The sequence below is a fragment of the Streptomyces sp. NPDC013157 genome, from assembly GCF_042899865.1.
Taxonomy (GTDB): domain Bacteria; phylum Actinomycetota; class Actinomycetes; order Streptomycetales; family Streptomycetaceae; genus Streptomyces.
In genome coordinates this window covers 113,379-170,293 of sequence record NZ_JBIBAK010000004.1, presented here as the reverse complement: position 1 = coordinate 170,293, position 56,915 = coordinate 113,379, and the positions used below count along the sequence as shown (strand labels likewise).

Genomic DNA, 56,915 nt, shown 5'->3' with positions numbered 1-56,915 from the left:
CCGGGTCACGACCGGACCTGCCCCACGGTGACGGCTTCCGTCTCCTCCGTGTCGACGTGGCCCAGAGCCGGGCGCGGGGCCAGCGGGCCGAGGTGGAAGACGATCCGGGCCTCGACGTTCCCCACGTTGCGGAAGCGGTGCTTCATGTTCATGGGGATCATCAGCCCCTGTTCGGGCCGCAGCTGGTGCGGTTCGCCGTCCAGGTCGACCTCCATGTCGCCGCAGACGACGTACACGAACTCCTCGGAGTACGGGTGGTAGTGCTCGGCGATGCGGTCGCCCGGCTGCACGATGGCCACACCCATGAAACCGCTGGTGGAACCCACCGTGGCCGGGGTGAGCATGGCGCGCAGATCGCCGCCGCGCCGGGTGTTGGGCTCGACCTCGCTGAGGTCCACGATCTTCGGAATGGGCTGCATGTCTGCGTTCCTCCGTGGGGGGTGATGCAACGGTGAAGGGTCAGGCGTCAGGCGTCCGGGGAGCGGCGGTCGGTGAGGAGCTGCATCCGCACCGCGTCGCCGTCCAGCAGGGCGGTCAGCGCGTGGGCCGGGGTGACGTCCACCGGCGTACCGGGCCGCTGCTCGACCAGGCGGACGACGACGTCGTCGCGCTGGAAGACCGTGCTGTGCAGCACCGGGCTCGCCGGGTCCTCGGACGAGGCCTCGTCCTGCTGCGCCAGCAGTTCCGCGAGCCGCATCCCGCAGCCCGGACGGGCCGGGTAGTACAGCGCGTGCCGCTCGCCCTCGGCCAGCTCCTCGGCGCTGACGTGGTGGACGGCCGGCAGCGCCGCCCGAGTGAAGAACACCCGTGCGGACTCCTGGTCGTTGAGGTCGCGCTCCTGCTCCAGGTAGGGGTTGATGGCCTCCTCGACGGCCCGCACCTCGGGCTGCCGGGCGACGTGGCGCAGGGCGGCCATCAGGTCACCGCGCACCTCGATGGCCCGCACCACCCGGTTGCCGTGCATGAACAGGGAGGTGCGGCACAGCCGGGTGGAGTCGTCGACCTTCGCCTGGGGCGAGGCGTAGTCCGCGAGGATCTTCGCGACCTCGGCCTCACTGCCCGGCCGGACCGTGAAGGTGAGCGCGTGGCGGATCACGCCGTCGCCCATCCGTGGCCGGGCCTGCAGGACACGGACGGCGTCCGCCGACGGGCCGCCGGTCTCCCGTACGACGTGGAAGCGGAGCGAGCGGGTGTCGCGGACGCAGTTGTGCAGTGGCTTCACCATCTCCACGTGCTCCTCGCTGTTCACCCAGGCGAGGAACGGCGGGGCGCTCTCCCACTCGCTGGTGATCAGCCACTGGGAGGGGTTCTCGATCGACTGGCAGAGCTGGTCGCTGACGTGGCCTGGCACCTGGGCGACCTGGTTGCACAGCTGCTCGTAGGCCTCCAGGAACTGCTGCTGTGCGCCGTCGTAGACGTCCACCAGCAGGACGACCCGGAGCCGGGAGCCGTCGAAGACGGACTGGGAGACCCGTGTCGAGACCGGGCGGGTCGTTCGGGTCGGCTTTGCCGAAACCTTTTCCGAGATCGTCGTCATGCTTCGCACATCTCCTTCGCTGGGCAGCGGCCTGCGCCTTCGCCGATGACGCGGCGTCAGCGCTTCTTGATCCTGTGCCGGTCCTCCGATGCGCGCGACTCGCGTGAACCAGGTGGGTGATTGAGCACGCCGAACCCCTCCCGATGGGGCCCGGACGGGGCATGGACGTTCCAACGCACCTGACGCACCAACACCCGCCTCTGGAGTGCCCGATGCACCAGAAAACCGATCACCAGGTCCCCGTCCTCGTGGTGGGCGGCTCCCTCGTGGGCCTGTCCATGTCCCTCTTCCTGGGCCGGCTGGGCGTACGCCACATGCTCGTCGAGAGACACTCCGGGACCTCGATCCACCCACGCGGCCGGGGCAACAACGTGCGGACGATGGAGCTGTTCCGGAGAGCGGGCATCGAGCCGGACATCAAGGCCGCGGCCTCCCTCCTCGCCGACAACCACGGCATCCTGCAGGCCCCGACGCTGGTCGGCGACGCCGGCGACTGGCTGTTCAAGGAGATCGACCCGGGCGGTGGACTCGCGAGGTTCAGCCCTACGGGTTGGTGCCTGTGCAGCCAGAACGACCTCGAACCGGTGCTCCGCCGGGCGGCCGAGTCGCTCACCGGCGAGCTGCGCTACTTCCACGAGCTGGAGTCCTTCGAACAGGACCCCGAAGGAGTGACGGCGTACGTCCGCGACCGTGACTCCGACCGGATGTACACCGTCCGCGCGGACTACCTGGTCGCGGCCGACGGACCGCGCTCCCCGGTCCGCGGCCGGCTCGGCATCGGCCAGACGGGTCCCGGCGACCTGTTCGCGAACGTCAGCATCACCTTCCGCTCCAAGCTGCTGCAGAACACGGTCGGGGACCGCCGCTTCATCTGCTGCTACCTCACCGACCCGGAGGCCGACGGCGCCCTCCTCCCCGTCGACAACAAGGAGCGCTGGGTCTTCCACGCGCCCTGGCACCCCGAACGCGGCGAGACCCTCGACGAGTTCACGGAGGAGCGGCTCACCCGGCACATCCGGCGGGCCGTCGGCGTCCCCGACCTCGACGTCGAGGTCACCGGCCGCGCGTCCTGGCGGGCGGCCGAACGGGTGGCCGAACGGTATGCGTCCGGGCGGGTCTTCCTGGCCGGCGACTCCGCGCACGAGATGTCCCCGACGGGGGCCTTCGGCTCCAACACCGGCATCCAGGACGCCCACAACCTCGCCTGGAAGCTGGCAGCGGTCCTCGACGGCTGGGCCGGCCCCGGGCTCCTCGACTCCTACGACGCCGAGCGCCGCCCGGTCGCCCTCGCCACCAGCGCCCGCGCCTCCGCCCGCTCCGTCGAGCACAGCCACCCCGGCTTCGCGCCGGCTCCCGGCGTCGGCGCCGACCGGCGCGGCGGCATCCTCAACATCGTCCTCGGCTACCGGTACCCGAAGGGCGCGGTGCTCGGCGCCGACCCGGACCAGCCGCTGGTGCCCAATGGGATGAACCTCACCGGCCAGCCGGGCAGCCGGGCCCCGCACCTGTGGCTGCGCCGGGAGGGGGAACGGGTGTCCACGCTCGACCTGTACGAGCGGTCACTGGTGCTGCTGAGCGACGCTGCCTCGGCAGGGGGCGCGGCCTGGCACGCCGCCGCCCGGCGGATCGCGGACACGGAGCGGCTGCGGCTGGACACGTACCGCATCGGCCCGGCGGGCGATCTTGTGTACGACTCGGAGGACGGCGACTGGGCGGCGGCGCACGGTACGACGGCGGACGGGGCGGTACTGGTCCGTCCGGACGGGTTCGTGGCGTGGCGCTCGGAAGCCGCCGTGCCCGATCCGGAGGGAGAGCTGCGGGAGGTGCTGGCGCGGGTGCTGCGCAGGAGGTGAGCCGGGGTGGGGGCCGAGGTGGGGGTGGGGTCGCTTACCGGCGCCGGCAGGGGCCTGCGCGACCAGCCCCCACCGGCCCGCGGCCGGGCCGCTGCCTCAGATCCGTACCTCTACGGTCTTCGCCAGCCGGTCGTGCAGGCCCCTGCCGTCGCGGTCCCAGACCAGTGCCGGGATCGCGAGGCACAGCAGCACCGTGCGGGCCAGTGCGCGCAGCGGCTGCACCCGGCCCGTCCCGACGCCGACCACCCGCAGCCGGAACAGCCGCTTACCCGGGGTGAAGCCGATCGTGCCCACCGTGAGGACCCCGAGGACGAAGAAGATGAGCAGCGCCCAGTTGCTGGTCGCCGGGGTGTAGCCGTGCGTGATCAGGCCGTATGCGATCAAGACGCACAGCGCCCAGTCCACGACCAGCGCGCCGAGCCGCCGCCCGGGGCGGGCGATGGAGCCCGGCCCCTCCTCCGGCAGACCGAGCTGCTCGCCCCGGTACCCGAACTCGGCGCCCGCGTCCTCCATGGCCGCGCGGGGCCCGGAGAGCCACGATCCGATTGCTTGCCTGTTGTCCACCCGTCCACGGTACTGGGCCCGGCCAGGGCCCTGGGTCGGCGGGGTGCCACGGGCTACCGTGGAACCGAGGTCGGTTAACTTCAGCGAAACAAATGAGTCACGCCCGAGAAATCACCCGTCCCTAGGGTCGAGGACAGCGTGTGCCACCGCACTGGCCGCACGAACGAACTACCACCCCGGCACGGGAACGGCCGGGAGTAGGAGGAGCTGGATGTTCCAGAACGCCGACGAGGCCAAGAAGTTCATCGCGGACGAGGACGTCAAGTTCATCGACGTCCGTTTCTGCGACCTGCCGGGCGTCATGCAGCACTTCACGCTGCCCGTCGAGGCGTTCGACCCGGACGAGGAGCTCGCGTTCGACGGTTCGTCGATCCGCGGTTTCCAGGCGATCCACGAGTCCGACATGGCGCTGCGCGCGGACCTGTCGACCGCCCGGGTGGACTCGTTCCGCCGGGACAAGACGCTCAACATCAACTTCTTCATCCACGACCCGATCACGGGCGAGCAGTACTCCCGTGACCCGCGCAACGTGGCGAAGAAGGCGGAGGCGTACCTGGCGTCGACCGGTATCGCCGACACCGCGTACTTCGGCCCCGAGGCCGAGTTCTACGTCTTCGACAGCGTCCGTTTCGCCACCTCGGCGAACGAGAGCTTCTACCACATCGACTCCGAGGCGGGTGCCTGGAACACGGGCGCGCTCGAGGACAACCGCGGTTACAAGGTCCGCTACAAGGGCGGCTACTTCCCGGTCCCGCCGGTCGACCACTTCGCCGACCTGCGCGCCGAGATCTCCCTGGAGCTGGCCAAGTCCGGCCTCCAGGTCGAGCGCCAGCACCACGAGGTGGGCACCGCCGGCCAGGCCGAGATCAACTACAAGTTCAACACGCTGCTCGCCGCCGCCGACGACCTCCAGCTCTTCAAGTACATCGTGAAGAACGTGGCCTGGCGCAACGGCAAGACCGCGACCTTCATGCCGAAGCCGATCTTCGGCGACAACGGCTCGGGCATGCACGTGCACCAGTCGCTGTGGGCGGGCGGCTCCCCGCTGTTCTACGACGAGGCCGGCTACGCGGGTCTGTCGGACACCGCCCGCTACTACATCGGCGGCATCCTGAAGCACGCTCCGTCGCTGCTCGCCTTCACCAACCCGACGGTGAACTCGTACCACCGCCTGGTCCCGGGCTTCGAGGCCCCGATCAACCTGGTGTACTCGCAGCGCAACCGCTCGGCCGCGATGCGTATCCCGATCACGGGTTCGAACCCGAAGGCCAAGCGCGTCGAGTTCCGTGCGCCCGACTCCTCCGGCAACCCGTACCTGGCCTTCTCGGCCCTGCTCCTCGCAGGTCTGGACGGCATCAAGAACAAGATCGAGCCGGCCGAGCCGATCGACAAGGACCTCTACGAGCTGGCTCCCGAGGAGCACGCGAACGTCGCCCAGGTCCCGACCTCCCTCCCGGCCGTCCTCGACTCCCTGGAGCGCGACCACGAGTTCCTGCTCGCCGGTGACGTCTTCACGCCCGACCTGATCGAGACGTGGATCGACTTCAAGCGCACCAACGAGATCGCCCCGCTGCAGCTGCGCCCGCACCCGCACGAGTTCGAGCTCTACTTCGACGTGTGACAGACGCCGCTTCGGCCGCTCGGCGCCCCCGTTCCTGTTTCTCAGGGCGGGGGCGCCGTCGTATCGTGCGTCGGTACGCATGTTCGATACGGGGGAATCAGGGTGTCTCAACAGGACGAGGAAGACCGGGAGTTCGACCTCGGATGGGCCGCCGAGGCGGAACACAAGGAGCCGTCCGCCCGGGCGCGCATGCTGGCCGCCCGCTGGCGCGAGAACCCGCCGGGCCCGGTGCCGTTCCGGCCGGATCCGGGACCGGTGGCACCGCGACGGTCGTCGTGGGTGTCGACGGCGGTGGTCGTGGGGTGCGTGGCGGCGGTGATCCTGCTGCTGGGGTACATGCAGACGCGTGCGCCGTACTAGGAATCCGGCCCGTCGGCCCGTCCTCGGCCTCGGGTAATCGGCGCGACCGGCGCCCACCTGTCCGCCTACCATCGCCCGGACGGCACGCGGAAAACGGGGTACGGGCATGCGCGGGGAGTTCGAGGACGGCGAAGCGGCGGCGCTGCGGGTTGCCGAGGGGGCCGCGCCCTGCGACGTGATCGAGGGCAGCGGTCCGGGTGGGTGGCTCGCCCTGGACGCCGGTGCGCGGTCCTGGCTGCTGCGTGACGCGCTGCCCGGCCGTGCCGAGTTCGACGGCGAGGCCCGCAACGCGCTCACCGAGCCGCGGGCCGCGCTGGCCCTCTGTCATCGGGACGGCCGGATCAGGGAGGCGGCGCTGGAGACGGCGGAGCGGTTTCCCGCGCTGCTGCCGCTGGTCGTCATCCGCTGTGCGGACTGGGTCGCACCGGTACGGGAGCGGGCCCGGCAGCTGCTGCGCGAGAGCCTCGACGTGGACGCCGCCGTCGCGCTCGCGCCCCTGATCCTGCTCCTCGGCCGGCGCGGGCGCGGCGCCTTCGGCGTCGAGGTGCTCGGCGACGTCCTGCGGGGAGCGTCCCGCGAGCAGCTCGGGCGGTTGCGCGCCGACGGCGACCGTACCGTCCGGCGCTTCGCCCACCGCCTGGCCGTGGCGGAAGGGATGCTGTCCGCCGCCGAGCTGGCACAGGCCGCCGCCCGGGACTCCGACCCCGCCGTCCAGACCCTCTGCGCCGAGGCCGCGGTGGCCCTCGTACCGGAGGGCGCAGCCGCCGCCGACGTACTCGGACCGCTGCTGGCCGCACGCGGGCCACGAGTCCGCTCGATCGGGGTGACGGCGCTGCGGCGGGCCGGACGACCGGAGCGGGCGGCGGACTTCCTCGCCGACCGGTCCGGCGTCGTACGCGCCTGCGCGCGGTACGTGGTGCGGCAGTACGGCACCGATCCGCTGCCCTGGTACCGGCGCCGGGCCGCCGACACCGGCGACCCCGCGTTGCCGCCCGGCGCGGTCATGGGGCTGGCCGAGTGCGGAGAGCGGGCGGACGCCGGGCTGCTGGCGCCGCTGCTCGCCCACCCCTCCCCCGGCGTGCGGGCGGGGGCGCTGGCCGGGTTGCGGATCCTCGACATCACGGACGTTCCACGGTTCCGGGAGCTGCTCGACGACCCGGCTCCGGGCGTCGTCCGGGCGGCGACCGTGAACCTGCTGCCGTCCGCCGGGTCGCTGGACGCCGGGTGGCTCACGGATCGGCTGGCGCCCGGCCGGGCGCGGCATGCGCGGGTCGCCGCGTTCCGGCTGCTGGACGCGCGGGGCGGACTCGTGCGGCTGCGGGCCGCGGTCGCGCTGCTCGACGACCCGGACGTGAAACTGCGGGGCTGGGCCGAGCGGTCCGTCCAGCAGTGGCACCCGACGCCGGACGTACCGCTCGGGTCCGAGGAGGTGGCGGCGCTGCTGGACCGGGGACGGCATCTGTTCAGCGAGTGGGTGCTGACCAGGCGCAAGCGGGAGGCCGGCGTACCGGGCTGAGCCTTTGCCGCTACTAGGGCCGTTCGGAACCTCCCCATGGGACGGCGCAGGTGCACACTGGACAGCGGGACGAGTGCCTGACTGCGGGGTGGTGCAAGATGCAGAGCCGCTTCCGGAGCGACCGGCGGCTGACCGTGCGGATGGCGGTCACGCTGTTTCTGCTCGGGTTGTTGTACGTCGGTTTCGTTGCCGCGCTGATCGTGTTGCTGAAGTCGTGGCTGCTCGTCGTCGTGCTGGTGGGCGCGATGTTCGTGGCGCAGTTCTGGTTCTCCGACCGGATCGCGATGTTCGCCATGCGCGGGCGGGTCGTGGAGCGGGAGGAGTATCCCGAGCTGCATGCCGTGGTGGACCGGCTGTGCGCCATCGCGGACATGCCGAAGCCGGTCGTCGCCGTCTCCGATATGGACATGCCGAACGCGTTCGCGACCGGGCGCAATCCCGACCACGCCGTGGTGTGTGTGACGACGGGGCTGCTGCGGCGGCTGGAGCCCGCCGAGCTGGAGGGCGTGCTCGCGCACGAGCTGTCGCACGTGGCGCACAAGGACGTCGCCGTGATCACCGTCGCGTCCTTCCTGGGCGTGATCGCGGGACTCATCGTGCGGTTCGCGTTCTACTCGCAGCTCCTCGGCGGGGGCCGGCGGGACCAGAACACCGCCGCCGTGTTCGCCGCGATCATCGGGGTCTCCGCGGCCGTGTACGCGATCAGCTTCCTGCTGATCAGGGCCCTGTCCCGGTACCGGGAGCTGGCCGCCGACCGCGCGGCCGCGCACCTCACCGGCCGGCCCTCCGCGCTGGCGTCCGCGCTCACCAAGGTCTCCGGCGACATCGCCCGGATCCCGACCAAGGACCTGCGCACGGCCCAGGCCTTCAACGCGTTCTACTTCACCCCGGCGACCGGCAAGGAGCCCGGCATCGAGCGCTTCTTCTCCACCCACCCGCCCCTGGAGCAGCGGCTTGAGCAGCTGGGGCGGATCTCGGCGGAGCTGGGTGAGGCGGCGACGCCCGGAAAGGCCGGGTGAGCATGGGGTTCCTGGACATCCTGTTGGGCCGTACGAAGCCGGTCGCGCCCGATCTCGACCAGTTGTTCGCGTTGCCGTCGGCGGCGGTGACGCTGGAGGCGGCGGCCGGGTTCAGGCCCACCGGCGGGGGCGCGGTGTGCTTCGCCACCGTGGAGGGCGCGGCCTTCGAGCAGACCCACCGGGAGGTCCAGGCGCTCCTCGACGCGGACTCGGACCGCGGCGGGGTTCCGGTGGAGCTGCACCAGGACGGCTACGGGTACTCCTGGCTGGTCTCGCAACGCCCCCCGGACCAGCTTCCGCAACTGGTCAACGACCTGCACGCGGTGAACAGCTCGATGGAGGTCAACGGCTTCGGCCCGCAGCTGCTCTGTTCCCTGGCCGCCTTCGAGGACGAGCGCGGGCGCAGGCTCGCGCTCGTCTATCTCTACAAGCGGGGCACTTTCTATCCCTTCGCGCCGCTGCCCGGTTCCGGTCAGCGGCGGGACAGCGCGCTGGAGTTGCAGGTGAAGGCGGCGCTCGCGGGCGACCTGCGGATCGAGCAGGACCTCAGCCGCTGGTTCCCGGTCTGGGGTGCCCCCGGCCTCTGACCGGCCAGGGGCATCTGCGGCCTACTTCCCCTTCTCCTTCTGCTGGCGCCGGAACTCCAGGGGGCGCTCGCGGCGGTAGCGGCGCTCCCACTTGGCCTGCTGGTCGCGGCGGTCGCGGTACGTCTTGTAGTCGCCGGCCGTGCCCCCTCCCCCGCCGGACGGACCGCCCGACGAGGAGGCCGACGACGAGCCCCGCCCGTACTGCACGTACAGGAAGAGCAGGGCGACGGCGGCGAGCCACCAGTTGTGGTTGCCGAATCCGAGGATGACCAGGACGACGGTTCCGGATAGGACGATGGTGCCCATGACGGGCCTCCGTGGCGTGGTTGTGTGAGCGGTCGACGGATCCGACGGCGCGCGGGGGACGGGCGGCCGTCCGTCGGTGCGCGGCAGTGTAGTCCCGGGTCCCCAAGGCTCGGCCGGACCTTCGGAAAGCGGTGGTGGACCACTCCGCAACGCCTCTCCAGAGTAAGCAGCCGGTCACTCGGCGTGCATCCCGTTTTCGTGCGTGCACCCGCGGACGCACCCGTGGGTGAATGTGCGGCATGGACCAACTCACCGGCTTCACCCACGAGTACGACGGCGAACGGCTCAGCGGGGTCCGCGCCCCGGCCGCGCGCGGCACGGACGGCACGGGCGGACCGGTCGCCGTCCTCCTGCACGGCGCGGGCAACGGCAGCGAGCGGCGACTGCGCCCGCTGCTCGCGGAGTTCGCCGCCCACGGCTGCCCCGCCCTGGCCTTCGACTTCTCGGGCCACGGCGAAAGCACGGGCACGCTGAAGGAGTTGAGCCTGCGCCGCCGCTTCGAGCAGGCGACGGCGGTGATCGACGCCCAGGCGGGGTCGGAACGCCCGCTGATCCTGGTGGGCTTCAGCATGAGCGGCCAGACGGTCGCGGATCTCGTACGGCACTACGGCGACCGGGCCCGGGCGATCGGCCTCTGCTCCCCCGCGGTCTACACCCCGCAGGCCTGGGACGTCCCGTTCGGCGACGGCACCGGCCGCTTCACCGAGCTCATCCGCACCCCGGACGCCTGGCGCACCTCACCCGCTCTGGAGGTGCTGCGCTCCTACGCGGGCCGGGCCGTACTCGCCGTGCCGGGCACGGACGCGGTGATCCCGCCGCAGGTCACGGCCGCCCTCCAGGACGCCCTGCGCACCCGGTCCCGGTACACCCGCTTCGAACTCCCGGACGCGGAGCACCGGCTGGGCCTCTGGTTCCGTGACCACCCCGTCGACCGGCGGGAGTTCGTGGCACTGCTGCTGAAGCACCACGGCTGACCGCTGGGGGCCGGCTCAGACCCCCGGCGCCGCCGTCAGGACGCCCGCCGTGACGGCCGCGCCGAGGCCGGCGTGGCCGGTGGCGGTCTGGTCGGCGTAGGCGAGGGCGAAGTCGGCGACCGCGTGGTCGAAGGTGTCGGTGCCGCCCAGGTAGGCGGCGATGGCGATGCGGTCGCCGGGCGGTCGACGTCGGGCAGCCAGAAGGCGTGCGCCGAACGGGGGCCCGCTTGGGGGCTGCCTTGCCGCGGGCGGCACGGTCGGCGGGTGTGGTCGTCATACGACGCTCCCCTCGGTCGACTGCTCCCTCCTTGACCTGCTGATCGCAGTGAAAGGGAGGAGCGGGGGCGGCCGCATGCCGAGTCCGGCGGACAGGTGATTGTCAGTGGCATCGGGCAGGATGCGGTCAGGAGTCCACGGGGAGGTCGGCATGAGCGACGGGCGGCGGCACATCGGGGTGGCGGAGCGGCGTGCCCGGCTGGCGTTGCGCCACCGGCTGGCGGGCCCGGCGCGGGCGACGACGCCGGAGGAGGTCGCCGAGGCGCTGGTGGCGCTGCACGGCTCGGACCCGGCGACGGTGCACCTGGCGGTGGGGGCGCGGCTGGCCGAGGCGGCGAAGACCGTGCCGGAGACGGAGCGGGCCCTGTACGAGGACCGCACCCTGGTGCGGATGCACGGCATGCGGCACACGGTGTTCGTCTTTCCCGCGGACCTCACGGCGGTCGTCCACGCCTCGACGGGCCTGACGGTGGCCGCCCGCGAACGCGCCGCCCTGCTCAAGGACATGGCGCGGGCCGGTGCCCCGGACGCGGCCTGGCTCGCGGAGGTCGAGTCCTCGACGCTGGCCGAGCTGGCCCGGCTCGGCCAGGCGACGGCGACGGAGCTGGCGGCCGCCGAACCACGCCTGCGCGAACAGTTCGCGTACGCCGCGGGCAAGAGCTACGAGGGCATCCACACCGTCTCGACGCGTCTGCTGCGGGTCCTGGGGGTGGAGGGCAAGGTGGTGCGGGGCCGCCCGCTGGGCTCCTGGACGTCGAGCCAGTTCCGCTGGGCGGCGGCGCCGGACCATCCGGAGCTGGACCCGGCACGGGCCCAGGCGGTCCTGCTGAACCGCTGGCTGCACGCCTGCGGCCCGGCCACGGAGGCGGACCTCAAGTGGTGGACGGGGTGGCGGGTGACCGAGGTCCGCAGGGCGCTGACCGCGATCGGAGCCGAGCCGGTGACCCTGGACGAGGACGACACGGGGTACGTCACGGCCGGCGATCTGCCGGCGGTCACCGGGCCGTCCCGCCCCTGGGCGGCCCTCCTCCCCGCTCTCGACCCGACGGCCATGGCATGGCAGCGGCGGGACTGGTACCTGCCGCCGGAGCTGCGGCCGCTGCTCTTCGACAGAAGCGGCAACGTGGGGCCCACGGTGTGGTGGAACGGGCTGGTGGTGGGCGGCTGGGCGCAGCGCCGGGACGGAGAGATCGTCTGGCGGATCCCCGATCCGGGCATCCGCCGGGAGGCGGAGCAGGCGGTCGCGACGGAGGCGCAACGGCTGCGCGGCTGGGTGGGAGCCGCGAAGGTGACCCCACGATTCCGCACACCGCTGGAACGGGAGCTGAGCGGGTGAGCGGGCCCTGCGGGTGAGGTCCGGGGGGTGGGGACGCTTACCGGCGCTTGCAGGGTGCCTCCCCCGGCCGAAGGCTGGGGGAGGCACTGCGCGATCAGCCCCCACCGGCCCGCAGCCAGAACACAACGGCCGCACCCCGGAGGCGGGGGCCCGGGGGCGGCAGCCCCCGGTCGGACAAGCGCCGGGCGCCGCGCAGAACGCACGGCACCCGGCACCCCCGGCTCACCGCGAATATCGCATCAGCGCCCGCACCATGTGGCACGTCGTGTCCGACGGCGGGTGGATCCCGATGCTCTCCGCCGTGCTCCGTATCGTCTCGTTGCGCGCCTGCCCCGGCAGGTAGACGCCGGAGTCGAGCAGGGCGATGGCGAGGCGCATGGCCTTCAGGCGGCGGTTGTGGGTGACGTACCACTCGCGTGGCCGCCCGGCCGGCAGCGGGCGCTTCTCCGCCGGCGCGTACGGCGAGTCGAGCAGCACCGCACGCTTCGCGGTGGACTGGGTCGGCAGGGACTTCGGCTTCGGCTTCAGTGCGGCAGCGGGCACAGGCATCCTCCTGTCGCGGTCAGAGCGCCTCCGGACATCCCGGCGACTCTCTCGAACACTGCTTCCAGTGTACCGGCCGGCACTGACAACGAGACAGCCCACAAGGACAGCGAACAGCCAGGTGGAGCAGGGTTTTTCGGGTGGGGCGCGATGTGCCCGAGGGGCTCGCGCGACACCCCCTAAATTCGAACAGAGCGGCTCCGGAAGGCGGCTCGCGTACCGTTTCCCGCATGGAGATCTGGATCAACCCCGCCTGCTCGAAGTGCCGCAGCGCGATCGGCCTGCTCGACGCCGAGGGCGCCGACTACACCGTCCGCCGCTACCTGGAGGACGTACCGACCGAGGGCGAGATCAGGGCCGTCCTGGAACGGCTCGGGCTCGAACCGTGGGACATCACCCGCACCCAGGAGTCGGTCGCCAAGGAGCTGGGGCTGAAGGAGTGGGCGCGGGACGCGGGCGCGCGCGACCGGTGGATCGCCGCCCTCGCCGAGCACCCCAAGCTCATCCAGCGGCCGATCATCACCGCCGACGACGGCACGGCGGTCGTCGCCCGTACCGACGAGGCCGTACAGGAAGCGCTGATCAGAAGCAAGAGCTGAGCAGTCCTCAACTCCACTGTGACGCAAGTTACTTCCGTGACTCCTGTAACCGCTGAGTAACGACGTTCGGTATCTCGTACCTACCGGCGTACGTTCCCCCCTTTCAGGAGGCGCGCATGTCGCGTAGGAGAACTCTCGGAGCCAGGAAGTCGATCGCACTGCTGGTCGGCGCCGCAGCGGTGGCCGGCGGCGGGGCCTTCGTCCTGGCGTCCACCTCGAACGCCGCGCAGTCCTCGCAGAGCGCGAAGACACTGTCGTCGGCCGCGGACTCGACCGTCTGCTCGGGGCTGGCCACGGCCCTCGGCAACAACCAGAAGTTCATCGCCGGCCAGCAGGCGAACCCGGACGCCCAGTCGGCGGCCCGGATCGCCAACCGCCAGGCGGTCATCGAGCAGATCAAGGTCCAGCAGAAGGCGTCCGGTTGCGTCGTTGGGGAGTCGGCTCAGGGCTCCCAGGCGGCGAACGGGACGCAGACGGGCCAGACCGCCACGGCGGCCCCCTCGCAGAGCGCCGCCACCGGTGACACGGGCAACGCCGGGGGCGCCGCCGCCTCCGGGCAGCAGGTCTGCAAGGGCTCGACCGTCACGCTGTCCGGCGAGGCCGGTGCGCCGGCCGCCTCCAGCAACCAGTTCCCGGCGGGGACCACGCTGAAGGTCACCAACCTGGACAACAACAAGTCCACCACCGTGAAGGTCACGTCGGTCTCGGGCAGTTGCGTGCTGCTCAACAACGCGGCCTTCGAACAGGTCCGGGAGCCCGGCAAGTTCCTGATCCGCCGTGCGCTGATCGAGAAGGTCGGCTGACCGGGGCGACGGGTCGAGGCTCGGCTGCCGGCTTTCACGGAGGGAAAGCCGGCGGCCGCCACGAAGGGTCGGTACGGCGCCCGAATTGGGCTCCGTACCCCGCCCGCCCGGGTCTCACAACGTGAGTCGCACCACAGAACCACCAGGTAACACCGGGTTCACATTCGAGCAATGATCGGGAAATCGCCTGTTGACAGGCTTCCGGGCAACACCGAGGCGCCCCAGTGCCGTAGCGCCGCGGCACCCGCAAGTGCGCCCGACCCACCCCGAAGGATGTGGCCCGTGACCTTCAAGGCTGAGTACATCTGGATCGACGGCACCGAGCCGACGGCCAAGCTGCGTTCGAAGACGAAGATCATCGCGGGCGCCCCCGCCGGTCTCGACGCGCTGCCGATCTGGGGCTTCGACGGGTCCTCCACGAACCAGGCCGAGGGGCACTCCTCGGACCGTGTGCTGAAGCCGGTCTTCACCTGCCCGGACCCGATCCGCGGCGGCGACGACGTCCTCGTGCTGTGCGAGGTCCTGGACATCGACTTCACCCCGCACTCCTCCAACACGCGTGCCGCGCTGGTCGAGGTCGCCGAGAAGTTCGCCTCCCAGGAGCCGATCTTCGGCATCGAGCAGGAGTACACCTTCTTCGACGGGTCCCGTCCGCTGGGCTTCCCCGAGGGCGGCTTCCCGGCCCCGCAGGGCGGCTACTACTGCGGCGTCGGCGCCGACGAGATCTTCGGCCGCGAGATCGTCGAGGCGCACCTGGACAACTGCCTGAAGGCGGGGCTCGCGATCTCCGGCATCAACGCCGAGGTCATGCCCGGCCAGTGGGAGTTCCAGGTCGGCCCGGTCTCCCCGCTGGAGGTCTCCGACCACCTGTGGGTGGCCCGCTGGCTGCTCTACCGCACCGCCGAGGACTTCGGCGTCTCCGCCACCCTCGACCCGAAGCCGGTCAAGGGCGACTGGAACGGCGCCGGCGCGCACACCAACTTCTCCACCAAGGCGATGCGCGAGGGCTACGACGCGATCATCACCGCCTGCGAGTCGCTCGGTGAGGGCTCCAAGCCGCTCGACCACGTCAAGAACTACGGCGCCGGCATCGACGACCGTCTGACCGGTCTGCACGAGACCGCCCCGTGGAACGAGTACTCCTACGGCGTCTCCAACCGCGGTGCCTCGGTGCGTATCCCGTGGCAGGTCGAGAAGGACGGCAAGGGCTACATCGAGGACCGCCGCCCGAACGCCAACGTCGACCCGTACGTCGTGACGCGGCTGATCGTCGACACCTGCTGCACCGCCCTGGACAAGGCCGGCCAGGCCTGATCCGCGGACAACTCTCCCGAAGGGGCGCCCACCATGACGGTGGGCGCCCCTTCGGCATGGCGTCGTGCCGAGGAGTCGTGCCAAGAAGCGTCCAAGCAGTGAGAGGAGGGTCCTGTTTCCGGGCTGTGTCTGCTTCAATGGGCGCATGGCCAGCTTCCAGAAGTGCAGCGCGACGGGTCGCCAGGACCTCGAGCCGTTCTGGCCTTCCCGTCAGCACCACGACTTCGACCGGGTGTGTTGCCGCGCGACGAACGCGCGGGCCCTCTAAAGCCGTACACCCCGGCCTTCGGCCAGCGCGGAAAGCAGTACGTCCCCGCGGCGCGCCCGACCACGAATCGCGGCCGTCGCCCTCGACCGACTGACTCCTCGCGCGAAAGAGCTGACGTCTCATGGCGACCACCCGTTCCCTCTCCCCCGCCTCCGCCCTCGGCACCTCCTCGCCCGCCCGGCACCGGCTGCGTGCCGTCGACCGGGACGAGGTCGTGGACATGACGGAACTGCTGCCACCGGGCGCCACCTGGCTGCCCGCCCCGCAGCACGCCCTGCCCTCCCTGCCGGGCCAGCCGCCGATGATCGGCTACCTGGTGCTGGTCCCGGCGGACCAGCAGCCGCCCTTCCTGCCGGTCGCCGTGCCGGACCCGCAGGAGCCGGCCACGGACCCCGCCCCGGCCGCGACCGGCACCCGGCCGCTCGTCACCGTCGACACCGTGGAGCGCACCGCCCAGGTCGAGGGGCGTGAACTCGACCTCACCTACCTGGAGTTCGAGCTGCTCGCCCATCTGGTGGCGCATCCGGGCCGGGTGCACACCCGCGACCAGCTGGTCACCACGGTCTGGGGCTACGGCCACGTCGGCGACGGCCGCACGGTCGACGTCCATGTGGCCCGGCTGCGCCGCAAACTCGGCGCGGAGCACCGCCGGGCGATCCAGACGGTCCGGCGGGTGGGATACAAGTACACGCCGCCCACCGGCCGCTGACGGACTGCGGACCGGCCGCGAAGGGCCGCTCCGCCCTCGGCTGAACCCTCTTACGTCCGGCGTCCTCCCGGGGCACGATCAACGGCATGAGGCTTCTGGTGCTGGGCGGTACGGAGTTCGTGGGGCGGGCGGTCGTCGAGGCGGCGCTCGGGCGCGGCCGGGAGGTGACCGTCTTCCACCGGGGCAGCCGTCGGCCCCCGGCCGGGGTGCGGTCGCTGCACGGCGACCGCACCGCACCCGACGGCCTCGCCACGCTGGCGGACGGCACCGAGTGGGACGCGGTCGTCGACACCTGGTCGGCCGCGCCCCGGGCGGTGCGGGCGTCGGCACGGCTGCTGCGGGGCCGTGCCGGACGGTATACGTACGTGTCGAGCTGCTCGGTCTACGACTGGCCGCGCCCGGCCGACTACGCCGAGGACGCGGCCCTGGTGACGGGGGCCGCGGCGGACGCGGAGGCTACCGAGTACGCACAGGACAAGCTGGGCGGTGAGCTGGCCGCCGTGGAGTCCTTCGGCGCGGACGGCTCGGTGCTGGTGCGAGCCGGGCTGATCCTCGGGCCGTACGAGAACGTCGGCCGGCTGCCCTGGTGGCTGAACCGGATCGCGCGGGGCGGGCCGGTGCTGGCGCCGGGCCCGCGCGAACTGCCCGTGCAGTTCGTGGACGCCCGCGACCTCGCCGAGTGGACCCTCGGAGCGGTCGAACAGGGCCTGTCCGGGCCGTACAACCTGGTGAGCCCGCAGGGGCACGCCACGATGGGCGAGCTGCTCGAGGCGTGCCGCCGGAGCACCGGCTCGGACGCCGAGCTCCGGTGGACCGACCCTGAGGCGATCCTGGCGGCCGGGATCGAGCCATGGGTGCAGTTGCCGGTGTGGGTGCCGCCGGGCAGCGAGTTGCACGACGGTGTGCACCGGCTGGCCGTGTCACGGGCGGTGGCGACGGGGCTGCGGTGCCGGCCGGTGGAGGAGACGGTGGCGGACACGTGGAAGTGGCTCCAGGAGAGGGGCGGCGCGGCGGCGGTGCGGGCGGGTATGGGGCTCGACCCCGACGTCGAAGCGAGGGTGCTTGGAGTGGGGCGGATCGGGTCGTGATCAGGCCGCGGGCCGGTGGGGGTCGATCGCGCAGTTCCCCGCGCCCCTGAAGGGGCGCCAACCGGCAGCGCCCCGAAGGGGCGCGGGGAACTGCGCGACAAGCCACGACGGCGCCGCAGTCGACACACGGCATGTCGCGGGGTGTATCCAGCACCACCCCCTGACATGGGGCTTCAGGCCAGTGACCCCCGATCGGCCCGTCGGACAGACTGACGGCATGACGACGAACACGAACAGCGGGGGCTTCCGTGCCAGGACGCGGGAGGTGTTGCTCGCCGCCGTGCGGGGGCTGGTGCTGGCGCTGGTGATTCTGCCGGTCTCGGTGCTCTGCTTCGCGCTGGCCGCGGTCTCGGTCGCGCTGATCCCGATCGGGGTCGGGATCGTCACCACGCCGTGGATCCTGGGCGGGGTGCGGGACGTGGCGGACGTGCGGCGGCGGCTCGCGTACGAGTGGTGCGGGGTGCGGATCCGGTCGGCGTACCGGCCGGTCCCGGCGGACGCCAACCCGTGGGCCAGGACCTTCGGGATGCTGCGCGACCCGCAGGTCGGGCGGGACGTGCTGTGGCTGTTCACGGACATGACGGCCGGGTTCGTGACCGCGCTGCTGCCGGCGGTGCTGCTGTTCTATCCGTTCGAGGGGTTCGCGGTGGCCGCCGGGCTGTGGCGGGTGCTCACCCTCGATGGCACCTACTGGTACGGCTTCGTTCCGGTCACCAACCAGGCCACCGCGTTCGGCGCCGCGGCCACCGCCGCCGTGCTGCTCGTCGGCGCCTGGTACCTGTGCCCGCGGCTGCTGACCGCCCACTTCCGCCTCACCCGTGCCGTCCTCGACCCGGGGCAGGGCGAACTCGTCGAGCGGGTGCGGGTGCTGACCGAGACCCGGAAGGACGCGGTGGACACGTCGGCCGCCGAGCTGCGCCGGATCGAGCGGGACCTGCACGACGGGGCGCAGGCCCGGCTGGTCGCCATGGGCATGGACCTCGGGACGATCGAGATGCTCCTGGACAAGGACCCGGCGAAGGCGAAGGAGCTGCTCGCGCAGACCCGGCAGGCGTCCGTGGACGCGCTGGGCGAGCTGCGGGACCTGGTCCGGGGCATTCATCCGCCGGTGCTGGCCGAGCGCGGGCTCGGGGACGCCGTACGGGCGCTGGCGCTGCGGCTGCCGGTGCCGACCGAGGTGACGGTGGAGCTGCCGGGGCGGGCGGACGCGCCGGTGGAGTCGGCCGTGTACTTCGCGGTGAGCGAGGTGCTGACCAACGCGGTCAAGCACTCCGGTGCCGACCGGATCTGGGTCGACCTGCATCACGTAAAGGAAGGCGGCGGGATGCTGCGGGTCTCGGTCACGGACCACGGCCGGGGCGGCGCGGTGGTCGGGGCCGGGTCGGGGCTCGCCGGGGTGGAGCGGCGGCTGGGTACATTCGACGGCGTCCTGGCCGTCAGCAGCCCCGCGGGCGGTCCCACCATGGTCACGATGGAGATTCCGTGCGCGTTGTCCTAGCCGAGGACCTGTTCCTGCTCCGCGACGGACTGGTCCGGCTGCTGGAGGCCTACGGCTTCGAGATCGCGGCCGCCGTCGAGTCCGGCCCCGAACTCGACCGCGCGCTGGCCGATCTGGCGCCGGACGTGGCCGTGGTCGACGTACGGCTGCCGCCGACGCACACCGACGAGGGGCTGCAGTGCGCACTCCGGGCCCGGCGGGACCGGCCGGGGCTGCCGGTGCTGGTGCTCTCCCAGCACGTCGAGCAGCTGTACGCGCGCGAGCTGCTGGCCGACGGCAGCGGCGCGGTGGGGTACCTGCTGAAGGACCGGGTGTTCGACGCGGAGCAGTTCGTGGACGCCGTACGGCGGGTCGCGGCGGGCGGTACGGCCATGGACCCGCAGGTGATCCAGCAGCTGCTGTCCCGGCGGGCCGACGACCGGCCGCTGGGGGGCTTGACACCGCGGGAGCTGGAGGTCTTGGAGCTGATGGCGCAGGGCCGGTCCAACGCCGCGATCGCCGCTCAGCTCGTCGTCACGGAACGGGCCATCGCGAAGCACACCTCCAACATCTTCACCAAACTGGGACTCGAGGTGTCGGACGACGACAATCGGCGCGTCCTCGCGGTGCTCGCGTACCTGGACCGCGACCGGTGATTTTCCAGAAACCGCCCTGCTCAAACGGCAGTTGTGCCCCAAGTGCGTAACAAATCTCTGATGAATTTGTGAGGCGGCTGAACACGCCTGAGACGGGGTGCGTATGAAAGGACGCCGCTTCACTCCTGTCGGGCGCCTCGATGCCGCCCCGCAAGGAAGGTCTGAGGAGTTCCATGGGACGCAACATACGCAAACGCCGTTCGCCGCTGACCGTCAAGGTCATAGCCGCATCGGCGGCTGTCGCACTCGGCGGGGGCGGGCTGCTCTATGCGCAGATGAACGCTTCGGCTCACGAGTCGAACAACTCGGCGCAGAACTACACGAAGGCCGCCTCCGCGACGGTGGCGACCATCTCCTGCCCCGACGTCGGCCAGAAGCTGACGAGTGTGCCCGACAAGGCCAAGCAGGGGGTGGCGACGGAACTGGCGAACCTCGACAAGCAGATCACCGAGGCCTACTCCCGGCTCGCCTCCACCCGTCAGGCGCAGGCGAACGACGCCAACTTCGTCCAGAACGCGATCGTCGGCCCCTTGAAGGAGAAGCGGGCGGCCACGATCGACCGGATCAGGATCGACATCACGCGGGTCGGCGGCCAGTTCAACAGCGCGCTGTCGCAGCTCGCCGCCTGCACCACGCAGGCCGCCAACCAGACCACCGCCGGCCAGGGCAACAACAACGGTGGCCAGAACAACAACGGCGGCCAGAACAACAACAACGGCGGTCAGAACAACGGCGGCCAGGCCAGTGCCGCCCCGAGTGCCAGCGCCAGCACCCCGGTCGACGTCGGCGCCGGCGGCCAGGCCGGCAACGGCCCGTCCGCGGCCGACTTCGTGGACATCACCAAGGTCGCGGCGAACGTCCAGGGCAAGCCGCAGAACGGCGCCCAGGCCTCGACCGGTTCCTTCACCACCCGCTGCGGTACGAACCAGAACAAGAACCACAACACCGACAACGTCATCGTGGCGCCCGGCGTGACCAACGGCGCGCACCACGAGCACGACTACGTCGGCAACCAGAAGGTCAACGCGTTCTCCACGAACGACTCGCTGCTGGCCGCCCCCTCCAGCTGCCAGAACCAGAGTGACCTCTCGGCGTACTACTGGCCGGTCGTGCGTGAGCAGGACGGCTCGCAGGAGTTCGACGCGAACGCGCTCGGCGGTGGCAAGGAAGGCAACGTCGGCAAGATCATCACGCCGGTCCAGGCGCAGATCAAGTACGTCGGCAGCCCGGCCAGCAAGGTCGTCGCGATGCCCCAGTTCCTGCGCATCATCACCGGTGACGCCAAGACCACCACGAACGGTCTGGCCAACGCCAACGCGCACTGGAGCTGCACCGGCTTCGAGAACAAGGTCCAGCTGACCGAGCAGTACCCGATCTGCCCGAAGGGCAGCCAGGTGGTGCGTACGTTCGCCTTCCAGAGCTGCTGGGACGGCGTGAACATCGACAGCGCCAACCACCGTACGCACGTGGCCTTCGCGGACCCCGCGAGCGGTGTCTGCCCGAACGGCTTCAAGGCGATCCCGCAGCTGACCATGCGCCTGGTGTACAACCTGGCCCAGCCGAGCATCGTGAACGGCCAGGTCAAGAACGCCTACGCCGTGGACGGTTTCCCCGAGCAGCTGCACAAGGCGGCCACCGACCACGACGACTTCATCAGCGTCACCAAGAACAACCTGGCGGCGAAGATCGCCAACTGCGTCAACACCGGCCGCAAGTGCCAGTGAGCAGTGGCTAGCCGGCCGCACCGGGGCCGGCAGCACGAAGCGGGCGGTGGGATTCTCCCACCGCCCGCTCTCGTATGTGCCGTTCGGATCGCGAAGCTCAGCTGGTGTGCTTGCTGTGGTCGACGCCGATCTCCTCCTCGCCGCCCAGCGTGGTCTGCAGCGCCTTCACCACCTTGTCGGTGCCGACGGCGACCCACTTGCGGCCGACGAGGTAGAAACCGCCGTAGTCCTTCGCGTCGTTGATCCACTCGCGCTGGCCGCGGTCGGTGGCGAAGGTGGCGAAGACGAACTTGCCGGCGGGGACCTTGCAGATCGCCTGGCGGACCTCGTCGGAGTCGATCTGCATGTCCGGGGTGCACTTCACCTTGGCGGCCAGGCTCTCCAGGCTGCCGGTCGCGGTGACCGGGATCTTCGCCTCCGCCTTGCCGTCTCCGGATCCACAGCCCGCCAGCGCCAGTACGGCCACGGCGCCGGCCACGGCGAGCATCGGTCGGGTCAACCTCATCTGTTCCTCCGGTCGCGTTGCCGGCCCCGGGTGCCTTCAGGGGGCCCGTCCCCTTCGATACGGCTGCGGGCCGCGAAGCACTCACATCGGCTCACATCGCACGGACACCGCAGTGTCACCCGGGTGGCGGTGACCAACCAACGGCTCGCTCGTTCTTCAGGACGTGCAGTCACAGGATGTAGCCCAGCGTCACGCAGCCGCCTCCGCCGGAGCCCCGCATCCGGCCGTCGATGTCGAGCAGGCCGAGGCCGCGCTCGTCGAGCACTACCCACGACTGGTCCGGCTCGCCCACCTGGTGCTGCCACCGGGGCTCGCCCGCGGCCGCCGCGTCCTGACCGCGCACTCCCTGGTCCAGCGGGCGCTCCCGCGGGGCCGGAAGCAGGTCCCGGTGGTCCCGGCCCAGTCGAACGGACGGCAGACCGACCCCGGGTACGCCCTGGTCCGCCTCGAAGTGGTGCGTACGGCGCTGGAGGCGGGCCGGCCGCTCCGGCTCACCGCGTGGCCCAGGCGCGCCCAGCTGCCACCGCTGCTCCCCCAGGTGTGGGGCCTGCGGCTCTTCCCGCGCTCCGGCGGCGCCGACGAACTCGCCCTGGACCAGCGACTCGCCGGCCTCTCCGGCCCGGCCCGCGCCGCCTACGCGCTGCGCGGCCTCGAACAGCTCCCCGACGACGACGTCCGGGGGCTCCTGGGGGCGGCCGGCGTCGAGCACCCCGAGGGCGCGCTCGCCGAGGCGAACGGCGTCCCGGCCGAGTACCCGCTGCTCGACTCCCCCGAGTTCGACCCCTGTTCCCTGCAGGCCCGGCCCACCGACCTGGTGCGCCGCCGCCGGCACACCAAGGCCGCCCTCGCCGCCGCCGCCGCCCTCGCCGTGTGTGGGGCGCTGGTCGCGCTGCCGGGCGGCGGCTGGGGCGCCGACGGCGCGGCCGCCCCGGTGTACGCGCAGAACCCGGCCGCCCAGGCCGCCCTGGACCCGGCTCAGCTGACGAAGGTCCCGGCCACCGTCTGGAGGACCGCCGCGCGCACCGACTTCTCCGTCTGGCCGGCCCGCGGCGCCCTCACCGGCGACACCGCGCTGCTGCGCCGCGCCCTCGCCGTCTGGGCCCGCCCCGGCGACACCGTCCGCGTCTCGGCGACCCCCGGCACCCAGACCGGCGGCCCGGCCGGACCGCCCCAGCTGCTGTACGCGGGGGTGGTCGACAGCGCCCGGGTGGTGATCTTCTACGACGGTCTGCGCATCGCCCGCTACGCCGAACCGAAGGACAGCACCCGGGGCGCGGCCCTGGACTTCGCCCGTGCCGACGGCGCGACCGGCGTGGAGGCGAGCGCCCTGGTCCTGGGCCGCTCCGACGGCAACGTGCGCTATCTGACCGCCCCCTGGGTCACCGAGGCGGCCGAGCGGGACCTGACCAAGCCGGAGACCGGCGCGCTGGACCTCGGGCTGACCGACGGGGTGACCGGGCCGCTGGCCAGCCCCGCGGTGCAGCAGGGGACGTGCACGTCCTGGAACGTGCTCCAGCTGACCGACGCCCAGGGTGTGCACCTCGCGACCGACCTGGGCGAACTGATGCCGGCCCGGCTCACCGCCGGGCGGCCCGGCAAGACCGGCGAGGCCTCGGGGCCGGCGGCGCTGGACGACTGGGCGCCGTTCGCCTGCTCGCTGGCCGCGGAGCGGTCGGCCGGGGTGCGCAGTGTCAACGCGTGGGCGTTCGCGGAGCAGCAGCTGCCGGACGCCGGTGGCACCGGGACGTGGGTGTGCACGCGCGCCGAGACCTGGCGGGGCGACGGGACCGTGTCGCTGGCCCAGTTCCGGACGCCGGGCAGCCGGTACGGGGCGGTCGCGGCCAAGGGCGCCGACGTGACGGCCTGCGGTCCGCGCGATCCGCACGTGCTGGCCGGGGTGTTGTGGAAGTCCGGGGACGGCCGGTGGTACCTGTTGGCCGCGGGCGGCCGCGACACCGCGTCGATCCGGGCGACCGGCGGGGTCACGGCGTCGGCGCAGGAGCAGACGATGGTGGCGGAGGCGAAGCAAGGGGCGCAGGCCCAGTTGACGGGGACCTTGGAGGACGGGCGGGAGATCAGCGGGTTGCGGTGAGCCGGTGCCGCCACAGCCCTTGCTGACACTCGCGTAAACAAGGTGGCCGAAGGTCTTCTCAGGCCACCTACCCGTCAGTACATTGACGGCATGTCCAACAAGCAGCCGCAGCCGGTGCAGTCCGAGCACATCGAGCTCAAGGCCCGCAACGTCTCCTTCGCCTGGGAGGACACCCCTCTGCACTGGGTGCCCGGCGACCCCTTCGCCACGCACACCATCAACGTGCTGCACATGCTGCTGCCCGCCGGCGAGCGCTGGTTCGTGCACGTCTACAAGCAGGTGCTGCCCCTCATCCGCGACGAGCGGCTGCGCGCGGACGTCATCGGGTTCATCGGGCAGGAGGCGATGCACTCCCAGGCCCACGACGAGGTGCTGCCCCACCTCAGGGAACAGGGTCTCGACCCGACGCCGTACACCGCGCAGGTCGACTGGTTCTTCGAGAAGCTGCTCGGCGACCGGACCCTGCCGCCCGGGAGGGCCAGGCGCTGGTGGCTGCTCGAACGGGTCGCGCTGATCGCGGCCATCGAGCACTACACCGCCTTCCTCGGCGACTGGGTGCTGAACGCCCGGGAACTGGACCGGCGCGGCGCCGACCCGACGATGCTGGACCTGCTGCGCTGGCACGGCGCCGAGGAGGTCGAGCACCGGTCGGTCGCCTTCGACCTGTTCCTGCACCTCGACGGCGGCTACCGGCGCCGGGTGCGGACCTGGGCGACGGCGTTCACGGCGATCGTGTTCCTGTGGCAGCGCGGCGCCCGCTTCTTCATGGCGAACGACCCGACGCTCGACGAAGGCCGGGCCCGGCTCCGGGACTTCCGTCTCGCCGGCCGGCGCGGCACGCTGCCCGCCACCGGAGACATGCTGAAGTCGATCCCGCGCTACCTCAGCCGGACCTACCACCCCTCCCAGGAAGGCTCCACCGAGCAGGCCGTCGCCTACCTGGCCTCCTCCCCCGCCGCGCGCGCCGCCGAGCAGGAGGGCAGGCGATGACGCCGAGGCTGCGGACCGTCGTCGCCGTAGCGGGCGCCGCGCTGCTCATCAGGCGGGCCCTGCGCCGCCGTGTCGAGGCCTCCCCGCTGTGGCCGATGCCGGCCCTGGACCCCCCGACCTCCGGACAGCCGCGCTCCCGGGCGCTGCGGCTCCTGGTCGCCTCGCGCCGGACGGTCGCCGACGGGGTCGTGCAACTGCGCCTGGAGGGCAGGCAGTTGCCCGCCTGGCAGCCCGGCGCCCATCTCGACGTGGTGCTGCCGTCCGGGCTGGTCCGGCAGTACTCGCTCTGCGGGGACCCGGCCGACACCTCGTCGTACACGGTCGCCGCCCGGCTGGTCGCGGACGGGCGGGGCGGCTCCCGGGAGCTCCACGAACAGGTCGTGGAGGGCATGGAGCTGGAGGTGCGCGGGCCGCGCAACCGCTTCCCGCTGGTCGACGCCGCCTCGTACGTGTTCGTGGCCGGGGGCATCGGGATCACGCCGATCCTGTCGATGGTGCGGGCCGTGCCGGACGGGGTGGCGTGGCGGCTGCTGTACTGCGGGCGGACGCGCGGGTCCATGCCGTTCCTGGCGGAACTGGCCGGGGACGAGCGGGTCACGGTCGTCTCGGAGGACGAGGACGGGCGCCCGGACCTCGACGCGCTGGCCGTCCCGGAGGGCGCGGCGGTGTACTGCTGCGGTCCGGAGGGGCTGATGGCGGCGGTGGCGGAGCGGTTCCCGGCGGTCCGGCTCGAACGTTTCGCGCCGAGCAGCGACATCGGCGGCGACCACGCCTTCGAACTCGAACTCCGGCGCAGCCGACGGACGTTGACGGTCCCGGCCGACTCGTCCGTGCTGGCCGCGGTACGTGCGGAGCTGCCCGACACGCCGTACTCCTGCGCACAGGGGTTCTGCGGGACCTGTCAACAGCGGGTGCTGGAAGGGGAAGTGGAGCACCGGGACGAGCTCCTCACGGACACGGAGCGTGCCGGCTCGATGCTCATCTGTGTATCTCGGGCCCGAAGTGGGAGACTTGTGCTGGATCTGTGAGCGCCTGTGAAGGGTCGGGTCCGTGGAAGGCCGGATCCGATCGGTAAGGTGTTCGCATGACAACCGGGGTACGCCGCAGGATGGGAGTCGAGGAGCGGCGGCAGCAGTTGATCGGCGTCGCCCTCGAACTGTTCAGCCGTCGCTCGCCGGACGAGGTCTCGATCGACGAGATAGCCTCGGCCGCGGGCATCTCGCGGCCGCTGGTCTACCACTACTTCCCCGGCAAACTCAGCCTGTACGAGGCCGCGTTGAAGCGGGCCTCGGAGGATCTCGCGGGCCGTTTCCACGAGCCGCATGAGGGCCCGCTCGGGGCCAGGCTGCTGCGTGTGATGCGCCGGTTCTTCGACTTCGTCGACGAACACGGGCCCGGTTTCGCCGCGTTGATGCGCGGCGGCCCCGCGGTCGGTTCCTCGGCGACCAACGCCCTCATCGACTCCGTACGGCAGGCAGCCTACGAGCAGATCCTCTCCCACCTCGACGTCACCGAGGCGCCGCCCCGCCTGGAACTGGTCATCCGCTCCTGGATCTCGCTCGCCGAGTCGACCGCGCTGATCTGGCTGGACGGGCGGCGCATCCCGCGTGCCGAGCTGGAGATCCAGCTCGTCCACGACTTCGCGGCGCTGACCGCCGTGAGCGCGGCGTACGACGAGGAGATGACGGCGCTGGTGAAGCGGATGGTGCAAGGGGAGTCCACCGACGGCCCGTTCGCCGACCTGGCCGCCCGACTGATCGCCCTGGCGGGCTAGCCCCCCGGTCCGGCTGCGGCGCCGTGGGGGCCGGTCGCGCAGTTCCCCGCGCCCCTTCGGGGCGCGGTCCGGCAGCGCCCCGAAGGGGCGCGGGGAACTGCGCGAGCAACCACGACGGCGCGACAGCCGGACAACCGGCAGACGCAGACCTAGCTCTCGTACTTCCGGTACGAAGGATCCAGGTCCCGCACCTCCGCCGACGCGTGCAGGACGAACCCCTCCGGCTTCAGGTGCTCCCGCAGCAGCTCCAGGGTCGTCTCGGTGAGCTTCGCCTTCGTCTCGTCGGTGCGGCCGGCCAGCAGGCCGAAGGTCACGTGGACGATGACGTGCGCCCCGTCGGCGTCGTAGCCGAAGGCGGTCTCGTCGGCGGCGCGGAACAGGGTCTTGCAGGCCTCGGGCCTGGCCGCGGCGATCTCGACCACGGCGGTGTGCAGGGCCCGGGCGAAGCCCGCCTTGTCGAAGGCGGGGCCCGCCGTGGCGGTGTAGTCGATGGTGATCTGCGGCATGAGCACTCCTGTTCTACGGCAACCGGGCCCAGCCTAGGGCCCGTCCCGGCGGACCGGCGCGCGCCCGGGTGTCATTCGGGACGGCCGAAGCGGTGGGCCGCCCAGAGCAGGGCCGTGACTCCGCCTGCCAGCAGGAGCGAGCCCTCCAGGAGCAGCGGAGGCTGCCGGCCGAACCACTCGACGCCGACGCCGGCCGCCTGGTGCGGTACCCGCAGCGCGATGCAGCGGCGGAGCAGGTCCACTCCGTAGGCGAGCGGATTGACGACGGACAAGGTGTGGGCCCAGCCCGGCAGGTTCGCCAGCGGGAAGAAGCCGCCGGAGAGGAACAGCAACGGCATCATCACCAGGCCGAGCAGCATCTGGAAGATCTCGGGCCGGTCGAGGCTGACGGCCAGCAGCAGTGACAGGGCCGTGATGGTGAAGGAGGCGAGGATCAGGGCGGCGAGGAGCAGTACCAGCAGGAGCGGGTCGTAGGGCAGGCCGACGGCACCGCCCAGGCCGAGCAGGACGGCGCCCTGCACCGTGGAGACGACGGTGCCGCCGGCGCAGCTGCCGAGCAGGAGGGTGGACCGACGGACCGGGGCCATCAGGAGTTCGCGCAGGTAGCCGCTCTGCCGGTCGGTGATCAGGCGGATACCGACGATGATGGCCGGCGCCTGTACCGTCATGATCAGCATGCCCGGGAAGAGGTAGGCCTGGTAGCCGACGCCCAGCGAGGAGTCCGGGATCAGGGCGGCCAGGCCACCGCCCAGCACGAACAGGTAGAGCACCGGCTGGAGCAGCATCAGGGCGGTGTGGACGCGCTGGACGGACAGGCGCAGCAGATCGCGGTGGACCAGGGCGTGGACCGCGCGCAGTTCATGGCGCAGGCGGGTCCCGGGCGCACGGCCGAGGCCAGGGGCGTCAGGGGTGGCGGGTGCGGTCACGGGGCCTCCTGCGCTGCTGCCCCGGGGGCGGCCGGTGCCCGGAGCGGCCCGCCGGGGACGTGGATGCTGCGGCCGGTGTGGTGGAAGAAGACGTCGTCGAGGGTCGGCGGGGTCGCGGACGCGGCGAGCACCGCGATGCCGTGGTCCGCCAGCGCCACGCACAGGCGGGGAATCCAGGCGCTGCCGTCGGGTACCCGCAGGGACACCCCTTCGGTGTCCAGGGTGACGGCGTGGCCCGGCGGCGCGGTCCGGCCCACGACCTGTCGGGCCGCCGCGTCGTCGCCGGTGCGCAGCACCACCCGGTCGTCGCCGATCGCGGCCTTCAGGGCGAGGGGCGTGCCCTGGGCGACGAGCCGGCCGTGGTCGATGATGCCGAGGCGGTCGCAGTGCTCCGCCTCCTCCAGGTAGTGGGTGGTGACGAAGAGCGTGCAGCCGTGCCGGTCGGGCAGCGCGCGCAGGTGCTCCCAGACCTGGGCACGGGCGTGCGGGTCGAGTCCGGTGGTCGGCTCGTCGAGGAACAGCACCCGAGGGGCGTGCAGCAGGCCGCGGGCGAGTTCCAGACGGCGGCGCAGGCCGCCGGACAGGGTGCGTACCAGGGACCGCCGCCGGTCGGTCAGTCCGACCGTTTCGAGCATCTCGGCGACGCGCAGGCGGGCGTGGTGGCGGCGCAGTCCGTAGAGACGGGCGTGGATGTGCAGGTTCTGTTCGGCCGTCAGGTCCGGGTCCAGGGCGCTGTGCTGGAAGAGCATCCCGACCGCTGCGCGGACCCGGTCCGGCCGGCCGAGCACGTCGATACCGGCCACCGTGGCCCGTCCGGCGGTGGGGCGGGCGAGCGCGCACAGCAGGGCGAGGGTGGTGGACTTCCCCGCGCCGTTGGGGCCGAGGAATGCGTAGGTCTCGCCTTCGAGCACGTCCAGGTCCAGGCCGCGGACGGCATGGGTGGTGGTTCCGTCCGGGCCCGGGTAGCTCTTGACCAGGCCGCGTGTGCTGATGGCGTACCCGGGCCGGGCGGCGGGCTGCGTGGCGTCCGGGTTCCTGACGGAGGCGGTCGGCATGGCGGTCCGGGTGCGGGCGTCGTCACCGGCGGATGGCTGCATGGTCGGGTCCTCGTCCACGTGGATGTGGCTCCGGCCGGTGGCCGCCCGAGGGCGGTCACCGGCCGGAGGTTTTCGATCAGGCGCAGCTGACGCCCACACAGACCGTGTTGAGCAGCGTCAGCAGGCCGACGCACGCACACGTCCCGGAGTACGACGCTCCGTCGAAGTCGACCGGGTCGGTCTCCGGAAGGGCGTGCAGCTCGGCCAGCAGCTCAAGGGCCTGGTTCTCCATGACATTCTCCTTCTGTGAGCGGTTGCGACAGGGGGATTTTCCTGTCGCTCAGCCCGGCTGCTGGACGGTCCAGTGCCGGGAGTCGGTGTGGCGGGTCCGCAGCAGGAACGCCAGGATTCCTGCGGACCCGTCGCTCCAGCTCGTCGAGACGTCCCCGTACTCGTTGGGGAAGACGACGTGCCGGTCGCGGTGGGCGCGTTCGGAGACGATCAGGCGGGCCAGGCCGTCGGCCATCGCCCGGTAGCCGGGGTCCCCGGTGGCGTCGGCCATGTCGAGGAGGAAGTCGCCGTTGCCCGCCAGGCCGTGGCACTGGGTGAGGGCGGCCCGGGAGGCGCGCTCCACGACGGCGTGCGTGGCGCCGCGGGCGAGGTCGCCGAATCGTTTGTCCCCGGTCCGTCGCCAGAGCCGGACCAGGAAGGTGCCGATGCCCGCCGAACCGTGGCACCAGTACGGGGCCGTGGGCGGGTCGGTGGCCTGGGCCGGCCACTGGGCCGCTCCGCCGACCAGCACGGCGTTGGCCACCAGGTGCTCTCCGGCCGCGATGGCCAGCTCCAGGTGTTCCGGCCGGTCGGAGACGTCCGCGGCGGTGAGGAGGAAGCTGCCGATGCCGGCCGTTCCGTGCGCGAAGCCCAGGTAGCGTTTGCCGGCCTCTTCGGAGACGGCTTCCGCGGGGACGGCCCAGCTCACGCCGGGCGACTCGGGCTGGGCCGCGTGGGCCAGCCGGTCGGCCGCGTCGACGACCAGTTCGGCCAGGCGTGGGTCGCCGGTACGGTGCCACAGGTGGGCGGCGGCGAGTCCGCTGCCCGCGCAGCCGTGGGTGATGTCGTGACTGGGTGTCGGCTCCAGCGGGGCGAGTGCCAGGGCCAGCGCGTGGTCCGTGAGCGTGCGGTCGTCGACGGCGCGTCCGGCGTCGTACAGCGCCCAGGCGATGCCGCGGCCGCCGAAGTGGAGGCCCGGACGGATGGCGCGGGTGTCGGTACGGGCGGCGATCCAGGTGCCCGCGGTGCGGATGAGATCCGGCAGTCGTGGGTCTCCGGTGAGCTCGAAGTACCGGGTCAGGACCGCCAGTACACCTGCGGCGCCCTGCTGCACGGTGCAGGGGCCGGTCTCCCCGGCCATGGTGGACACGGGCCACAGCCGCCGGTCGTCGCGCGGGGTCATCGAGTCGACGAGGTGGTCCACCATGCCGGTGATCGCGTCCTGCACCGCCTCGTCCGGATCGACCGTCCGCGGCGGACCGGCGGCGGACCGTCCCGACCCGGCGGCGGACCGTCCCGGTCGCGGCGGGTCCGCGGCGCGGAGGGCCGTGCGCGCCCTGACGGGGTGCCAGCGCTCGGCGGGATCGTCCTTCGTCAGCCCGAGGATCGTCTCCGGCAGGCCGTCCGGCAGACGCAACGTTTCGTCGCAGACGGCCAGCCACTCCGCGAACCGCTGTTCGGCGGACCTGGTGTCCGGTTCCTCGGGCAGCAGGTTCGGTATCTTCCCGGCGAGCACGAAACACACGGTGGCGCCGAGGCTGTAGTAGTCGGCCGTCGCGGAGACCGGCGCGTCCGCGAGGCGCTCGGGGGCGCTGAAGCCGGGGGTCCCCACCCGGGTGGGGAGCGGGACGTCGTCCTCCAGGACGGCGAGCTCCAGGTCGATCAGGCGCAGTTCGCCGTCGGGGCGGACCATGACGTTGCCGGGTGTGAAGTCCCTCAGTACGCAGCCGCGGGCGTGGGCCGCCGCGACCAGCTCCACCAGGCGTCCGGCCTGGGCGAGCGCGTCCGCCCGGTAGCGTTCGCTCCCGACGTCCCGGAAGCGCTCGGCGACCCAGGTGCGCAGGGGCACGCCCGGCACTTCCTCCTGGGCGAGGAACAGGTGCCCGCCCGTCTCGAACATCGCGAGCGGCTCCGGTGCCAGCCCCGTGCCCTTGAGCTTCTCCAGCGTCCTGGCCTCGGCCCGCAGCCAGTCGCGGACGTCGGAGCCGGACGCGTCGCCCTCGACGTGCGGCCGGGCCTCCTTGATCACCACGGGCGCACCGGTGGTGACGTCGGTGCCCCGGTAGACGCCGCCCTTGTTGGTGTGCCGGATCGCTTCCCGCACGGAGAACCGGCCGCCGAGCAGCACCGGGCGGCTCGCCGCCTTCTTTTCCTGCCGTGGCGGCAGCGGTACCGCGGCGGGAAAGGGGCTGACCGCCCAGGAGGGCGGGGAATACCGCCCGGTGCGCTTGTCCTCCACGGGATTTCCGTCGGGGTCCTCGATGAACCAGACCAGCAGCCCCTGGTCCGAAATCCGCCGCCGGCCGACGAAGGCGCCGTAGCGGTAATGCACCAGGCTGTTCGGGGCATAGGGCTGGTCGGACAGGATCCGGGGGCCGGCCAGTCCCGCCGTGGCCTCGTGCAGTTCCAGCGCCAGTCGGGCGGCGGTGGTGTCGGAGGCCGGGTACACGGTGATGAACTTGCCCGAGCTTCCCCGTGGCGTGGCACGGGAATTGAGCGCGCCCACCTGTTCGAGCGACCGCACGAACTTGAATCCCGACTCGTCGCGCAGCAGCACTTCCAAGGCTTTCTCAAGCACTTTCGGCGCGGAGGCGGCTGTCGCGGAGACGTGTAATTTCCAGCCCTGCCGACGTTGCATACCGGACTGGTGGGTAAGGCGGCACCACATCTCGTCCGCGTCGGTCGTCCAACGCGCACCGGTGCCTGTGGTCTCTAACGCCCGGCGGAGCAGACTTTCGAGTTCGAATTCGGTTGCGTGGCTCGTCATGCGTGTCCCTCTCAACGGCGAGAACCGCTGGTTGGAATATGCCTTCGGTGAGGAGAAACGTACAACTCGCAACTGTCGGGCCGCTACTCGCCTGGATGAGCGCACGGTGTTGCATCGACAATAGAGGGCGCAGTCCGGCGCAGATACAGGCGTATAAGCGTGGCCGCGCCGGAAAATAATCCACGCGTTCGATGACACCGCGGACGTACACCCGGGATTACTAAACAGTGTGCACCAATTAACTCCGAATCAAATCCCGGTGACAAGGATGGATTCAGGAGACCCACACGGACACGCCGACCCCAGATTTCCCAGCGGATCTTTACACGCCCGACGACGGAAGATTCCGCTCCACATTCTTTATAGGCCGGTCCGCGGTTTCGATCAAGCGGTGAATTGACCACGAATAGTGACAGCCGTGGCCACGACGAACGCTATCGGCACGGAATATCCCGTACCACTTCTCGCCTTCTTTCGATTCCGCTCGGCTTCGCGCGATTCCGCTCGGTTCCGCTCGGTTCCGCTCGAATTCGCCATAGCACCAGCTGGGACCGGTCGCGTTCCTCCGCGGCGGACCCGCGGTCAGCGACCGGCCCGGTCCGCCAGGCTCAGCGCAAGCAGTGCGATGTCGTCCTCGCGGTCCTGGCCGAAGCAGGCGAGGAGGGTGTCGCACAGGGCCTCCAGGCCGGGCAGGGAGCCGCCGGCGGCGGCCCGGAGGTGTTCCATGGAGACCGTGAGGTCGGTGCCGCGGGTCTCGATCAGGCCGTCGGTGACCATCAGGAGCCGGTCGGTGGGTTCGAGGACCAGCTCGGTGGGCGGCGGGTGGGGCAGGCCCACGCCGAGCAGCGGACCGGACGCCTTCACGTACTCCGCGCTGCCGTCGTCGCCCAGTATCAGCGGCGGGATGTGCCCGGCGTTGGCGATGCGGGTGCGCCCGGTCCCCGGGTCGATGAGGGCCAGGCAGACGGTGGCCGTGACCTCGGCGTGGTAGTGCTGGAGCAGCCGGTCGAGGCGGTCGGCGAGGGCGGCCGGGTCGCTCTCGGTGAGGCAGTAGGCGCGCAGCGCGTGCCGCAGTTCGACCATGACGGTGGCCGCGTCCAGCGAGTGACCCACGACGTCCCCCACCGCGGTGAGCACCCCGTCGCCGACCCGCAGCGCGGCATAGAAGTCGCCGCCGATCTCGGTCTCCTGGGAGGCGGGCTCGTAACGCACCGCTATGTCGACGCCCGGCAAGTCGGGCAGCTGGTGCGGGCGGGGCAGGAAGCTGTGCTGGAGGGTGAGCGCGACATGCCGCTCCACCTGGTACATGAGCAGCGGCTCGGCGGCGAGCGCGGTGGCCTGGGCCAGCTGGGCCAGCAGCGCCTCGTTCTCGGGGTCGACCCTGCGCTGTCCGCGGGTGGGGGTGGCCAGGCAGACCGGCACCTTGCCGTCCTGGGTGAGGACCAGCGTCAGCCGGGCGTCGTGCTGCACCCCGGGCCGGAAGAAACCGGTGGGCCACAGCGGCGTCGGCACGGTGGTGATCCGGACCCCGGACTGCCCGCGGGTGAGCCGCCGCAGCAGACCGGCGACGTCCCGGTGGGCGCCCTCGTCCGGCAGGGCCAGGGAGGTGCGCTCCCGGTACAGGCCGCAGTACAGCTCGTCGTCCTGGTCGAGGACGAAGACGGCGGCGGGGCAGCCGAGGAGGCGTGCGGCGCCGTCCGCGGCGGCGTCGGCCAGTTCGTGCAGCGAGCGCGCCGCCTGGATGGTGACGATCGTCTCCGACAGCAGTTTCAGCCGCCGTACCAGCGCCTGGTCGTCGGCGCGCAGCCGGGCGGCGCGCACCGCGGCCCGGACCGCCGCCTCGATCTCCTCCGGCTCGGCGGGCACCGTCAGATACGCCTCGGCCCCCGTGTCCAGCCCCGGGCAGCGGTCCGCCGGGGCGACGCGGAGGGCCGAGAAGTGCACGACGGGAAGGCCGGCCATGTGCGGCCGCTCCCTGAGCCGGCGGCACAGCTCGAAGCCGCTCATGTCCGGCAGGTTCACGTCGACGAGGGCCACGTCGGGCAGGGACCCCTTGCGCAGCCGTACGTCGAGTTCGGCGAGCGCCTGCCGGCCGTCGGCGACCGCGACGACCTGGTGACCGGCCCGGCGCAGTACGGTGCCCATCGCGTAGCGGCTCGCGGGCTCGTCGTCCACGACCAGCACGGTCGTGTCTGTCAGCTTGCCGTTGACGTCCATTCTCCCAGCCCCTGGACAACGCCGGTGGAGCAGTTCCCGATGCCGGGCCTGCCCCACCGACGTAAGGCCACGGTCACCTCGTCCGGGAGAACACCGCCACCGTGCGCCCCGGAACCACGAACGTACCCGTTTCCCGCTCGTACGATGCCGACTTGACGACGGAGTCCGCGCCCGACGCCTGCACCGGGTGCAGCCGGTAGCCGGTTCCGGCCAGGGTGCCCACCCGCTGCTCCTGCTGGCCGGGGCTCGCGTTGAACACGACGACGAGGTCACCGAGTTCCATGGTGATCACGCCGGGCGTCTCGTCCTTCCCGGACAGCGGGAAGGAGAGCTTGGACTGCACCTGCGCGGCCGTGCCGAGGGAGAACGCCCTGTCGGTCGTACGGATCTTCAGCAGGTCCCGGTAGGCGGCCGAGGCCCCGTCGATCTGCGCGCACCCGACCTTCACCGAGGTCAGCAGCGGCTTGGCGTAGGACCACTTGGACTGGTTGTCGGCGGCCGTCGGCAGCCCGCGGCCGAAGCCGTTGCCGTCGGCGCAGTTCCAGTGGATGGCGTTGAACCAGTCGCCGCTGTCGAAGGAGTTGCGGTCCAGGGACTTGGAGCGCAGCAGGTCGGTGCCGGCCTGGGAGAGCGAAGGCCCCTGCGAGAGGGCGGCCGTGGCCATCGCGAGGACCTGCATCCGGGCCCGGTCGGACGCGGAGGTGCCGGCCGGCAGTTTGTACGTCAGCGCGTCGAACAGCGACTCGTTGTCGTGCGCGTCGACATAGGCGAGGGAGTCGCCGGGCGCGTCGGCGTATCCGGCGGGCGAGCCGTTGTAGTCGATCTCGGCGCCGGTGACCTCCTTGCCGTCGGTGTCGGTGAACCGGTACTTGGCGAGGTTGCCGGCCAGCCCGACCTTGATCAGGTCCTGGTAGTGCAGCAGCCGGGCCTTCTGCTCGGCCTCGGTGCCGTTGGCCGTCGAGGAGTTGGGGTCGGTGTAGAGGCCGGACGCGAAGCCCTGGATGCCGGGGTCGTCGTCGAAGGGGCTGCCGCCGCGTACGGCGTCCCGGGCACGGTCGGAGAAGGTCGCGATGCCGGTGCCTGCCATGTTCTGCTGCGTGGCCTGCACGAACCGGGCGTCGTTCGCGACCTCGCCGAAGTTCCAGCCCTCCCCGTACAGGATGATCTTCTTGCCGTCGACGCCGTCCTTCTTCAGGGTCAGCGCGTCGAGCGCCTTGCGGACGGCCAGGATGTTGGCCTTCGGGTGGTGGCCCATCAGGTCGAAGCGGAACCCGTCGACCTTGTACTCCTTGGCCCAGGTGACGATCGAGTCCACCACCAGCTTGCCCATCATGGCGTTCTCGGGCGCGGTGTTGGCGCAGCAGGTGCTGTTGGCCACGCTGCCGTCGGCGAGCAGCCGCTGGTAGTAGCCGGGCACGATCTGGTCGAGGACGCTGGTGTCCGCCTCTCCGCTGGCCGCCGTGTGGTTGTAGACGACGTCCATGACGACCCGCAGCCCGTCGTCGTTGAGCGACTTGACCATCTTCCGGAACTGGACGGTACGCGCGGTGCCGTCCGGGTCGGTGGCGTACGAGCCCTCGGGGACCGTGAAGTGGTACGGGTCGTAACCCCAGTTGTAGGCGTCCTTCGCGGCCACCGCGGAGACGCACGCCTGCTGCTTCTCCGAGTCGGCCGGGTAGGAGGCGAGATCGCAGTCGGGGCTCGCCTGGTCGGCCTTCTTCTCGGGCACGGTCGCGAAGTCGAAGGCCGGGAGCAGGTGCACGTACGAAGTCCCGGACTTCGCGAGCGCCTTGAGGTGCTTGGAGCCGTCGCTGTTCTTGTCGGTGAAGGCGAGGTACGTGCCCCTCTCCGCGGCCGGGACCGTGGAGTCCGCCGCCGAGAAGTCCCGGACGTGCAGCTCCTGGATCTGGGCGTCCTTCATCGGGACGGCCTTGGGCTTGGTGTACGTCGACCAGCCGCCGGGGGCGAGGGACTTGTCGTTCAGGTCGACGACGAGGCTGCGCGCGGAGTCGGCGGTGAGGGCCACCGAGTAGGGGTCGGTGACCTTGTTGGTGACGACCTTCCGGACGCTGGGCGCCCAGACCTTCACGACGTACCGGTAGGGCTTGTTCTTCCAGGACGTGGGGCCGGTGACGGACCAGACGCCGGTGGCAGGGTCGCGGTGCATCGCCTTCAGGGAGCCGTCGAGTTCGAGGGCGACGGACTGCGCGGTCGGCGCCCAGACGGAGAGCGTGGGCTTCCCGTGGTGGAAGACCGGGCCGAGGTCCGCCGTCGTCGCCTTGGCGTACACGTCGTCGAGCACACCGGCGATCTGCACGCCGGTCGCGGCCAGCACGGCCCCGTTGGCGGCACGCTGGGAGGCGACGAGTTGTCCGCCGAGCGCCGCGCGCACCCGGTCCCGGTCGCGCGGGTCGACCGACCAGGCCGTGTAGTCCTTCAGGTACGGGAACTTCGCCTTCTGGGCGTCGGTGAGGGTGGTCTTCGTCAGCCGCAGCCACCGCTCGTCGTCGCTGGTCAGGGTCCCGTCCTTGACGGCGATCGAACCGTCGTGGGAGTAGACCAGCTGGGTGGAGGCCGCGCCGTCGGCGCCGTCCCAGGCGACCGTGTCCCGGTCGATCCAGACCGCCTTGGAGGTGGACAGGTCGAGCGCGGCCGCGCTGCCGGCGGGCTGCGGGAGCAGGTACTTCTCCTGGCTGTTCAACAGCCACACCTCGTAGCCGTTGGCCTTGAGGTCGAGGGACTGGTCGGCGGAGAGATCCTTCTCGTCGCCCTTGTGGATGATGTAGCTGAGGCTGGTGGCACCCTCGGCGAGCGGTACCTCGAAGACCGCGCCATAGGCGTCGGTCTTCACCGGCTTGAGGGGAGCCGACCAGTCGGTGGGGTTCGCGGCGCCCGTCCAGACGTGCAGGCCCCAGCCGTCGTAGTCCCCGTCGGCGCGGTGGTAGTGGATGACCGCCTTGGTGGTGTCCTGCGCGGGGTACGCGTCGGAGGGCCTCGTCGTGAGGACGTCCGTCTTCCCCTGCTCGATCCAGACCTCGCCCGTCTTGGTGACGTCGATGGAGCGGTCGGCGGAGACGTCCTTGTCGCCGTTCTTGTCGACGACGAGGAAGCCGACGTTCGTGGCGCCGGGCTTCAGCTTGACGTAGGCGAAGGCGCCGTACGCGTCGCGGCCGGTGAAGGGGTGGCCGGCGGGCCAGGTGGTCGCCTCGCCGTCGGCGAGGTCGCCCCAGGCGTACAGGCCCCAGTTGTCGTAGTCGCCGTCGGTGCGCTTGTAGTGGACGACCGCGTAGTCGCGGGAGGAGGCGGTGGGCGTCTCGGCGGCGGGCGGGGTACCGCTGGTGCTCGCGGCCAGGGCGCTGGCGGTACGCCCCGCCGAGTCGACGACGACCGCCTTGTAGCGCAGGGCGGTGCCGGCCGGGACGTCCTCGGCGAGGGTCTGGGTGACCTTGCAGGGGGCGTGGTCGGCGGAGCCGAGGGTGGTCCACTTGCCGTTGCCGACCTGGGCGGCGAAGACGACGCGGTCGAGTTGTCCGCCGGTGACGTCCGCGGTGAGGTCGACGGTGCCGGTGGCGCCGGCGGCCGGGGCCTGGAGGGTGATCGTCGGGGTGGTGGCGGGCTTGGCGAGGGGGCCGGCCGCCCTGTAGACGACGGCGGACTGGGCAGGGACGGTGACGGTGACGCCGTTGTCCGTACCGGACGTCACGGTGCCGTCCGTGCCGTAGACGGCGCGGTAGCGCATGCCGGCGGAGCCGGTGGCGAAGGTCGCCGTCCTGGCCGTGTCCGCGTTGTTGAAGGCGACCACGTACTCCTGGCCGGTCTTCGCGTCCGTCCGGGTGAACGCGTAGACCCCGGCGCCGTCGGCGGCGTAGCGCTCGGTCTGCACGCCGTCGGCGAGGGCCGGGTTGTCCTTGCGGAGCTTGCCGAGAGCGCTGATCTGCTGGTAGAGCGGTGCACTCGTGTCGTAGGAGTCGCTGGCGGCCGTCCGGTCGGTGCCGATCTCGTCGTCGTCCAGGTAGTCGGCGACCTTCGACGCGAACATCGTCTGCCGGGCGTCCTTGTCGCCGCCGGAACCGGTGAAGCCCTGCTCGTCGCCGTAGTAGACGACCGGGTTGCCCCGGCTGAGGAACATCACCTCGTTGGCGAGCTTGTCCTTGGCGAGCAGCTGCGCGTCCGTGGCCTTCGGGTTGTCCTGCTCCAGGAAGTACCCGATCCGGCCCATGTCGTGGTTGCCGAGGAAGGTGACCTCTTCGTAGGCGTTCGCCTTGTCGGTCGTGTACTTGTAGTCGTCGCCGAAGACGCTCGCCAGCTTCTGTGCGCTGCCGCCCTGGGAGGCGTAGGAGCGGGCCGCGTCCTGGAAGGGGAAGTCGAGGGTCGCGTCGAGGCGGCCCTGGGTGACGTACGGCGAGGTGACGGACGTGTCCGCGGAGTACGTCTCGCCGAACATGAAGAAGTTCTTACGGCCGTGCTGCGCCGCGTACTCGTCCAGCGCGGTCGCCCACTGGGTCCAGAACTCCATGTTGACGTTCTTGACGGTGTCGATCCGGAAGCCGTCGATGGCGAAGTCCTTCACCCACCGCTCGTAGATCTTCTCCATCCCGCTGACGACCTCGGGCCGCTCGGTCCACAGGTCGTCCAGGCCGGAGAAGTCGCCATAGGTCGCGGACTCGCCGGCGAACGTCGAGTCGCCCCGGTTGTGGTACATCGTCGGGTCGTTGAGCCACGACGGCACCTTGCTGTCGCTCGTCACGGTCGGCGTGCGCGGGAAGGAGGCGGTGGAGACGGCCGGGAACTTCTTCTTGCCGTCCGCGTAGTCCGCGTCGTCGAAGGGCTGCCCGTCCTTGGTCAGGTAGGGGAAGGCGCCCTTGGAGAGGTAGTCGTACGACTTCTGCTCGTAGTCGACGACGTCGGCGGTGTGGTTGGTGATGACGTCGAAGAAGACCTTCATGCCCTTGGCGTGCGCCTTGGAGATGAGGGTCTCCAGGTCCTTGTTGGTCCCGAAGTGCGGGTCGACCTGGGTGAAGTCGGTGATCCAGTAGCCGTGGTAGCCAGCCGAGGCGTTGCTCCCGGTCCCCTGCACGGGCTTGTTCCTGAAGATCGGGGCCATCCAGATGGCGGTGGTGCCGAGCCCCTTGATGTAGTCCAGCCGCCGGGTCAGGCCCTTGAGGTCGCCGCCCTGGTAGAAGCCCTTGTCGGTGGGGTCGTAGCCGGTGGAGAGCCGGGAGCCGGTCAGGCCGCCCTTGTCATTGCTCTTGTCCCCGTTGGCGAAACGGTCCGGCATGACGAAGTAGAACTGCTCGCGGGTGTCGTCGTGCCGGGCGGGCTCGGCGGCGAGCTTCGCGTCGGAGGGCGGGGCGGGCGGGGCTGCGGCGTGTGCGGCGACCGGCTGCACGAGCGCGGCGGCGAGGGCGGCGACGGCGACGGCCGCGACCCGTCTGACATGTATCACCGGTATGAACTCCTAGCGATAGCGGCTCTCTTGGGTCCGACCCGGCGCGACCGTATCGCTAACGAAAGGTTTACAGCAAGAGGCTTGAAACTCACAGCAAGGACTTTCACGAGGCGTATTGACGCGCTGTCTCAACTGGCCCACGCTCCAGGGTTGTTGAAGCCTGTCCCTCTTGTTTCGGAGCCGCACATGACCGGACACCGACCCCCGGGTGTCTTCAGACGCACGGCCGTCGCGATCGCCGCGGGCGCCCTGGCACTCGCGGGCGTCGTCGCCCTGCCGGCCACCGCCGCGCAGGCGGACACCACCGCGAAGGGCGACGTGATCGCCAACCTCTGGGAATGGAACTGGAACTCGATCGCGTCCGAGTGCACGAACGTGCTCGGACCGGCCGGGTACGGCGCGGTGCAGGTCGCCCCGCCCTCCGAGTCCCTCAAGCAGTCCAGCTACTACTGGTGGGACGTCTACCAGCCCTACTCGTACACCCTGAACAGCCGCTTCGGCACGGCCACGCAGTTCGCCGCGATGGTCACCGCCTGCCACACCGCGGGCGTGAAGGTCTACACCGACGCGGTGATCAACCACACCGCCGCCCAGACCGGCACCGGCTACGACGGCACCACGATCACCAACAAGTACGACACCCCGGACTGGGACCCGAGCGACTACCACACCTCCGCCGACTGCCCCACCTCCGACCTGACCATCCAGGACTACTCCAACCTCACCCAGGTCCAGAACTGCGAACTGCTGGGCCTGCCCGACCTCAAGACCAGCGCCGACAACGTCCGTTCGGGCCTCGCGGCCTTCCTCAACAAGCAGATCGCCCTGGGCGTCGACGGCTTCCGCGTCGACTCGGCCAAGCACATCCCGGCCACCGACATGGCGGCCATCGTCGCCAAGCTGAACACCACGACGTCCGGAGCGGCGCCGTACGTCTTCGACGAGGTCTACCCGGGCTCGACCCCGCAGCCGAGCGACTACTACGGCTCCGGTGACGTCCTGGACTTCACCTACGCCAGTCAGATGAAGTCGGCGTTCGAGGGCAGCGTCAGCAACCTCTCCTCCCTCTCCAGCAGCGGCATCCTGCCCGCCGCCAACTCGGTGTCCTTCGTGACCAACCACGACACCGAGCGCAACGGCCTGCACATGAGCTACAAGGACGGCGACAGCTACAAGCTCGCCAACCTCTTCGAGCTCGCCTACAAGTGGTCCACGCCGACCATCTACTCCAGCTGGCAGTGGACCCAGAGCGACCAGGCCCCGCCGAACTCCGCGGGCTTCGTCACCGACACGGACTGCTCCAACGGCTGGAACTGCCTCGACCGCGACACCGCCGTCGTCGGCATGGTCGCCTGGCACAACGCGGCCGGCGGCGCGGCCGTCTCCAACTGGCAGACCATGTCGTCGAACGTCATCGGCTTCGGCCGCAGCGGCGCCGGCTTCTTCGCCGTCAACAACGGCTCGTCGTCGGCCACCTACACCTTCGCGACGGGCATGGCCGACGGCACGTACTCCGACGTCATCGACGGCGGCACCTCCACGGTCACCGTCTCCGGCGGCAACGCGAGCATCACGATCCCCGCGAAGGACGCCGTCGCCTTCTACAACTCCTCCTACACCTGCACGGTCGGCTGCGACGACAGCGGCGGCGGCTCCACCTCCACGGTGACCGCGACCTTCAACGAGTACGCCCCCACCACGACCGGCACCAACGTCTACGTGGTCGGCTCCGTCGACGCCCTGGGCGGCTGGGACACCTCGAAGGCCATCCAGCTCTCGTCCTCCGGATATCCGATCTGGTCGGGCGCGGTGAGCGTGCCGATCAACACGTCCTTCACGTACAAATACATAAAAAAGGACAGTTCGGGCAATGTGACCTGGGAGTCCAACGCCAACAGGTCGGCCACGACCACCACGTCGGCGCTCTCCCTCAACAACTCCTGGAACGTGGCGAACACCGACGCCACCGACGTCACCTTCAACGAGTACGCCACCACCGACTACGGCACCAACGTCTACGTCGTCGGCTCCCTCACCTCCCTGGGCTCCTGGAACACCAGCGACGCGATCCCGCTGTCGTCGGAGTCGTACCCGACGTGGAGCAAGCTGGTGATCGTCCCGAAGAGCACGACGTTCACCTATAAATTCATCAAAAAGGATAGCTCCGGGACGGTGACGTGGGAGTCGGGCACGAACCGGTCGTACACGACGGGCACCTCGTCCGGCTACACGACGAGCGACACCTGGAAGTAGCCGGGCGGTCGCGGGCAGATACGAAAGTTTCCTGTCGCGTCTCGTGAACAAATCCGGAGTGTCGCGCATCTGACTTTGTGTACGGCACACGAAGCCGGCGCGGGCCGCACGACGCGGCCCGCGCCTCGGAGCGCGAGTGGAGCACTGTCACCGTGAACGCACACCGGAAGACCACCGACCTGTCCACCACCACCCGGCACCGCACCGGCCGCAGGCTCGGCCGTACGGTGCTCGCCGCCGCGGCCGTCGCCGGCCTGGGGCTCGCCTGGGCCGGTACCGCCGAGGCCGCGGGCCCGAGCACCGCCAAGGCCACGCCCACCTGCTCCGCCGCCGCGCTCAAGGCCACCTTCGGCCGGCAGCTCGCCGGTGGCATGAACCACGAGGGCGTCGTCATCAGGCTGCGCAACCTCAGCGGGAAGACCTGTGCGCTGCGCGGCTACCCGGGCCTGGGCCTGGAGAACTCCGCGCACAAGGCGATCACGACCCACACGCACTGGGGCAACACCTGGTACGCCAAGGACCCGGGCAAGAAGACCCTGGTCCTCAAGGACGGCCAGAGCGCCGAGGCCGTCGTCGCCTGGACCCACGCCAACACCGGCACCTCGGGCGCGGTGCACGCCTCCTACCTGGAGATCACCCCGCCCGCCTCGACCAAGCACAAGACGCTGGCGTTCCACCAGTGGGTCGACCACGGTGACCTCTCGGTCACCGCGCTGGCCGGCCACATCGACGTTACGGACTGACGTCCCGCGCCATGGACGGCGGCGCCTACGCCCCGGCCCCGCCGTCCACCTGCAGAATCGCGCCTGACACGAAGGAGGCCCGGTCGCTCAGGAGCCACGCGGCGGCCTCGGCGATTTCCTCGGGGGCGGCCATGCGGCGCAGGGGCGACACGGACTTTATGTGGTCGATGACGCCGGGGGTGGCCGCCTCCCAGTCGCGGATCATCTCGGTGAGCGTGCCGCCGGGGGCGACGGCGTTGACGCGGATGCCCTCGGGGCCGTATGTGACGGCGGCCGACTCGGTGAGGCTGTTGACGGCGCGCTTCAGGGCGCCGTAGACCGGCAGGACGGGGTTGGCGCGCAGGCTGCCGACGGAGGAGTTGTTGACGATGGCGCCGGTGCCCGCGGTGGCGCGGATGGCGGCGACCTCGGCGGTCATGGCCAGCCAGACGCCCTTGAGGTTGACGGCGGTGAGGTGGTCGAACTCGGCCTCCGGGAGTTCGTCCACGGGGCCGGGGTGGTGCTGGCCGATCGCGCCGTTGTTGAAGGCGAGGTCGAGGCGGCCGTAGACCTCCACGGTACGGTCGACGGCGGCGCGGACGCTCGCCGCGTCGGCCAGGTCGCAGACCACGTGGTCGGCGGTGCCGCCGGCCGCGCGGATCTCCTCGGCCACCGTCTTGAGCTGGTCCTCCGTGCGGGCCGCCAGCATGACCCGGGCGCCCTCGCGGGCGAAGAGCCGGGCCGCCGCCGCGCCGATCCCCCGCCCGGCTCCGCTGATGAAGGCGACCTTGCCAGCCAGAAGGCCGGTGTTCACTGTGTTGTCCATGGCGTCGAGCCTGCATCCGGGCGCGGGGCCCAGCCAGGCACCGGCGGTACCTGGATGGGGTCGGCCGGACGGGGAACACTGGACGCGTGGACAGGCAAGAACTCGCGGCTTTCCTGCGCAGCCGACGTGAGCGGATCTCCCCCGCCGAGGTGGGGCTGCCGCGCGGCCCGCGCCGCCGGACGCCCGGGCTGCGGCGCGAGGAGGTGGCGCAGCTGGCGTTCATCTCCACGGAGTACTACACGCGACTCGAGCAGGCGCGGGGGCCGCGCCCGTCGCGTGAGGTGCTGAGCGGGCTGGCGCGGGCGCTGCGGCTGTCCGACGCCGAGCGCGGGCATCTCCACCATCTCGCCGGGGCGCCGCCGGGGCCGCCGCCCGGGCCCTCGCGCGAGGTCCGGCAGAGCCTCCTGGACCTGTTGCGCAGGCTGCCGCAGGCCGCCGCGTTCGTGACCTCGGCGACCTTCGAGGTGCTGGCCTGGAACGATCTGGCGGCCGCCCTCATGGAGGATTTCTCCGCGCTGCCCCCGCGCGACCGCAACCTGATGCGCCGCACGTTCCTCACCCCACGCCCGGCGGGCAGCAGGCTGTACGGGGTGCCGGACGTGGACGCCTTCGCCCGGCTGTCTGCGCAGCGCCTGCGGGCCGCGGCCGGCCGGTACCCCGACTCACCCGAGGTGACCGGCCTGGTGGCCGAACTCCTCGCCGGGAGCGAGGAGTTCGGGCGGCTGTGGGAGTCGCACGACGTGTCCGCCGAGCCCACCCTGGTCAAGACCTTCCGGCACCCGGTGGTGGGCCCGATCACCGTCAACTGCGACGCCCTGGACATCACCGACCGGGACCAGCAGGTCGTGATCTACACCGCCACCCCGGGGTCACGGTCCGAGGAGGCGCTGCGGCTGCTGTCGGTGATCGGGACGCAGCGGATGGATCCTCAGCAGGTGGACTTCCCGGCGTAGATCGCGAGAGCCGTGTTGCTGCCGAGGGTGGCGGTGAACTGGCCGGAGCCGTTCACCGTCACGCTCGTGTTGTTCTGCACGTTGCAGTACGTCCCGGCCGGCAGCGACGTCTGGTAGGTCAGGGTCAGGGAGCTCGTCTCGTGGTTGATGGCGACGTATCCCTTCGCGCCCCGCCCGAAGGCGATGGCGTCGGCGCCGTCGTCCCACCAGTTCGTGACCGCCTCGCCGCGCACCGCGTTGCGGAAGGCGACCATGCGGATGATCTCCGGCCAGGCGTGCTGGCACTTCCAGCCGTCCTGCCAGCAGGCGTTCACGACACCGTTGTTGGGCGGTCCGGCGTCGGTGTCCGACCATTCGTAGCCGGAGTTGATGTCCGGGGCACCGTAGGGGTAGGCGAGCATGAAGACGTTGGCCAGGGTGTAGTTGGCGCCGTCCTTGTAGTTCAGCGTGGAGCCGTTGCGCTCGGTGTCGTGGTTGTCGACGAAGACGCCGGCGACCGAGCTGCTCATGTACCCCCAGCCCTCGCCGTAGTTCTTCAGGTAGGCGAGGTTCTCGTTGTTGAAGACGCGCTTGAGGTCGTAGGCGTAGCGGAACTCCTGGACGTCCCCGTTGCCGGTGTACTCGGTCGGCTGGACGGCCTCGCCCGCGCCGTAGATGACCTCCTGCTTCCAGTACACGGAGGGGTTGGTCAGCCGGGTCTTGATGTCGGCGAGGTCCTCGGCCGGGATGTGCTTGGCCGCGTCGATGCGGAAGCCGTCGACGCCGAGGCTCAGCAGGTCGTTCATGTAGCCGGCGATGGTCTTGCGGACGTACTCCTCGCCGGTGTCCAGGTCGGCGAGGCCGACGAGTTCGCAGTGCTGGACGTTCCAGCGGTCGGCGTAGTTCGAGACGAGGGAGGTGCAGTCGTCGAAGTCGTAGGAGGAGTACAGACCGGGGTAGTTGTACTTCGTGTACGACGAGCCGCCGGTGCCGGTGCCGCTGCCCGCGGACATGTGGTTGACGACGGTGTCGACGACCACCTTCACACCGGCCGCGTGGCAGGTGTTCACCATGTTCTGGAAGGAGGTGCGGTCGCCGAGTCTGCCCGCGATCTTGTACGACACCGGTTGGTACGACGTCCACCACTGCGAGCCCTGTATGTGCTCGGCGGGCGGGGAGACCTGGACGTATCCGTAGCCGGCGGGGCCGAGGGTGTTGGTGCACTCCTTGGCGACCGAGCCGTAGTTCCACTCGAAGAGGACGGCGGTGACGTCCTTGGTGCCGGGCGGGGAGGCCGACGCGACGGACGGGGTCATGACAACGCTGCAGGCGGCCAGCGCCAGAGCGGCGGAGAGGGTCTTACGTGCCATGTGGGGTTCCTTCACCATTGAAGGCTCTTGCAGAAACCTTGCTGAAACCTTGCGGTTGCGCAGATGCTAAGGGCCCGCTCCCCGAATGGGTAGCGGGCCCTGTGAAGTTGCTGCAAGAAGTTACCGAGTGACGCCCCGTCAGGTGCCGGTCAAGCGGTGGTCAGGCGTTGGTCCACCACACGGTGGTGTCGGCCGGCAGCTTCGCCTCGCCGTCCGCCTCGGTCAGTTCACCGCTGGCGAGCAGCACCCTGCCGTACGCCGGAGTCGTCACCGACTCCCCGCTCGTGTTCGCGACGCACACGAACTCCCCGCGCCGGAAGGCGAGTACGCCCTCCGGGGCGCGCAGCCACTCCACCGCGTCGCCCGCGCCGAGGTCGGCCTGCTCACGCCGGGCGCGCAGCGCGCTGCGGTACAGCTCCAGGGTGGAACCGGCCACCCCGGTCTGCGCCGCCACGCTCAGCTCGCCCCAGTTCGCGGGCTGCGGCAGCCAGCTGCCCCCGGACCCGAAGCCGTACGACGAGCCCTCCCGCTCCCACGGGATCGGCACCCGGCAGCCGTCCCGGAAGCCGTCCTGACCCTCACCCCGGAAGTACGCGGGGTCCTGGCGGACCTCGTCGGGCAGGTCCACGACGTCCGGGAGGCCGAGCTCCTCGCCCTGGTAGACGTAGGCCGAGCCGGGCAGCGCGAGCATGAGGAGGGTGGCCGCCCGCGCCCTGCGCAGACCCAGTTCCCGGTCGCCGGCCGTGCGGATCTGGGTGCCGAGGCCGGGCGGGTTGGCGAAGCGGGTGGCGTGCCGGGTGACGTCGTGGTTGGAGAGCACCCAGGTGGCGGGGGCGCCGACCGGGCGCATCGCCTCCAGGGTGCGGTCGATGACCTTGCGGAGTTCGGCGGCGTCCCACTCCGTGCTCAGGTACTGGAAGTTGAACGCCTGGTGGAGCTCGTCCGGGCGGACGTAGTTCGCGGTGCGCTCGACGGTCGGCGTCCAGGCCTCGGCGACGAAGATGCGCTCACCGGCATACTCGTCCAAGACGTGCCGCCACTGCCGGTAGACCTCGTGCACACCGTCCTGGTCGAAGAACGGCATGACATCGTTGCCCAGCAGCTTGAGTTGGTCGGCACCGCCGATGTCCGGCAGCCCCTCCGCCTTCACCAGGCCGTGGGCGACGTCGATACGGAAGCCGTCCACGCCCATGTCCAGCCAGAACCGCAGGATGGAGCGGAACTCGTCGCCGACGGCGGGGTGTTCCCAGTTGAAGTCGGGCTGCTCCGGGGCGAAGAGGTGGAGGTACCACTCCCCGTCGGCCACCCGGGTCCAGGCCGGACCGCCGAAGATGGACTCCCAGTCGTTGGGCGGGAGTTCGCCGTTCTCGCCCTTGCCCGGCCGGAAGTGGTAGCGGTCGCGCGACGGCGAACCGGGGCCCTCCGCCAGCGCCCGCTTGAACCACTCGTGCTGGTCCGAGGAGTGGTTGGGCACCAGGTCGACGATGATCCGCAGACCCAGTCCATGGGCGTCCCGGATCAGCGCGTCCGCGTCCAGCAGGTTGCCGAACATGGGGTCCACGGCCCGGTAGTCGGCGACGTCGTAGCCGGCGTCGGCCTGCGGGGAGGCGTAGAACGGGCTGAGCCACACGGCGTCGACACCGAGGTCGCGCAGGTACGGGAGTCTGGAACGCACGCCTTCCAGGTCCCCCATCCCGTCGCCGTTGCTGTCGGCGAAGCTGCGCGGATAGACCTGGTAGATCACCGCGTCCCGCCACCAGTCGCGGCGACGGGCGATGGTGGCGGTAGTCGGGGCCGGGTCGGCGGCGGAGTGCTGCTGGCTCATGGCGTCCTTGATGCGTCGTAACACGGTCATCGGGTCAGAGGTGGGGTGTAGAGGCGGCCGTGGTCACAGCGGGGTCGGATGGAGACCACGGCCGCCAACCCGCGCGTTCGGGCGCACGGGAGTCGGGGCGCCCTTGAAAGGGGCGGTGGTGCAGCGCCCCGAAAGGGGCGCTGAGGGTACCCCCGGCCGAAGGCTGGGGGAGGAACTGCGCGACCAGCCACAACGGCGCCGCAGCCGAACGACGGCCGGCCCTCGCGGCTCAGCCAGCGGTCACCCCTTGGTTCCGCCAGCTGTAAGGCCGGTCACCAGGTTCTTCTGCACGAGGTAGAAGAACACGGCCACCGGTATCGCGATCAGCACCGCCGTCGCCGTCATCAGGTTCCGCTGCGCGTCGTGCTCACTGATGAAGCTCTGCAGCCCCACCGCGAACGTGTACTTGTCGTCGCTGAGCATGAACGTCGACGCGAACGCGACCTCGCCGAAGGCGGTGAGGAAGTTGTAGAACGCGGCGACCGCGAGGCCGGGCTTGGCGAGGGGCAGGATCAGCCGGCCGAACGTGCCGAACGGCGAGAGCCCGTCGACGCGGCCCGCCTCGTCGATCTCGAAGGGGATCGTGTCGAAGTAGCCCTTGAGCAGCCACGCCGTGTACGGCACGACGGTGGTGCAGTAGACGAGGATCAGGCCGAGGTAGCTGTCGATGAGGCCGAGCCGCGACATGATCTGGTACATCGGCACGATCAGCACGGCGATCGGGAACATCTGGGTCACCAGCAGCAGCCACATGAACTTGCGGTAGCCGGGGAAGCGCATGCGGGAGACCGCGTAGCCGGTGGTGGCGGCGAGGATCAGGCCGATGACCGTGGTACCGCCGACGACGATCATCGTCGTCTTGAACCAGTCCCAGAACCCGGTGTGCTGCAGGACGAACGAGTAGTTGTCCAGCGTCATCTTGTGCCAGATGCCGCCGGGGTGCAGGTAGTCGTCCTTGTCCGGGCCGAGGGAGAGGAAGATCAGCCAGCCGACCGGGAAGAACGCGACGATGCTCGCGACACCCAGGATGCCGTGGGTGACGGCGGTGGCGAGCGGGGAGCGCTCGCCCCGGCCGCGGACGCGGCGCGGGCTGCTGGTCACGGGGGCCTCCTCGGCGACCTGGGCGGAGGTCTGGACAGTGGTCGTACTCATGGGAACTCCTGCCTCAGATCGCGAGCTGCTGGTCGTTGCGGTTGAGCCAGCGGCGGTAGAAGGAGGTGAAGACGATCAGGATGGCCAGCAGCAGCATGCCGTAGGCGGCGGACTGGGCGAAGTCACGCGGCTGCTGTCCGAAGCCGAGGTAGTAGGCCCAGGTGACCAGGATCTGCGCGTCGGGGGCGGTGTCGCCGAAGAGCAGGAAGATGACGGCGAACTGGTTGAACGTCCAGATGATGCCGAGGAGTACGACGGTGGAGCTGACGGACCTCAGGCCCGGCAGGGTGACGTACCGGAAGCGCTGCCAGGCGCTCGCGCCGTCCATCTCGGCGGCCTCGTAGAGCGTGCCGTCGATGGCCTGGAGGCCGCCGAGCAGCGAGAGCATCATGAACGGCACACCGCACCAGGTGTTGACGAGGATCGCCGCGGCCCGCTGCCAGAACGTGTCCTCCAGCCAGGCGGGTTGCGGCAGATGGAGGAAGTGCAGGGCGCTGTTGACGATGCCGCCGTCGGCGAGCATGAACCGCCAGCCGAAGACGGTGACGAAGGTCGGCACCGCCCAGGGCAGCACCAGGACCATGCGGTAGAAGGTGCGGCCGCGGAACTTCTCGTTGAGCAGCAGGGCGAGGCCGAGGCCGATCGTGTAGTGCAGGGTGACGCAGAGCGCGGTCCAGACGATCGTCCAGAGGAAGTGGGACCAGAAGCGGTCGTAGGACGTCGGCCCGAACAGGATGTCCTTGTAGTTGTCCAGGCCGATGAACTTGTAGGTGGCGTCGATGTGGTTGACGCCGATGGTGCGGGCGGTGTTGAGGCTGTTGGCGTCGGTCAACGTCAGGTAGAAGCCGTACACCAACGGGTAGATGACGAGCGCCCCGAGGACGACGGCCACGGGGGCGATCATCGCGTAGGCGTACCAGTACTTCTGGTAGTTGTTCTTCAGCCGCTGGCCCAGCCCGGGGCGGGGCGCGCGGTCACCGTGACGCTGGCCGGTCGCGCGGTCGATGGCGACTGTCATGGGTTCGACACCTTCTGGTTCTTCCGGGATCGGGCTGGGCACAGGCCGGTGGCCGCCGGAGCACTCCCCCCTGAACGGGGGCGCTCCGGCGGCCGGCCGGCGCTTACTTGCTGAAGTCGGGGACGAGCTTCTCGATCCCGAGTTCGGCGGTGCTCAGGCCCTTGTCCAGGGACTCCTTGCCGCCGGCGACCTTGGTCAGCTCGGTGCCGACCGGGCCCCACAGGGAGGAGTACTCGGCGAGCGCCGGGCGCGGCTGGGCGGAGGAGAGGACGGCCTGGTAGCCGGCGATGCCCGGGTCGGCCTTGACCTGGGCGGTGTAGGCGTCGGAGCGGGTCGGCAGGGTGGAGTTCTTCAGGGCGATCTCCGTCTGGGTCTTCGCGGAGGTCATGAAGGCGACGAACTTCTCGGCCGCGGCCTGGTGGGCCTTGTCCGAGCCGGCGTAGACCGACAGGTTGTGGCCGCCGGTCGGGGCGCCCGCCTTGCCGGTGGAGCCGGCCGGGACGGTGGCGATGCCGAGGTTGGACTTGTCGCTGAACGCGGAGCCCTTGTAGAAGTTGGTGATCTCCCAGGGGCCCTCGATGGTCATGGCGACCTTGCCGTTGACGAAGGCGTCCTGTCGGTGGGCGTAGGCATCGGCGGTGACGTCCGCCTTGTGCAGGCCCTTGCCGGAGTAGAGGTCCAGCCAGGTCTGGTAGCCCTTCTTGGCCGCCGCCGAGGTGATGGTGATCTTCTTGGCGGAGGCGTCGACCATGTCGGTGCCCTCGCCGTAGAGGAAGGGCTGCGTGTAGTACGCGGCCTCGGGGCCCCAGTAACCGGTGGTCCCGGTCTTGGCCTGGATCTTGGCGGCGTCGGCCTTGACCTCGTCCCAGCTGGTGGGGGCGGCGGTGATGCCGGCCTTCTTGAAGAGCGCCTTGTTGTACACGAGGGCGAGGGTGTCGGTGACCAGCGGGACGCCGTAGGTCTTGCCCTCGTACTGGGCCTGGGTGATCAGGCTGGACTGGAACTTGTCCTTGTCGGCGAGGGCGGCGGTGCCGTCCAGCGGCACGAAGTAGCCGGCCTTGGCGAAGGCGGGGGTCCAGCCGACCTCGGAGCGCAGCACGTCGGGGGCGCCCTTGCCGGACTGGGCGGCCGTGTCGAACTTGTTCTGCGCCTGGTCGAACTGGACGTCGACGTAGTTGACCTTGATGTCCTTGTTCGCGGCTTCGAACTCCTTGACCAAGGCCTTGTACGTCGGCGACTCGTTGGTGGCGTTGGAGGTGTCCCACCAGGTGATGGTGACCGGGCCGTCCGACTTGCTGTCGCTGTCGCTCCCGCCGCACGCCGTCGCCGTGAGGGCGAGGGACGCCACCAGCGCGGAGGCCGCTATGCCACGCCGCATGAGTTCTCCTTGAGGGTTAAGCCCGAGTGATGCGGGGGCGGTCCCGTCCGCCGTCCCGCTGTCGTGCCGACTGCGCCGTTGCTGCGGCGGCCGGGCGTCAGGGAACGTAACAGCGATGTAAGCCTTGCGAAAGACCTTGCAGCAAAAATGTGCAAGAGATCTCCGAAGTTATCCGGGCGTGACCTCTCGGCGACCGCCGTGAGACGCTTGTTTACGGCGGTAGAGCGCCGGGGCGGCCACTTGTGCAAGACTCTGCAAGCTCTTGCCATCATGTTTCAGTAGGGAGTGCGATGACGCAGCAGCCCACCGCGGGCCGCCCCCCAGGCCGCATCAGGCGCCCGATCGGTGTGCAAGGGGACATACGGCCGGTACAGTCCAGTGCCGTGACCACACGGCTTGCCGACATCGCAGCGCAGGCGGGGGTGAGCGAGGCGACGGTGAGCCGGGTCCTGAACGGGAAGCCGGGCGTCGCCGCCACCACCCGCCAGTCCGTGCTCGCCGCCCTGGACGTCCTCGGCTACGAGCGTCCGGTACGGCTGCGGCAGCGCAGCGAGGGCCTGGTGGGCCTGATCACGCCCGAGCTGGAGAACCCGATATTCCCGGCCCTGGCGCAGGTCATCGGGCAGGCGCTGACCCGGCAGGGCTACACCCCCGTGCTCGCCACCCAGACCCCGGGCGGGTCCACGGAGGACGAGCTGACCGAGATGCTGGTGGACCGCGGGGTCGCGGGCATCATCTACGTCTCCGGGCTCCACGCCGACACGACGGCCGACATGCAGCGCTACGAGCGGCTGCGGGCGCAGGGCGTGCCGTACGTCCTGGTGGACGGTTTCTCGCCGAAGGTGCAGGCGCCGTTCATCTCCCCCGACGACCGGGCCGCGATGACCCTGGCCGTCACCCACCTCGTCTCCCTCGGCCACACCCGCGTCGGCCTCGCCCTCGGCCCGAAGCGGTTCGTCCCCGTGCAGCGCAAGATCGAGGGGTTCGTGCGGGCGGTGCAGGACCAGCTGGGCCTGCCGGCGGCCACGATCGAGTCCGAGCTGGTCCAGCACTCGCTCTACACCCTGGAGGGCGGCCAGGCGGCCACCACGGCGCTCATCGACCGGGGCTGCACGGCGATCGTGTGCGCCAGCGACATGATGGCGCTCGGCGCGATACGGGCGGCACGGCAGCGCGGGCTCGACGTCCCCCGGGACGTCTCCGTGGTCGGCTTCGACGACTCCCCCCTCATCGCGTTCACCGATCCCCCTCTCACCACCATCCGCAAGCCGGTCCCGGCGATGGGCCAGGCGGCGGTGCGCACCCTGCTGGAGGAGATCGGCGGCACCCCGGCTCCGCACAGCGAGTTCGTTTTCATGCCGGAATTGGTGGTACGCGGTTCCACGGCGGCAGTACCCGGGAAGTAGTCGCCCTGCCGTAGAACGTGCACCGTGAACCCAACCTTGGGATGATCTGTCGACAACGTCTTTTCTGGCAGACTCTGTGCCTATGAGTGACTCGACCGTGACAGAGCCGGAAGGTCGCGCACCACAGACCCTTCCGCGGACCGTCACGGGCGAGGGAGAACAGGGACTCCTACGGCGGTTGCGCACCCCGCGCCGGCCCCGGCTCTGGTTCGAGGTCCTGCTGATCGCGGTGAGTTACTGGACCTACTCGCTGATCCGCAACGCGGTCCCGGAGCAGAAGGCGCAGGCGCTGCGCAACGCCGACTGGATCTGGACGGCCGAGCGACACCTGGGGATCGCCGTCGAGGAGTCGGTCAATCGCGCCGTGAACTCGGTGGACTGGCTGATCATCGGCATGAACTACTACTACGCGACGCTGCACTTCGTCGTGACGCTGGGCGTACTGGTGTGGCTCTACCGCAGCCACCCCGGCCGCTACGCGGCGGCCCGCCTGGCCCTCTTCGCCACCACCGGGGTGGCCCTCCTCGGCTACTACCTGTTCCCGCTCGCCCCGCCCCGCCTGATGAGCGGCGGCCGCTTCGTCGACACGGTGACGGTCCACCACACCTGGGGCTCGATGGCCTCCGGCGACCTGAAACACATGTCCAACCAGTACGCCGCGATGCCGTCCATGCACATCGGCTGGTCGCTGTGGTGCGGCCTGACGATCTTCGCCCTGGCCTCGGTCCCCTGGGTCCGGCTCCTCGGCCTCCTCTACCCCACGGCCACCCTCCTCGTGATCGTCGCCACCGCGAACCACTTCTGGCTGGACGCGGTGGGCGGCGCCCTCTGCCTGACCTTCGGCTTCGCGGTGGCCCGCCTCTGGTACGGCACCCTGCCGCACGCCCTGCCCCGACAGCCGACGGGAACGACTCTGCTGCGCAGCCCTGCGAGCGGCTGAGCCGGCGCCCTGCGGGCGACCGGGACCGGCTTGGGTCCGCACCCCTTTCGTCCGCCGCGACGGCGCCCGACCAGGACGGCGGTGACCGGCGGTGCCGGGCCCCGCTCAGCCCACCCGGACGCCTACCGCTCTCCCCGGTGGACCACATGGCCGCCGGTCACCGTCAGCCGTACCGGTGCCTCTGTCAGTTCGTCCGACGGGGACTCGACGGGGTCCAGGGCGAGCGCCGTCAGGTCGGCGCGGCAGCCGAGCGCGATGCGGCCTGCGACGGCCGCCTCGCCCGCTGCCCGGGCCGCGTGGCTCGTGCAGCCCTCCAGGGCCTCCAGGGCGGTCAGGCCCGGGCCCGACGCGGCGCCGCGTGGTGCGCGGGCCGTCGCCAGGACGGCGCGTACGTCGTAGTGGGCGATGGGCCAGTCCGAGCCGAGGGCGACCGTCGCGCCCGCGTCGCGGAGGTCGCGCAGGCGCCAGGCGTGTCCGGCGCGGTCGGCACCCAGCCGGCGCGACCACTCGTCGGTGCCGTCGGCCCGGGTGTACGCCGTGTGCGGCGGCTGCATGGACGCAGCCACCCCCAGCTCCGCGAAGCGAGGGAGCAGCGCGTCCGGAGCCGTCTCGATGTGCTCGACGCGATGCCGGCCGGCCGCGCCGGGGCCCAGCCCCGCCACCACGTCCAGGACATGCCGTACCGCCGCGTCCCCGATCGCGTGCGTGGCCGTGCGCACCCCGGCCGCGTGCAGGTGCCGTACGGCGGCCGCGTACGCCTCGGGGTCCGGCCAGAACGCCTCCGTGCCCTGCCCGTGGCAGTCCGCGTGCTCCAGCCAGGCGGTGCCCCCTTCCACCGTGCCGTCCATGAAGAACTTCACCCCGTCGACCGTCCAGTGCCGCCCGCCCCGCCCCTGGGCCGCGACCAGTTCCGCCAGCCCGGCCTCGTCGACCCCCGGCATGCACCAGGGGGCGAAGCGGAGCCGCAGCGGGAGCACGGTCTCCTCGGCCACCGCCCCGACCAGCTCCGCGTCGCCCGCGTCCATGACGTGCGCCCCGGTCAGCCCGGTGGCCGCCATCGCGGCGAGCAGCTCGACGAGGCGGGCTCGGCGGGCCGCGTACGAGGGGCGGGGCATCGCCCGCTCGACCAGCTGCATCGCCGCGTGCTCGACGAGATGCCCGGTGGGACGGCCCTCGGGGTCGCAGACGACCTCCGACCGCTGGGCGAAGGCCCGCGCGCCCGTGACCCCGGCCGCAGCGAGCGCCGCGCCGCTGGCCAGGGCGGAGTGGCCGTCGTAGAGCCGGAGGAAGGCGGGCGCGCCGCCGAGTACGTCCTCGACGAGCGCGCGGTCGACGGGCCGTCCCTCGAACGCGTTGTGGTCGAGGCCGAAGCCGACCACCCAGCCGCCGGTCCGTTCGGCCCCGGACAGGGCCGCCCGCAGACCCGCCAGGTCGCGGACGCCCGACAGGTCGGCGCCGGCCGCCATGTCCAGGCCCCACACCGGGTGGCTGTGCGCGTCCACCAGGCCGGGCACCAGGTGCGCGCCGCCCAGCGCCACGACCTCGGTGCCCGGCCCCCGCCAGTCGCGTACGTCCCGCTCGTCGCCGACGGCGGCGATCACCCCGTCGCGCACGGCGACGGCGGTGGCGTACGGCCGGGCGGGGTCGAGGGTGCGGACCTCGGTGCCGGTCAGGATCAGGTCGGGGGCGGCGGTGGCGGTCATGGTGCGGTGGAACTCCTTTGTTCGGCAGGGCTATTCGGTCGGTTCGGACGCGAAGTCCGCGTACACCTCGGGCCGTTCACGGCGCAGCCACCACGCGAGGCCCAGGCCTGCGACGAAGACGGCGGGCGCGATGACGATCAGCAGGGTGTTGACCGTGCTCGACGCGCCGGTGAACAGGTCGATGTGCGTGATGACGAGCCCTATCGCGGTGGCGAGGAGGACGGCGGCGACGGTCGGGGCGACCACGGTGCGCAGAGTGCCCTCCTCGTGCCGTACCCGGCGGAAGTAGCAGGGCACCGCGATGGCGGCGAGCAGCTGGAGCGCGAACAGGCCGATCATTCCCGGGGTGTTGACCCACAGCAGCAGCTGGTCGTACGGGTCGGCGCCCGCCGCCCAGAAGCCGAGCACGACCAGGAAGCCGAGGACGGTCTGGGCGGCACCGGCCAGGTACGGGGAGCGGTGGCGCGGGTGGATCGTGCCCAGTGCCCTGGGCAGCACGCCCTCCTCGGCGAGGGCGAGGGCGTAGCGGTTGATCGCGTTGTGGAAGGCGAGGAGCGAGGCGATGATGCTGGTCACGATGAAGACGTGCATCAGGTCGGCCGCCCAGCCGCCCACGTAGGTGGTGATGGCGGTGAAGAAGAGCCCGCCGGGGTCCTTGGCGGCGGCCGCGATGACGTCCTGGTTCCCGAAGGCCTGGATGATGATCCACACCATGAAGGCGTAGAAGAGGCCGAGGAACGCGACGGCCACGTAGGTGGCGCGCGGGACGGTGCGGTCGGGGTCGCGGGCCTCGCGGCGGTAGATGACGGTCGACTCGAAGCCGGTGAAGGCGGCGAAGGCGAAGGCCAGGACGACGGCCGTACCGGAGACGAACACGTGGTGCGGGGCGAAGGAGGCGGCCGACAGGCCGTGCGCGCCGCCCTTCACCAGTACCCCGCCGGCGAGCAGGACGAGGATGCCGGTCTCGGCGACCAGCAGCACGCCGAGCAGTTTGGCGCCGAACTCGATGGAGCGGTAGCCGCCGTAGCCGATGAGGAGGAGACCGGCGAGGGCGATCGGCAGCCAGGGGACGTCGAGGCCGAACAGGGCTTCGGCGGTGTCCCGCCCTGCGCTGCCGAGCAGGCCGTAGACGCCGATCTCCATGCCGTTGTAGCCGACGAGGGCGAGCAGCGCCGCGCCGATGCCGACGGGGCGGCCGAGGCCGCGGGTGATGTACGCGTAGAAGGCGCCGCCGCTCCTGACGTGCCGGCTCATGGTGGTGAAGCCGACGGCGAAGACGGCGAGGGTGATGCCGGCGATGAGGTAGCCGGCCGGGGCGCCGATGCCGCCGAGCAGGACGGCGAGGGGGGCGACGCCGGCCATCACGGTGAGCGGGGCGGCGGCGGAGATGACGAAGAAGGCGATGTCGGCGGTGCCGAGCGAGCCGGAGCGGAGCGTGGCCACGGCGGGTGGCGTGCTCTCCTCGCGAGCGGTGACGGACATGGGGAGGGAGCCCTTCGAGCGCGACGGACGGGAGGGTTCCGGGCGTGCGGGATGACCGGCGCTACCAGGGCAGGAGCTGCCCCGGACCCGTAAATCTAAAGCCTTTCGGTTTTGGCAATGTAGCCTCCTCCTGGACATCCGGGAAGACCCGTTTCACACCTCCGGGGGGAGAACACACGCATGGGACGGCCGCGCACCCCGCTCCTCGACCGGGA

General features: G+C 71.1%; 48 protein-coding genes and 1 pseudogene (2 of these 49 cut by a window edge). 26 read left to right on the top strand and 23 right to left on the bottom strand.

The window, feature by feature from the left end; all coding sequences use genetic code 11:
• The 3 genes in view from ACFY6U_RS14085 to ACFY6U_RS14075 are tightly spaced (at most 47 nt apart) and all read right to left on the bottom strand, a layout consistent with a single transcriptional unit that may run on beyond the window.
• Positions 1-9 carry the 5' portion of a beta-ketoacyl-[acyl-carrier-protein] synthase family protein gene (locus ACFY6U_RS14085; protein ID WP_390037927.1) on the bottom strand. It extends 1,260 nt beyond the left edge of the window, so only the first 9 of its 1,269 coding nucleotides appear in the window; its start codon is at positions 7-9; the stop codon falls past the left edge of the window.
• Positions 6-419, bottom strand: a complete 414-nt coding sequence (locus ACFY6U_RS14080) for a cupin domain-containing protein (protein ID WP_390037925.1) — start codon at positions 417-419, stop codon at positions 6-8. Before ACFY6U_RS14080 ends, ACFY6U_RS14085 begins: the two co-directional genes overlap by 4 nt.
• Before the next feature lie 47 nt (positions 420-466).
• Entirely contained in the window at positions 467-1,537 is a 1,071-nt protein-coding gene (locus ACFY6U_RS14075; protein ID WP_390037923.1) for a SchA/CurD-like domain-containing protein, read from the bottom strand.
• Between the two features lie 212 nt (positions 1,538-1,749).
• Here ACFY6U_RS14075 and ACFY6U_RS14070 point away from each other — a divergent pair, with 212 nt between their 5' ends.
• Positions 1,750-3,390 carry an FAD-dependent oxidoreductase gene (locus ACFY6U_RS14070; RefSeq protein ID WP_390037921.1) on the top strand — a complete coding sequence of 547 codons (1,641 nt, stop codon included), beginning with the start codon at positions 1,750-1,752 and terminating at the stop codon, positions 3,388-3,390.
• Positions 3,391-3,486: 96 nt separating this feature from the next.
• On the opposite strand, the gene ACFY6U_RS14065 is transcribed toward ACFY6U_RS14070, so the two are convergent.
• Entirely contained in the window at positions 3,487-3,954 is a 468-nt protein-coding gene (locus ACFY6U_RS14065; RefSeq protein ID WP_390037919.1) for an RDD family protein, read from the bottom strand.
• Positions 3,955-4,165: 211 nt separating this feature from the next.
• On the opposite strand from ACFY6U_RS14065, the gene glnA reads away from it, so the two are divergent.
• The 5 genes from glnA (at position 4,166) to ACFY6U_RS14040 (ending at position 9,057) form a co-directional block, all read left to right on the top strand.
• Complete coding sequence (gene glnA, locus ACFY6U_RS14060) at positions 4,166-5,575, top strand: type I glutamate--ammonia ligase (protein WP_123977765.1); 1,410 nt, start codon at positions 4,166-4,168, stop codon at positions 5,573-5,575.
• 102 nt (positions 5,576-5,677) lie between these two features.
• Entirely contained in the window at positions 5,678-5,935 is a 258-nt protein-coding gene (locus tag ACFY6U_RS14055; protein WP_390037916.1) for a hypothetical protein, read from the top strand.
• A 106-nt stretch (positions 5,936-6,041) separates the two neighbouring features.
• On the top strand, positions 6,042-7,451 hold the full coding sequence (locus tag ACFY6U_RS14050) for a hypothetical protein (RefSeq protein ID WP_390037914.1): 1,410 nt from the start codon (positions 6,042-6,044) through the stop codon (positions 7,449-7,451).
• Between the two features lie 98 nt (positions 7,452-7,549).
• Positions 7,550-8,470 carry a zinc metalloprotease HtpX gene (htpX, locus tag ACFY6U_RS14045; RefSeq protein WP_390037912.1) on the top strand — a complete coding sequence of 307 codons (921 nt, stop codon included), beginning with the start codon at positions 7,550-7,552 and terminating at the stop codon, positions 8,468-8,470.
• Between the two features lie 2 nt (positions 8,471-8,472).
• The gene (locus ACFY6U_RS14040) at positions 8,473-9,057 is read left to right on the top strand and encodes a hypothetical protein (RefSeq protein ID WP_390038639.1); all 585 of its coding nucleotides are present in this window, start codon (positions 8,473-8,475) and stop codon (positions 9,055-9,057) included.
• A 21-nt stretch (positions 9,058-9,078) separates the two neighbouring features.
• On the opposite strand, the gene ACFY6U_RS14035 is transcribed toward ACFY6U_RS14040, so the two are convergent.
• On the bottom strand, positions 9,079-9,363 hold the full coding sequence (locus tag ACFY6U_RS14035) for a hypothetical protein (RefSeq protein ID WP_390037910.1): 285 nt from the start codon (positions 9,361-9,363) through the stop codon (positions 9,079-9,081).
• Positions 9,364-9,602: 239 nt separating this feature from the next.
• On the opposite strand from ACFY6U_RS14035, the gene ACFY6U_RS14030 reads away from it, so the two are divergent.
• Positions 9,603-10,337, top strand: a complete 735-nt coding sequence (locus ACFY6U_RS14030; RefSeq protein WP_390037908.1) for an alpha/beta hydrolase — start codon at positions 9,603-9,605, stop codon at positions 10,335-10,337.
• A 15-nt stretch (positions 10,338-10,352) separates the two neighbouring features.
• On the opposite strand, the pseudogene ACFY6U_RS14025 reads toward ACFY6U_RS14030, so the two are convergent.
• Positions 10,353-10,544, bottom strand: a pseudogene (locus tag ACFY6U_RS14025) (DUF2252 family protein); the annotation flags it as partial.
• 220 nt (positions 10,545-10,764) lie between these two features.
• Between ACFY6U_RS14025 and ACFY6U_RS14020 the strand changes: the two are divergent.
• Positions 10,765-11,949: a winged helix DNA-binding domain-containing protein gene (locus ACFY6U_RS14020; RefSeq protein ID WP_390037906.1), complete on the top strand. Its 1,185-nt coding sequence runs from the start codon at positions 10,765-10,767 to the stop codon at positions 11,947-11,949.
• Positions 11,950-12,171: 222 nt separating this feature from the next.
• Here ACFY6U_RS14020 and ACFY6U_RS14015 read toward each other — a convergent pair whose 3' ends face one another.
• Complete coding sequence (locus ACFY6U_RS14015; protein WP_293991212.1) at positions 12,172-12,492, bottom strand: hypothetical protein; 321 nt, start codon at positions 12,490-12,492, stop codon at positions 12,172-12,174.
• Between the two features lie 230 nt (positions 12,493-12,722).
• On the opposite strand from ACFY6U_RS14015, the gene ACFY6U_RS14010 reads away from it, so the two are divergent.
• The 8 genes from ACFY6U_RS14010 (at position 12,723) to ACFY6U_RS13975 (ending at position 21,130) form a co-directional block, all read left to right on the top strand.
• Positions 12,723-13,091 (top strand): arsenate reductase family protein, encoded by a 369-nt coding sequence (locus ACFY6U_RS14010; protein WP_390037904.1) that lies wholly within the window; start codon positions 12,723-12,725, stop codon positions 13,089-13,091.
• 116 nt (positions 13,092-13,207) lie between these two features.
• On the top strand, positions 13,208-13,894 hold the full coding sequence (locus ACFY6U_RS14005; RefSeq protein WP_390037902.1) for a hypothetical protein: 687 nt from the start codon (positions 13,208-13,210) through the stop codon (positions 13,892-13,894).
• 282 nt (positions 13,895-14,176) lie between these two features.
• The gene (glnII, locus tag ACFY6U_RS14000) at positions 14,177-15,208 is read left to right on the top strand and encodes a glutamine synthetase (protein WP_390037900.1); all 1,032 of its coding nucleotides are present in this window, start codon (positions 14,177-14,179) and stop codon (positions 15,206-15,208) included.
• Positions 15,209-15,597: 389 nt separating this feature from the next.
• The gene (locus ACFY6U_RS13995; protein ID WP_390037898.1) at positions 15,598-16,185 is read left to right on the top strand and encodes a winged helix-turn-helix domain-containing protein; all 588 of its coding nucleotides are present in this window, start codon (positions 15,598-15,600) and stop codon (positions 16,183-16,185) included.
• Positions 16,186-16,271: 86 nt separating this feature from the next.
• Positions 16,272-17,273, top strand: a complete 1,002-nt coding sequence (locus ACFY6U_RS13990; protein ID WP_390037896.1) for an NAD-dependent epimerase/dehydratase family protein — start codon at positions 16,272-16,274, stop codon at positions 17,271-17,273.
• Between the two features lie 217 nt (positions 17,274-17,490).
• Positions 17,491-18,771 (top strand): sensor histidine kinase, encoded by a 1,281-nt coding sequence (locus tag ACFY6U_RS13985; protein WP_390037894.1) that lies wholly within the window; start codon positions 17,491-17,493, stop codon positions 18,769-18,771.
• Positions 18,756-19,406, top strand: a complete 651-nt coding sequence (locus tag ACFY6U_RS13980; protein ID WP_390037892.1) for a LuxR C-terminal-related transcriptional regulator — start codon at positions 18,756-18,758, stop codon at positions 19,404-19,406. Before ACFY6U_RS13985 ends, ACFY6U_RS13980 begins: the two co-directional genes overlap by 16 nt.
• A 173-nt stretch (positions 19,407-19,579) precedes the next feature.
• The gene (locus ACFY6U_RS13975; protein WP_390037890.1) at positions 19,580-21,130 is read left to right on the top strand and encodes a DUF1996 domain-containing protein; all 1,551 of its coding nucleotides are present in this window, start codon (positions 19,580-19,582) and stop codon (positions 21,128-21,130) included.
• Positions 21,131-21,227: 97 nt separating this feature from the next.
• On the opposite strand, the gene ACFY6U_RS13970 is transcribed toward ACFY6U_RS13975, so the two are convergent.
• On the bottom strand, positions 21,228-21,635 hold the full coding sequence (locus ACFY6U_RS13970; protein WP_293991191.1) for a hypothetical protein: 408 nt from the start codon (positions 21,633-21,635) through the stop codon (positions 21,228-21,230).
• A 163-nt stretch (positions 21,636-21,798) separates the two neighbouring features.
• Between ACFY6U_RS13970 and ACFY6U_RS13965 the strand changes: the two genes are divergently transcribed.
• The 4 genes from ACFY6U_RS13965 (at position 21,799) to ACFY6U_RS13950 (ending at position 26,491) form a co-directional block, all read left to right on the top strand.
• Positions 21,799-23,727 (top strand): hypothetical protein, encoded by a 1,929-nt coding sequence (locus ACFY6U_RS13965; protein ID WP_390037888.1) that lies wholly within the window; start codon positions 21,799-21,801, stop codon positions 23,725-23,727.
• 90 nt (positions 23,728-23,817) lie between these two features.
• Complete coding sequence (locus ACFY6U_RS13960) at positions 23,818-24,717, top strand: metal-dependent hydrolase (RefSeq protein ID WP_390037886.1); 900 nt, start codon at positions 23,818-23,820, stop codon at positions 24,715-24,717.
• Positions 24,714-25,745, top strand: a complete 1,032-nt coding sequence (locus ACFY6U_RS13955) for a PDR/VanB family oxidoreductase (RefSeq protein WP_390037885.1) — start codon at positions 24,714-24,716, stop codon at positions 25,743-25,745. Before ACFY6U_RS13960 ends, ACFY6U_RS13955 begins: the two co-directional genes overlap by 4 nt.
• Positions 25,746-25,801: 56 nt before the next feature.
• On the top strand, positions 25,802-26,491 hold the full coding sequence (locus tag ACFY6U_RS13950; protein WP_390037883.1) for a TetR/AcrR family transcriptional regulator: 690 nt from the start codon (positions 25,802-25,804) through the stop codon (positions 26,489-26,491).
• 149 nt (positions 26,492-26,640) lie between these two features.
• Here the strand turns inward: ACFY6U_RS13950 and ACFY6U_RS13945 are convergent, their stop codons facing one another.
• The 7 genes from ACFY6U_RS13945 to pulA all read right to left on the bottom strand — a co-directional run bounded on the left by ACFY6U_RS13945 (position 26,641) and on the right by pulA (position 39,660).
• Positions 26,641-26,997, bottom strand: coding sequence for a 5-carboxymethyl-2-hydroxymuconate Delta-isomerase (locus tag ACFY6U_RS13945; RefSeq protein ID WP_390037881.1), 357 nt, complete (start codon positions 26,995-26,997; stop codon positions 26,641-26,643).
• 71 nt (positions 26,998-27,068) lie between these two features.
• Positions 27,069-27,923 carry an ABC transporter permease gene (locus ACFY6U_RS13940; RefSeq protein WP_390037879.1) on the bottom strand — a complete coding sequence of 285 codons (855 nt, stop codon included), beginning with the start codon at positions 27,921-27,923 and terminating at the stop codon, positions 27,069-27,071.
• A complete protein-coding gene (locus ACFY6U_RS13935) occupies positions 27,920-28,978 on the bottom strand; it encodes an ATP-binding cassette domain-containing protein (RefSeq protein ID WP_390038637.1) in 1,059 nt (352 codons plus the stop codon). Before ACFY6U_RS13935 ends, ACFY6U_RS13940 begins: the two co-directional genes overlap by 4 nt.
• Positions 28,979-29,096: 118 nt before the next feature.
• A complete protein-coding gene (locus tag ACFY6U_RS13930; RefSeq protein WP_293991177.1) occupies positions 29,097-29,252 on the bottom strand; it encodes a VenA family class IV lanthipeptide in 156 nt (51 codons plus the stop codon).
• A 48-nt stretch (positions 29,253-29,300) separates the two neighbouring features.
• Complete coding sequence (gene lanL / locus ACFY6U_RS13925) at positions 29,301-31,997, bottom strand: class IV lanthionine synthetase LanL (protein ID WP_390037877.1); 2,697 nt, start codon at positions 31,995-31,997, stop codon at positions 29,301-29,303.
• 582 nt (positions 31,998-32,579) lie between these two features.
• On the bottom strand, positions 32,580-34,214 hold the full coding sequence (locus tag ACFY6U_RS13920) for a SpoIIE family protein phosphatase (RefSeq protein ID WP_390037875.1): 1,635 nt from the start codon (positions 34,212-34,214) through the stop codon (positions 32,580-32,582).
• A gap of 73 nt (positions 34,215-34,287) precedes the next feature.
• Positions 34,288-39,660 carry a pullulanase-type alpha-1,6-glucosidase gene (gene pulA / locus ACFY6U_RS13915; RefSeq protein WP_390037873.1) on the bottom strand — a complete coding sequence of 1,791 codons (5,373 nt, stop codon included), beginning with the start codon at positions 39,658-39,660 and terminating at the stop codon, positions 34,288-34,290.
• Positions 39,661-39,849: 189 nt separating this feature from the next.
• On the opposite strand from pulA, the gene ACFY6U_RS13910 reads away from it, so the two are divergent.
• Both ACFY6U_RS13910 and ACFY6U_RS13905 read left to right on the top strand, forming a co-directional pair.
• Positions 39,850-41,916, top strand: a complete 2,067-nt coding sequence (locus ACFY6U_RS13910) for a carbohydrate-binding module family 20 domain-containing protein (RefSeq protein WP_390037871.1) — start codon at positions 39,850-39,852, stop codon at positions 41,914-41,916.
• A gap of 152 nt (positions 41,917-42,068) precedes the next feature.
• On the top strand, positions 42,069-42,659 hold the full coding sequence (locus ACFY6U_RS13905; protein WP_390037869.1) for a DUF4232 domain-containing protein: 591 nt from the start codon (positions 42,069-42,071) through the stop codon (positions 42,657-42,659).
• Positions 42,660-42,684: 25 nt separating this feature from the next.
• Here the strand turns inward: ACFY6U_RS13905 and ACFY6U_RS13900 are convergent, their stop codons facing one another.
• The gene (locus ACFY6U_RS13900) at positions 42,685-43,464 is read right to left on the bottom strand and encodes an SDR family NAD(P)-dependent oxidoreductase (RefSeq protein WP_390037867.1); all 780 of its coding nucleotides are present in this window, start codon (positions 43,462-43,464) and stop codon (positions 42,685-42,687) included.
• Positions 43,465-43,550: 86 nt separating this feature from the next.
• Between ACFY6U_RS13900 and ACFY6U_RS13895 the strand changes: the two genes are divergently transcribed.
• Entirely contained in the window at positions 43,551-44,417 is an 867-nt protein-coding gene (locus ACFY6U_RS13895) for a helix-turn-helix transcriptional regulator (protein WP_390037865.1), read from the top strand.
• Here ACFY6U_RS13895 and ACFY6U_RS13890 read toward each other — a convergent pair.
• The 5 genes from ACFY6U_RS13890 to ACFY6U_RS13870 form a co-directional block, all read right to left on the bottom strand.
• The gene (locus ACFY6U_RS13890) at positions 44,393-45,766 is read right to left on the bottom strand and encodes an alpha-amylase family protein (RefSeq protein WP_390037863.1); all 1,374 of its coding nucleotides are present in this window, start codon (positions 45,764-45,766) and stop codon (positions 44,393-44,395) included. The genes ACFY6U_RS13895 and ACFY6U_RS13890 overlap by 25 nt on opposite strands.
• A gap of 160 nt (positions 45,767-45,926) precedes the next feature.
• Positions 45,927-47,591 (bottom strand): glycoside hydrolase family 13 protein, encoded by a 1,665-nt coding sequence (locus ACFY6U_RS13885; protein WP_390038635.1) that lies wholly within the window; start codon positions 47,589-47,591, stop codon positions 45,927-45,929.
• 270 nt (positions 47,592-47,861) lie between these two features.
• Positions 47,862-48,773, bottom strand: coding sequence for a sugar ABC transporter permease (locus ACFY6U_RS13880; protein ID WP_390037861.1), 912 nt, complete (start codon positions 48,771-48,773; stop codon positions 47,862-47,864).
• A 13-nt stretch (positions 48,774-48,786) separates the two neighbouring features.
• Positions 48,787-49,791: a sugar ABC transporter permease gene (locus ACFY6U_RS13875; protein WP_351491508.1), complete on the bottom strand. Its 1,005-nt coding sequence runs from the start codon at positions 49,789-49,791 to the stop codon at positions 48,787-48,789.
• Between the two features lie 103 nt (positions 49,792-49,894).
• Entirely contained in the window at positions 49,895-51,169 is a 1,275-nt protein-coding gene (locus ACFY6U_RS13870) for an extracellular solute-binding protein (RefSeq protein WP_390037859.1), read from the bottom strand.
• Between the two features lie 383 nt (positions 51,170-51,552).
• On the opposite strand from ACFY6U_RS13870, the gene ACFY6U_RS13865 reads away from it, so the two are divergent.
• Both ACFY6U_RS13865 and ACFY6U_RS13860 read left to right on the top strand, forming a co-directional pair.
• The gene (locus tag ACFY6U_RS13865) at positions 51,553-52,575 is read left to right on the top strand and encodes a LacI family DNA-binding transcriptional regulator (RefSeq protein ID WP_351491514.1); all 1,023 of its coding nucleotides are present in this window, start codon (positions 51,553-51,555) and stop codon (positions 52,573-52,575) included.
• Between the two features lie 82 nt (positions 52,576-52,657).
• On the top strand, positions 52,658-53,515 hold the full coding sequence (locus ACFY6U_RS13860) for a phosphatase PAP2 family protein (RefSeq protein ID WP_390037856.1): 858 nt from the start codon (positions 52,658-52,660) through the stop codon (positions 53,513-53,515).
• Positions 53,516-53,637: 122 nt separating this feature from the next.
• On the opposite strand, the gene ACFY6U_RS13855 is transcribed toward ACFY6U_RS13860, so the two are convergent.
• Both ACFY6U_RS13855 and ACFY6U_RS13850 read right to left on the bottom strand, forming a co-directional pair.
• Positions 53,638-55,218, bottom strand: coding sequence for an amidohydrolase (locus tag ACFY6U_RS13855; RefSeq protein WP_390037854.1), 1,581 nt, complete (start codon positions 55,216-55,218; stop codon positions 53,638-53,640).
• A 30-nt stretch (positions 55,219-55,248) separates the two neighbouring features.
• Positions 55,249-56,700 carry an APC family permease gene (locus ACFY6U_RS13850; protein WP_390037852.1) on the bottom strand — a complete coding sequence of 484 codons (1,452 nt, stop codon included), beginning with the start codon at positions 56,698-56,700 and terminating at the stop codon, positions 55,249-55,251.
• 180 nt (positions 56,701-56,880) lie between these two features.
• Between ACFY6U_RS13850 and ACFY6U_RS13845 the strand changes: the two genes are divergently transcribed.
• Positions 56,881-56,915, top strand: partial view of a TetR/AcrR family transcriptional regulator gene (locus ACFY6U_RS13845; protein WP_390037851.1) — the 5' portion only. 571 nt of this gene lie beyond the right edge of the window; only the first 35 of its 606 coding nucleotides appear in the window; its start codon is at positions 56,881-56,883; its stop codon lies off the right edge, out of view.

Bases quoted from the DNA above. Each gene is read 5' to 3' on its own strand.
- ACFY6U_RS14005 (WP_390037902.1), top strand. From the start codon at position 13,208: ATGTCGCGTAGGAGAACTCTCGGAGCCAGGAAGTCGATCGCACTGCTG.
- ACFY6U_RS14070 (WP_390037921.1), top strand. From the start codon at position 1,750: ATGCACCAGAAAACCGATCACCAGGTCCCCGTCCTCGTGGTGGGCGGC.
- htpX (WP_390037912.1), top strand. From the start codon at position 7,550: ATGCAGAGCCGCTTCCGGAGCGACCGGCGGCTGACCGTGCGGATGGCG.
- ACFY6U_RS13955 (WP_390037885.1), top strand. From the start codon at position 24,714: ATGACGCCGAGGCTGCGGACCGTCGTCGCCGTAGCGGGCGCCGCGCTG.
- ACFY6U_RS13870 (WP_390037859.1), bottom strand. From the start codon at position 51,169: ATGCGGCGTGGCATAGCGGCCTCCGCGCTGGTGGCGTCCCTCGCCCTC.
- ACFY6U_RS13860 (WP_390037856.1), top strand. From the start codon at position 52,658: ATGAGTGACTCGACCGTGACAGAGCCGGAAGGTCGCGCACCACAGACC.
- ACFY6U_RS13990 (WP_390037896.1), top strand. From the start codon at position 16,272: ATGAGGCTTCTGGTGCTGGGCGGTACGGAGTTCGTGGGGCGGGCGGTC.
- ACFY6U_RS13850 (WP_390037852.1), bottom strand. From the start codon at position 56,700: ATGTCCGTCACCGCTCGCGAGGAGAGCACGCCACCCGCCGTGGCCACG.
- ACFY6U_RS13930 (WP_293991177.1), bottom strand. From the start codon at position 29,252: ATGGAGAACCAGGCCCTTGAGCTGCTGGCCGAGCTGCACGCCCTTCCG.
- ACFY6U_RS14010 (WP_390037904.1), top strand. From the start codon at position 12,723: ATGGAGATCTGGATCAACCCCGCCTGCTCGAAGTGCCGCAGCGCGATC.
- ACFY6U_RS13880 (WP_390037861.1), bottom strand. From the start codon at position 48,773: ATGAGTACGACCACTGTCCAGACCTCCGCCCAGGTCGCCGAGGAGGCC.
- ACFY6U_RS13885 (WP_390038635.1), bottom strand. From the start codon at position 47,591: ATGAGCCAGCAGCACTCCGCCGCCGACCCGGCCCCGACTACCGCCACC.
- ACFY6U_RS13975 (WP_390037890.1), top strand. From the start codon at position 19,580: ATGGGACGCAACATACGCAAACGCCGTTCGCCGCTGACCGTCAAGGTC.
- ACFY6U_RS14020 (WP_390037906.1), top strand. From the start codon at position 10,765: ATGAGCGACGGGCGGCGGCACATCGGGGTGGCGGAGCGGCGTGCCCGG.
- ACFY6U_RS13985 (WP_390037894.1), top strand. From the start codon at position 17,491: ATGACGACGAACACGAACAGCGGGGGCTTCCGTGCCAGGACGCGGGAG.
- ACFY6U_RS13935 (WP_390038637.1), bottom strand. From the start codon at position 28,978: ATGCCGACCGCCTCCGTCAGGAACCCGGACGCCACGCAGCCCGCCGCC.
- ACFY6U_RS13945 (WP_390037881.1), bottom strand. From the start codon at position 26,997: ATGCCGCAGATCACCATCGACTACACCGCCACGGCGGGCCCCGCCTTC.
- ACFY6U_RS14030 (WP_390037908.1), top strand. From the start codon at position 9,603: ATGGACCAACTCACCGGCTTCACCCACGAGTACGACGGCGAACGGCTC.
- ACFY6U_RS14080 (WP_390037925.1), bottom strand. From the start codon at position 419: ATGCAGCCCATTCCGAAGATCGTGGACCTCAGCGAGGTCGAGCCCAAC.
- ACFY6U_RS13920 (WP_390037875.1), bottom strand. From the start codon at position 34,214: ATGGACGTCAACGGCAAGCTGACAGACACGACCGTGCTGGTCGTGGAC.
- ACFY6U_RS14075 (WP_390037923.1), bottom strand. From the start codon at position 1,537: ATGACGACGATCTCGGAAAAGGTTTCGGCAAAGCCGACCCGAACGACC.
- ACFY6U_RS13900 (WP_390037867.1), bottom strand. From the start codon at position 43,464: ATGGACAACACAGTGAACACCGGCCTTCTGGCTGGCAAGGTCGCCTTC.
- ACFY6U_RS14040 (WP_390038639.1), top strand. From the start codon at position 8,473: ATGGGGTTCCTGGACATCCTGTTGGGCCGTACGAAGCCGGTCGCGCCC.
- lanL (WP_390037877.1), bottom strand. From the start codon at position 31,997: ATGACGAGCCACGCAACCGAATTCGAACTCGAAAGTCTGCTCCGCCGG.
- ACFY6U_RS13910 (WP_390037871.1), top strand. From the start codon at position 39,850: ATGACCGGACACCGACCCCCGGGTGTCTTCAGACGCACGGCCGTCGCG.
- ACFY6U_RS14050 (WP_390037914.1), top strand. From the start codon at position 6,042: ATGCGCGGGGAGTTCGAGGACGGCGAAGCGGCGGCGCTGCGGGTTGCC.
- ACFY6U_RS13960 (WP_390037886.1), top strand. From the start codon at position 23,818: ATGTCCAACAAGCAGCCGCAGCCGGTGCAGTCCGAGCACATCGAGCTC.
- ACFY6U_RS13970 (WP_293991191.1), bottom strand. From the start codon at position 21,635: ATGAGGTTGACCCGACCGATGCTCGCCGTGGCCGGCGCCGTGGCCGTA.
- ACFY6U_RS13890 (WP_390037863.1), bottom strand. From the start codon at position 45,766: ATGGCACGTAAGACCCTCTCCGCCGCTCTGGCGCTGGCCGCCTGCAGC.
- glnA (WP_123977765.1), top strand. From the start codon at position 4,166: ATGTTCCAGAACGCCGACGAGGCCAAGAAGTTCATCGCGGACGAGGAC.
- ACFY6U_RS14035 (WP_390037910.1), bottom strand. From the start codon at position 9,363: ATGGGCACCATCGTCCTATCCGGAACCGTCGTCCTGGTCATCCTCGGA.
- ACFY6U_RS13875 (WP_351491508.1), bottom strand. From the start codon at position 49,791: ATGACAGTCGCCATCGACCGCGCGACCGGCCAGCGTCACGGTGACCGC.
- ACFY6U_RS13950 (WP_390037883.1), top strand. From the start codon at position 25,802: ATGACAACCGGGGTACGCCGCAGGATGGGAGTCGAGGAGCGGCGGCAG.
- ACFY6U_RS13995 (WP_390037898.1), top strand. From the start codon at position 15,598: ATGGCGACCACCCGTTCCCTCTCCCCCGCCTCCGCCCTCGGCACCTCC.
- ACFY6U_RS13855 (WP_390037854.1), bottom strand. From the start codon at position 55,218: ATGACCGCCACCGCCGCCCCCGACCTGATCCTGACCGGCACCGAGGTC.